This window comes from uncultured Sulfitobacter sp., from assembly GCF_964021855.1.
Lineage (GTDB): Bacteria > Pseudomonadota > Alphaproteobacteria > Rhodobacterales > Rhodobacteraceae > Sulfitobacter.
The window spans coordinates 1,195,650-1,253,320 of the sequence record NZ_CAXHZD010000001.1; the positions used below are offsets into that span (position 1 = coordinate 1,195,650).

A 57,671-nucleotide genomic window follows, 5' to 3' on the forward strand; every position below is an offset into this window, starting at 1 on the left:
GAAGAGGGTGCGAAAATCGTTGGCAGCAAAAAGCTGGGCAACTGCGTGGCGTGCCACGAAGTCAGCGCGCTGCCGGATATTGCATTCCAAGGTATGATCGGCCCCGCGCTTGATGGCGCTGGCGACCGTTGGAGCGAGGCAGAGCTGCGCGGGATCGTGGCAAACGCCAAGATGATGTTCGAGGGTACGATGATGCCGTCCTTTTACAAGGACACCGGCTATATCCGCCCGGGCAAAGCCTATACTGGCAAAGCCGCCGATGACACGCTGGGGCCGCTTTTGTCGGCACAGCAAATCGAAGATGTAGTGGCGTATCTCGCCACCCTCAAAGACTAAAAAGCCCCGCTAAAAGGGTTTGTTCAGGAGTATGACAATGGAATTCACAAGACGTAGTGCGATCGTCATGGGTGCAGGCGCATTTGCCGCGCTGGCGCTGCCAAAGCTGGCCGTAGCGGCCGCAGGCGAAGACGCGATTGCTGCCTTTACCGGTGGCGCAGAATTGGCAGACACAGGTGTGACACTTACCGCGCCCGAGATTGCTGAAAACGGCAACACAGTGCCGATTGAGGTCGACGCCCCCGGCGCGACGGAAATTATGGTTCTGGCCATGGGCAACCCGACACCGGGCGTTATAACCTTTGGTTTTGGTCCGCTTGCCGGATCGCAACACGCGTCCACACGTATCCGCCTTGCGGGCACACAAGACGTGGTGGCAATCGCCAAATTGGCTGACGGCTCCTTTGCGAAAGCATCGAGCACGGTAAAAGTGACAATCGGCGGCTGCGGCGGCTAAGGCTTTATAAGGAATTATTGAAATGGCATCTGGTGTAAAACCCCGCGTCAAAGTACCAAAATCCGCTGCAGCAGGTGATACAATCACCATCAAAACGCTGATCAGCCACAAAATGGAATCCGGCCAACGCAAAGACGGCGACGGCAACGTAATTCCACGTTCGATCATCAACCGCTTTACCTGCGATTTTAATGGTCAGAATGTGGTGGATTTCACATTGCAGCCGGCGATCTCGACCAACCCATACCTTGAATTCGACGCCCTCGTGCCTGAGGCCGGGACGTTCACCTTTACTTGGTATGACGATGATGGCGACGTCTATGAAGACAGCAAAGACATCGCAATCGGTTAAGCGTCTGCATTCTCGGGAGGAATAAGAATGAATAAATTCACCAAAGGTTTAGGGGCCTGCATGACCGCGATTTTCGTGGCATCAGGTGCAATGGCCGAACCAGCAGACGATACACTGGTCATCAATGATGAGATCGAAATCGTCACACGCACAGCAGCCCCTGCGCATCTTTCCGATGCGCTGGACGAGGTCATGTCGGGTTGGTTGTTTCGGGGCGAAGAAACCCGTGACATGGAACGCGATGACTTCGACAACGCCGGTATGATCTTTGTCGAAAAGGCCGAAGATAAATGGAACGCTGCTGACGGTTCCGAGGGCAAATCCTGCGCGGATTGCCACGGTGCGTCCGAGGAAATGGCAGGCGTCCGTCCGGTATATCCAAAATACGTCGAAGCCGCTGGCGAAGTGCGTACCTTGGAAATGCAGATCAACGATTGCCGTGAAAACCGCATGGGTGCCGAAAAGTGGAAATACACCGGTGGTGACATGGTGAACATGACGGCGCTGTTGTCGTCGGTGTCACGTGGCATGCCTGTGAATATTGCCATTGACGGTCCCGCACAATCCACGTGGGAACAGGGCAAGGAAATCTATTACACCCGTTTTGGCCAGCTTGAACTGTCCTGCGCAAATTGCCACGAAGATAACTATGGCAACATGATCCGCGCAGACCACCTGAGCCAAGGCCAGATCAATGGTTTCCCAACCTACCGTCTGAAAAACGCCAAGCTGAATTCGGCGCATGCCCGTTTCAAGGGGTGTGTACGTGATACACGCGCCGAGACATTCAACCCCGGCAGCCCAGAGTTTGTGGCGCTGGAAATGTATGTCGGTTCGCGCGGCAACGGTCTGTCTGTCGAAGGGCCGTCCGTCCGCAACTAATTAACCAGTACCCCGCCCTGCATTCGCGGGGCGGGCTTTTTCGTCCACAACCTATTCAAACATGCGCATGTGAATGCGTAAGATTAAGGCCAGTCGCATGATCTCTCGCCGTGATTTCCTCCAAGCCAGCATGGCTGCAACCGCCCTTTACGGGGCATCATCTTTTGGTAACTGGGGCAAGCTGGCCGCTCAGCAGGCACTGACCCAAGACAAGCTGCTAGAGTTTGATACCTTTGGGAACGTCAGCCTGATCCACATCACCGACATTCACGCGCAGCTAAAACCGATCTATTTCCGCGAACCGTCGATCAACATCGGTGTAGGTGGCAACAAGGGGGCCGTGCCCCATGTGACCGGTGCCGACTTCCGCAAGCTGTACGGCATCGATGACGGCAGCCATTCGGCCTATGCGCTGACCTATAATGATTTCTCGGCGCTGGCGCAGGGCTATGGCAAGATGGGCGGCCTTGATCGCGTGTCGACAGTGATCAACCAGATCCGCGCCGACCGCCCTGACGCGTTGCTGCTGGATGGCGGCGATACGTGGCACGGCAGCTATACCTGCTATCAGACCCAAGGTCAGGACATGGTTAACGTCATGAACGCGCTCAAGCCTGATGCGATGACATTCCACTGGGAATTCACGCTGGGGTCTGACCGGGTGAATGAAATCGTCGAAGGGCTGCCCTTTGCGGCACTTGGCCAAAACATCTTTGACGCCGAATGGGACGAGCCGACCGAGCTGTTCCCGCCCTATAAGTTCTTTGAATCCGGTGGCGTGAAAATTGCCGTTATCGGGCAGGCATTTCCCTATATGCCCATCGCCAACCCCGGTTGGATGTTCCCCGAATACACCTTTGGTATCCGCGACGAACGGATGCAGGAAATGGTCGACGAAGTTCGCGCCAAAGGGGCTGAACTGGTCGTTTGCCTTAGCCACAATGGTTTCGACGTGGACAAACAGATGGCTGGCATTGTCACTGGCATCGACGTAATCCTGTCGGGTCACACACATGACGCGCTGCCCGAACCTGTGCTGGTCGGCGAAACCATCATCGTTGCCTCGGGATCAAACGGCAAATTCGTCAGCCGCGTCGATCTGGACGTGCAGAATGGCCGCATGATGGGCTTCCGCCACAAGTTGATCCCGATCTTCTCGGATGTGATTGCGCCGGATAAGGCGATCACCACCCTGATCGACGAACAGCGCGCGCCCTATGCCGAACAACTAAGCGAAGTCATCGGCAAGACCGCTGACGACACGCTGCTGTACCGTCGCGGTAATTTCAACGGCTCGTGGGACGATCTGATCTGCGACGCGCTGTTGTCTGAGCGCGAGGCCGATATCGCGCTAAGCCCCGGCGTTCGCTGGGGCCCGTCGATCCTGCCCGGTCAGGACATCACCCGCGAAGACATCTGGAACGTCACCTCGATGACCTATCCCGAAGCGTACCGTACTGAAATGACCGGCGAATTCCTGCATGTCGTGCTGGAAGACGTGGCCGATAACCTGTTCAACCCTGACCCCTATTACCAGCAGGGTGGCGATATGGTGCGCACCGGCGGCCTTGGCTACCGGATCGACGTGACCAAGCCGCAGGGCAGCCGCATCACCGAAATGACCCTGCTGAAAACAGGAGAGCTGATCGACCCCGCCAAGACCTATCAGGTTGCCGGTTGGGCCAGCGTTAACCAAGGCACCGAAGGTCCGCCAATTTGGGATGTTGTCGAAAGCCATATCCGCAAACTGGGTACCGTTTCGCTTGGCGAAAATACCAGCGTAACCGTCGACGGCGTCTAACGCCGACATCAATCAAAAAGAGGGAGGGGTTTGTCATGTCAGACACCTTTGAAGTCAAAAAAACGAACCGGCGTGCGTTCTTGCGTGGCGCGGCAACCGCAGGGGTTGGCGCATTGGCCGCCGGATCTGCGCGCGCGCAAACGCCTGATCCGCTGATCACGGAAACCCAAGACTGGGCGCAATCCTTTGGGGACGGCGTTGATGCCGCGCCTTACGGTCTGCCGATCGAGTATGAAAAAGATGTCGTTCGCCGCACGGTGGAATGGCTGACGGCCGACACGGTCAGTTCGATCAACTTTACGCCGATCCATGCGCTGGACGGCACGATCACGCCCCAAGGCTGCGCGTTCGAGCGTCACCATTCCGGTGCGATCGAGCTGAAGAAGGAAGACTACCGGTTGATGATCAACGGCTTGGTCGATCGTCCGCTGGTGTTTACCTATGCCGATCTCGAACGCTTTCCGCGCGAAAACCACACCTATTTTCTGGAATGCGCCGCCAACACCGGCATGGAATGGGCCGGCGCGCAGTTGAATGGCGCGCAGTTCACCCATGGCATGATCCACAACATGGAATATACCGGCGTGCCGCTGCGCACCCTGCTGGAAGAAGCGGGCTATGACACCGCTGGCAAATGGGTGTTCGTCGAAGGCGCTGATGCGTCGTCGAACGGGCGGTCGATCCCGATGGAAAAGGCACTGGACGACGTTCTGGTTGCGTTCAAAGCCAACGGCGAGGCGCTGCGCAAAGAACACGGATATCCTGTGCGCCTCGTCGTGCCCGGTTGGGAAGGCAACATGTGGGTCAAATGGATCCGCCGTATCGAAGTCACCGATGCCCCGGTCGAAAGCCGCGAAGAAACCAGCAAATACACCGACACGCTGGCCAACGGTATCAGCCGCAAATGGACATGGGAGATGGACGCGAAATCCGTCGTCACCTCGCCCAGCCCGCAGGCACCGATCACCCACGGCAAGGGTCCGTTGGTCATCACTGGCCTTGCATGGTCAGGACGCGGCGCGATCACCCGCGTGGACGTGTCCAAGGATGGCGGCAAAACGTGGGAAACCGCGCGCTTGGCCAAGCCCGGCGAGAAGATGGCGCTGACCCGCTTTTACCTCGACGTTGATTGGGACGGCGAGGAAATGTTCCTACAAAGCCGCGCGATGGATGAAACCGGATATGTGCAGCCTACAAAAACGCAACTGCGCGAGGTACGCGGGCTGAATTCGATCTATCACAACAACTGTATTCAAACCTGGTGGGTGCGCCCGAATGGGGAGGCTGAAAATGTCGAAGTTTCTTAAAACACTCTCTGTCGGTGCGGTTGCCACAATGCTGGCGCTGCCAGCGGTTGCGCAGACCTATGGTTTGGGCCGCGCAGCATTGCCCGAAGAAATTGCGGCCTGGAATTTGGACGTTCACCCCGATGGCACGGGCCTGCCCGAAGGCCAAGGGGACGCGATTGTTGGCGAAGAAATCTTTGCCGCCAAATGTGCCGCCTGCCACGGCGATTTCGCAGAAGGGATCGGCAACTGGCCGAAACTGGCCGGCGGTATGGATACGCTGGACCACGAAGACCCTCTGAAAACCGTGGGGTCGTATTGGCCTTATCTGTCGACCAGCTTTGACTACATCCGCCGTTCAATGCCCTATGGCAACGCCGGTACGCTGACGGCTGACGAGACCTATGCGATCGTCGCTTACATCCTGTATTCCAACGACTTGATCGAAGATGATTTCGTGCTGTCCAAGGAAACGTTTCTGGACGTGAAAATGCCAAACGCCGACGGGTTCATTCTGGATGACCGGATGGAAACCGAGGTCGCGATCTGGTCTGGCGAACCCTGCATGACCGATTGCAAAGACAGCGTCGAAGTCACCATGCGCGCGCTGGTTCTGGATGTGACCCCGGAAGAGGAAACCGCCGAGGCTGCCGCAGAAGAACCAGCAGCCGAACCCGCCGCAACAGCCGAACCGCAGCCAGCACCCGAGCCGGAAGTGGCCGCTGTTGACCCCGCCTTGATCGCTGCAGGGGAAAAGGTATTCCGCAAGTGCAAAGCATGCCACCAGGTCGGTGATGGTGCCAAGAACCGGTCAGGGCCAATCCTGAACGGTGTGGTTGGTGCCGCTGCTGGTCACATTGACGGGTTTAAATATTCCAAGGCGCTCAAGGAAAAAGCCGAAGAAGGTTTGGTCTGGAACGATGAAACCCTCGCCGCGTTTTTGGCAGGCCCCAAAAAATACATCAAAAAGACCAAGATGGGTTTCGCTGGCCTCAAGAAAGATGCGGATATCGAGGCAGTTATCGCCTACCTCGCGACTTTCACAGCGGACTGATCGGCGCAGTAAAGGTCGCGCAGCGATAGCCCGCGCGACCTATGCCGCCGCCAGCGGGTAACGAGACTGTTGGTATTTGGACGCGGCAGGGGCTATGATTGCATAAGGTATCAGGCGGGGCTGTACCGGCACCGCCGTGCCCAACCCTGAAAGGATGCATAAGATGAAACGAACCTTTGGTGCCCTTTTACTTTGCCTTGTTGCCGCGCCCGTCGCGGCCCAAGATCAAGCGATCACGTTCCCCTATGATGGCAGCTTTGAGGACGCGACCTTTGCCGTTGAAAATGCAATCATCGGCAAGGGGCTGGTGATTGATCACGTTAGCCACGTGGGCGACATGCTGAACCGTACCGGTGCCGATGTGGGCAGCGATGTCGAGATTTACGCAGCCGCGGATGTGTTTTTGTTCTGCTCGGCGGTGTTGTCACGCAAGGTGATGGAACTCGATCCGATGAACATCGCCCACTGCCCCTACAGCGTTTTCGTGACCGACATTGATGGCCAAGTTTCCATCGGCTACCCCACCTATCCCGAAGGGCCGATGCAAGAGGTTCAGGCGTTTCTGGACGATCTCGCACAAAACGCGCTCGACGGGTTCTAGAGCCTATTCAAACTCCATCTGTTCGAACACGCGGCCCGCGTTTTTAGTGGCCAGTTCCTCGAATGTATCCAGATGGGCATAGGGCGATTGGTCGACGTAATATGCGTCGGCCAGTGATCCGCCTGCATGCAGATGTTCCCCGATTTTGCCACGCAGATATTCGAGATACCCCTTGGTATAGCGCCGTACCTGCGCCATGTTTGTGGGGTGGCCGTGGCCGGGAATGACATAGGTCGCGCCGAGTGCCTCGAACGGGCCATCCCAGGTTCCCAACCATTCATCGGTCAAGGTGTCGGGAAAGATCGGCAGCATCCGTTCGTGAAACGCCATGTCACCCGCGATGACCAGACTTTGTTCGGGCAGCCAGACCACGATATCGCCGGGACTATGCGAGGGGCCAAGATGCAGCGCCTCGATACGGAAATCACCCATTTCAACGGAATATGTGTCGTCAAAGGTTTCCGTGGGCGGGGTCAGTTCGGTGCCGTCTGCACGTTCCTTTAGCCGCGCTTGCGCGGCGCGCAGCGATCCGGGGCCTTCATCCTCAAACGCTTCTGCGGCATCGGTCTGGGCAATGATCGTGACGCCCTGTTCAGCCCAATAGGTGTTGCCCAGCATCGCGTGGCCTTGGCCGTTTTCGTTGAACACCAGCTTGACCGGTTGTTCGGTAACGGCCTTGATCTCGTCATGCAAGGCCTTGGCCAGTTGGTATGATCCGCCGCTGTTGATCACGACAACCCCATCACCGGTGACGATGAAACTTAGGTTATTATTGTGCCCTGCGTTTTCATAGGTGGGTGGCGCGGTGGCCCCGATGGCGGAAAATACATGCGGGATGAATTCCACCGGTTTGGAGTATAAAACCGAACCCGGATATTGATCCGCGATATCCTCACTTGCGAAGGCGGGCAGGGAGATGAGGGCGACGGCAACTGTCAGCGCGCGCAGGGTCATAGGTCGGTCCTGAAGGTGAAGCCGTCGGTGGTTTTTTCGATCCGCCCCAGCCCACCATGACCAAGGTGAAAGCCGACGATAGGCATGTTTGCCGTGGCCAGATCATTGATCAGTCCGACACGTGTTTTCGCGGCCAACGTCTGGTCTTGGTCAGACCCAGATTCCCACGCGGGTCGGGCCAAGGCGATGTGATCATTGCCGATACTATCGCCCACAATCATCACGGCCGTGTTTTCGGCACGAACCTCAAACGCCATATGGCCGGGGGTGTGGCCCGGGGTCATGCGCGCACCAACGCCTGGCAAAACTTCGTCACCGTCGTTAAAGAACTGCATCCGGTCAGCCACAACACCCAACCGCCGCGCAGCCCCCACGGCAAAGGCCTGACGGCCGCTGTCGATGGTGTTCACGGTATTCGGATCGGTCCAATAGTCCCATTCGGTTTGCCCGATATAATGGGTCGCGTTGGTAAACAGGGCATCGCCAAAATCGTCCAGCACCCCCCATAGATGGTCGGGATGGCCATGGGTCAGCACCAAATCGGTGATGTCTTCCGGGGCGACGCCTAGGGCATCAAGTGCATCCATCATTTTGCCAGCGGTGGGCATAAACTCTGATCCCGATCCCGCGTCAAAGAGCACGACACGACCGTTTCCGCGCAGCAGGCTTAGGTTACAGGGCGGCGTGAGTTGATCATATTCCTGACCAAGCCGGTTCAGGATCGGCATCAATCCATCTATGGGCATGGGGCCGAAAATAAAACTGCCGGGAAGCGTCAGGTGGCCATCGCTCACCACGTCCAGCGTCATGTTTCCAACAGCCATCTGGGCGTGCAGCAAACCGGGCAAACCCATCATTGCGCCGGCTGCGACACCTTGCAGCATGAAGTCGCGTCTATTCGTGACCATAATCCGCTTCCCTCTTTAAAAATTCCATAGTATGAATATGTATTAAGACGCGCCGTCGCGCAAGACTTGTTCGCGATGCGTTTTTCCGCTGTAGAGGAGCATGATGTCATGACGGACTACCCAGTAGATATGAGCGTAACCCCAGAAGTTTCTGGCCATTTCGACCCGGCAACCAACACGATCAGCTATATCGTGCGTGACCCCAACTCGAATGCCTGCGCGATTGTCGACTCGGTCATGGACATTGATTATGCGGCGGGTCGCATCACCTATGATCACGCTGACAACCTGATCGCCGAGATCGAGAATAAAGGCCTGAAGTTGGAGTGGATCATCGAGACCCATGTCCACGCCGACCACCTGTCAGCAGCACCTTACATCCAGCAAAAGCTGGGGGGTAAAATTGGCGTCGGTGAAAAGATCATGGTGGTTCAGGACACCTTTGGCAAAGTGTTCAACGAGGGCACCGAATTCCAGCGGGACGGGTCGCAGTTCGATGCTTTGTTCAAGGATGGGGATACGTATAAAATCGGTGGCATGGACTGCTTTGCCATGTACACGCCCGGCCACACGCCCGCCTGTATGGTGCATGTGATGGGCAATGCCGCCTTTGTCGGGGACACGTTGTTTATGCCCGACGGCGGATCGGCGCGGGCGGATTTCCCCGGTGGCGATGCGGGGCAACTCTATGACAGCATCCAAAAGGTACTAAGCCTGCCGGACGATATGCGCCTGTTCATGTGCCATGACTATGGCCCCAACGGCCGCGATATTCAGTGGGAAACCACGGTCGGCGAAGAAAAAGCCCACAACATTCACGTCGGTGGCGGCAAAAGCCGCGAGGAGTTCATTGCCTTCCGCACGGAACGTGATGCGCAACTGGATATGCCAAAACTGATTATCCCGTCGCTGCAGGTCAACATGCGCGCGGGCCACATTCCCAAAGACAAGGATGGGAATACAGTCCTCAAGGTGCCGGTAAACGGCCTGTAAGTACGCAGACACCTCGGGCAAATGTACAAAAACCGGCGGCGCGGACATCTGTCATCAATCTGTTGGCATGGGCTGATGCGAAAAGGCCGTAGTGGGCAGACCACGCCCGAGGTCTTGTTTGCGAAACTTGACCAATATCAAGGGTGACAGCCCCCGAGTAAGGGACAACCCGAACAGGCTGGATGTCATCCGGCCTGACATCACTTAACGAAAGTCTGCGCGATAATGCCTCAGAACCTGACCAAATATCTGCCGATCCTTGACTGGGGGCGCAGCTATAACAAAACGTCGCTGTCCAATGATCTGATGGCCGCAGTGATCGTGACGATCATGCTGATCCCGCAGTCCTTGGCCTATGCGCTGTTGGCGGGGCTACCGCCCGAGGCCGGGCTTTATGCGTCGATTGTGCCCATCCTTCTTTATGCGATCTTTGGCACCAGTCGCGCCTTGGCCGTGGGGCCGGTTGCCGTTGTATCGCTGATGACGGCGGCGGCCTTGGGCAATATCGCCGATCAAGGCACGATGGGCTATGCCGTTGCCGCCCTAACGCTGGCGTTTCTGTCGGGGGCGATTTTGCTGGCGATGGGCGTGTTCAAGCTGGGCTTTCTCGCCAATTTCCTGTCCCATCCGGTCATCGCTGGTTTCATCACCGCGTCAGGTGTGATTATCGCCGCAAGCCAGATCAAGCATATTTTGGGCATCAGCGCGTCGGGCGAAAACCTGATCGAACTGCTCCATTCCATCGTGATCCATCTGGGCGACACGAATTGGATCACCATGATCATCGGGGTTTCGGCAACGGCGTTTTTGTTTTGGGTCCGCAGGGGGCTCAAGCCGTTTTTGAAATCCAAAGGGGTCAGCGCAGGGGCGGCAGATGTCGCGACCAAGGCGGGGCCCGTAGCCGCTGTCGTTCTCACAACCGTCGTCGTCTGGCTGTTTGATTTAGCGGGCCATGGCGTGCGCATTGTCGGCGCAGTCCCGCAAAGCTTGCCACCGCTGACCATGCCCGACTTTTCCTTTGATTTGATGGGCGCACTGTTGCTGCCTGCGATCCTGATCTCGGTCATCGGCTTTGTTGAATCCATTTCGGTTGCGCAGACCTTGGCCGCGAAAAAACGCCAGCGCATCGACCCCGACCAAGAGCTGATCGGCTTGGGCACTGCAAACCTGGGTGCCGCGTTTACGGGCGGTTTTCCGGTGACGGGCGGGTTTTCCCGATCTGTTGTGAACTTTGACGCGGGGGCTGAAACCCCGGCGGCGGGCGCATTTACCGCTGTCGGCTTGGCCATTGCCGCGCTTGCCTTGACGCCCTTGGTATTTTTCCTGCCGCAAGCCACGCTGGCGGCGACTATCATCGTTGCGGTGCTGACCTTGGTCGATTTCACCATTCTCAAGAAAGCGTGGGGATATTCCAAGGCTGATTTCGCGGCTGTCCTTGCTACGATGCTGGTCACCTTGGGGAGCGGTGTTGAACTGGGCGTGACCTGCGGTGTGGTCCTGTCGATATTCCTGCACCTTTATAAAACCACCAAACCGCATATCGCCGAGGTGGGGCTGGTGCCCAGCACCGAGCATTTCCGCAACATTCACCGCCACGCGGTCGAAACCGATCCCAGCATTCTGACCTTACGCATCGACGAAAGCCTGTATTTCGCCAATGCGCGTTTTCTTGAGGATTATATTTATGATCGTCTGGCGGGCGACGTTGATATCAAACACGTTGTGCTCATGTGCTCTGCCATCAATGAAATCGACTTTAGCGCGCTGGAATCTCTTGAGGCGATTAATGCCCGGCTCAAGGATATGGGGATCAAGCTGCACCTGTCCGAGGTCAAAGGCCCTGTGATGGACCGGCTGCAAAAGCAGCACTTTATCGCGGACCTGACGGGCCAAGTGTTTTTGTCCCAGCATGCGGCCTATGACGCGCTAAAAAATTCCGCCACCTAAGTTACATCCATTTGCAAGTTTATTTCTGATCGTTACAACGGTCCCGAGGGCCGTCTGCGAAACACTGTTCCGCAGACGGCGGAGGAGCCAGTTCAGGAATAACCGATGATATCGATCAACCCACCCATACCGCCCAGCATGCCAGCCAAGAATATCGTAGAGGCCGTGCGCGCCAACGCACAGGCGGACCCTGACAAGCTGGCACTGGTCTGCGAGGCGCAGCAGGTCACGTGGGGCGCGTTCAATACGCGGATCAACAAAATCGCCAATCTGATCCTGTCGCTTGGGGTCAAGAAGGGCGATAATATCGCAATCATCTCTCCCAACTCGATCCCCTATGCGGAACTGTTCATGGGTATCTTGCGGGCGGGTGCCTGCGTGACGCCGCTGTCGACAATGGCGTCGCCTGATGCCTTGCAAAAGATGCTGACCGATTGCGGTGCGCGGGCGATTTTTGTCGCAGCGCAGTATCTTGATCTGGTGGATGGGTTTGTGGCCGATCTGGATATCGCCCGTTTTGCGATTGATTTCGACCATGCGGCATTTGCTGCCTATGATGCGGCGGTCGAGGCGGCGGATGATACTGACCCCGATATCGCGCTGGATTTGTCGGATGCGTTCAACCTGATTTACTCATCCGGGACCACCGGCACCCCCAAGGGCATCTTGCACAATCACGCGATGCGAACCGCGCAGATGGAACGCGTCACGCCGAACGGATACGATGATGACGCGCGCACGCTGCTGTCTACGCCGCTGTATTCCAACACCACAATCGTGTCGTTCCTGCCCACGCTTTATGGCGGGTCGACCGTCTATTTGATGCCGAAATTCGACGCGCGCGGATATCTTGAGATCGTGCAGCGGGAAAAGATTACGCACACCATGCTGGTGCCCGTCCAATACAAGCGCATTATGGATATACCCGACTTTGACAATTTTGATCTGTCTTCCATGAAGGTCAAGTTCTCCACCTCGGCCCCTTTGCGCGCCGAGTTAAAGGCCGATGTGCTGGCCCGTTTCCCCGGTAAACTGCTCGAATACTACGGGTTGACCGAGGGCGGCGGCGTGACGGTGCTGAACTCGTCCGAACACCCTGACAAGCTGCACACTGTCGGGCAACTGGCCCCCGGCAATGACATCCGCCTGATTGACGAGGCCGGTAATGAAGTGCCCCAAGGGCAGGTCGGAGAAATTTGCGGCCGCGGCCCCACCATGATGGCAGGCTATTTCGGACGCGATGATCTGACGGCCGATTACATCTGGCGCGATGCCGAGGGCAACGTCTTTTTCCGCTCTGGCGACATGGGCCGCTTTGACGAGGATGGGTTTCTGATCCTGTCAGACCGCAAGAAAGACATGATCATTTCGGGCGGCTTGAACATCTATGCAGATGACCTTGAACTGGTGTTGCTGGCCGATCCTGACGTGACCGATGCCGCCGTGATCGGCGTGCCGTCCGACGCTTGGGGCGAGACGCCATATGGCTTGGTCGTCTTGCGCGGTGGGGCCACCCGCACTGCCGAACAAATCTGTGCCGATGCGAACGCGAAATTGGGCAAAAGCCAGCGCCTGTCAGCGGTCGAGGCGCGCGAAGTATTGCCGCGCAGCTCCATCGGGAAAATCCTGAAAAAAGAACTCCGCATCCCGTTTTGGGAAAATGCGAACACCTGAGCCAAAGGAATATAACGTGAGTACCCAAGACGATACGCCAATGAACGGTGCCGAAAGCCTTGTGAAAACCCTGCTCGATAGCGGGCTGGATACGTGTTTCACCAACCCCGGCACGTCCGAGATGCATTTTGTTGCGGCCCTTGACCATGTGCCGGGAATGCGGTCGATCCTTGTGCTGCAAGAGGACGTCGCCACCGGTGCCGCCGACGGGTATTTCCGCATGGCTGGAAAACCCGCCTGCACTCTGCTGCATCTTGGTCCGGGTCTCGCCAATGGTTTGTCGAACCTGCACAACGCCAAAAAGGCCGGTTCTGGTGTGGTGAACATCGTCGGCGAACATGCCGTAAGCCACATTGAGCTGGACGCGCCGCTGACCTCGGACATCGAAGGCATCGCAAGGCCGGTATCGCATTGGGTACACACATCGCTGTCGGCCACTGATGTAGGCGCGGATGCGGCCAAGGCTGTGCATGCGGCCAATGTGGCACCGGGGCAGGTGGCCACGCTGATGCTGCCCAGCGACACGGCGTGGAACGACGGCGGTAAAGTCGCTGCGCCGCTCGCGGCGACACCGCGGCCCAGCTATGATCAAGACGCATTGGAAAGCGCCATCGCAGCGTTGTCCGGCCCTGACAGCCTGTTGTTGCTGGGCGGTGCCGCGTTGGATGAACAGACGTTGGAAACAGCCGGGCGCATTGCCGCAAAAACGGGCTGCAAGCTGCTCTGCGAATGGGCGAACTCCAAGCTTGAGCGCGGGGCAGGGCGGGTCATCGTTAACCGCGTGCCATACCCGATTGATCAGGCGCTCGAGGCACTGGCACCGTTCAAGCGGATTGTGCTGGTCGGTGCCCGCGCGCCCATCGGGTTCTTTGCCTATCCGGGCAAGCCTGCGATCCTGACTGCACCTGGGACGGATATTATCGAGCTTTGCAAGACATCCCAAGACATCGCGGGGGCGCTGGATGCGCTGTGCACGGGCGCAGATGCGCAAGACACAGCGCCCGCAAAAGTCGCCCAGCCTGTTGTGCCGGAAAAACCCACCGGCCCGCTGGACCCCGACGGGATTGCTTCGGTTCTGAGCCGCGTGATGCCTGAAAACGCCATCGTCGTGGACGAGGCGATTACCACCGGCCGTGCGTTTTTTCCGGTCACGGCAGGTGCCCCAAAACACACATGGCTGAACAACTGTGGTGGCTCTATCGGCTATGGCTTGCCCGTTTCAATCGGTGCGGCGGTGGCTTGCCCGGATCGCAAGGTTCTGGCCTTGGTTGGCGATGGCAGCGCGATGTACACCATTCAGGCGCTTTGGACGCTGGCGCGTGAACAGCTGGACGTGACGATCGTGATTTTCGCCAACCGCGTTTACAAAATCCTGCGCGGAGAGTTGACGAATGTGGGTGTCACCAACGCTGGCCCCAAGGCGATGGACATGCTGTCGCTTGACCAGCCTACGCTAAAGTTCGTCGAAATGGCGCAGTCTATGGGCGTCGAGGCAACGCAGGTCACCGATTGCGAGGCACTGGAGCTGGCGATTGAAACCGGACTGGCGACCAAAGGCCCGTATCTGATCGAAGCCGTGCTTTAGAAGCCACTGGCCGAGTAACAAAAAAGCCCCCCGCTTCGATGTGAAGCGGGGGGCTTTTTCTATCTGCTGAACGGCCTTAACGCTCTGCGCCGCCCTCTGCATCGTTGGCATCATCACTGTCAGGCACATCGTCCTTCTTGATCTGCTTGGTCTTGCTCTTCTTGGGCGATGATTTTTCGTTTTTCTGGGGGCCTTCGATCTTGAACGGCTGGGTGGTGCCATCCTTGTTTTCGCCCAGCCAGATGGTTTGCTGTGGGAACGGAATCTCAATGCCGCGCTCGTCAAACACCATCTTGAGATACCCATTGAACATCCGGCCAATTGTCCATTGCTTGCCGGGCTTTGTCTTCATCCGCGTGCGCAGCACAACCGCGCTGTCCCCCAAGGATTGCACGCCGAACCATTCCAATTCGCTGATGATATCATCGGCAATATCAGGTTCGTTTTTGGTCATCCGGTCAAAGGCCTCGAACATGGCCTGCTTGGCCTCTTCGATATTCTCGCGGTAGGCGATGCCCATGTCGGTCAAGGTATACGCAAACCCGCGCATGTAGTTGCTAACCATATCCACCGTCGAAAACGGGATCATGTGGAACACGCCCTGCACATCGCGTAGCGATACCGACCGCACAGACAGCTTTTCAACCGTCCCCGTGGTGCCGCCCACCGTGATCACATCACCCACGTTGATGACGTTTTCGAACTGGATGAAAATACCGGTGATGATGTCTTGAACCATCTTTTGTGCACCAAAACCGATGGCCAGACCCAACACCCCAGCCGACGCCAGCAGCGGGCCGATATCCAGACCAATCTCGCTAAGCACGAACATCAGCGTTAGGATGATCAACGCAATCGTCGCGGCATTGCGCATCAGACCCCACAAGGTCGTCTCGCGGGACGTCGGCACCGCGCCATATTCGGGGTTCAGTTTATAATCGACAAAGGATGTCAGGGCCAACCAGATGCCAAAAGCCACAGTCAGGATCAACCCGACCGAGATCAGCGCCGTGGTCACCGCCAGCCCGAATTTGCTTTCCAGCCAGCCTTTCATGTCGATCATGCCGATGACATCCAGCGCGAACATCAGCACGCAGATCAAAAGGATCAATCGCAATGCGCTGAACGCCCTTGGGACAAAGGTGTTGATCCGGCGTTCAAGCAGCGGGAGCTTTTCATTGATGTCTTGGGGCAGGGAAATGCCGCGATGAACCGCACGGGCCAGCACACCGGACAGCAATGCCGCCACGATGATCGCCGCCAGAATTTTGCCCGAGCCCACAATGGCGTTCCAGGTCACGTCCGCCGGTTGGGTCATCACGACAATGAACATCGCGGCGATATAGGCCAAGACGACCCAGTGCCAGATACCGGCCAGCGCACGCAGGAACCGCATGATGAAGCTGTCTTTGCGGTCCTGTACGGGCGGCTGTTCCGCGTTGGCGGGCTGATCGGGGGTTGGTTCATCTTGCAACCACAGGGCCACATCCTTGCGGCGGCGCAGGACGACATAGACGAGATAGAGCAGCACAATCACCGACAGCAGCGCAGATACGGCAGAGGCAGCTGCAGCATTTACGTTCTGGTTGATAATCGGCACGATCAGCAATTGGCCATAGCCCAGCAGGCTGACAACAACGCCAAGGTACAGGTTCAAAACCCGCGCCGCGAAATCGCTGACAGGAACAATGCGCAAGCCGGATGCAACGGGCGAAAGGAATGCGCGGATCACGACTTTGGTCATTTCGACCAGCAGAAACGCGTTGAGGTATAGCGATTGTGTGATGCCAATCTCGCCGGACTCTCCAATCGCCAAAAGGGCAATCAAATAGCCGGCGGCCCATGCAACGATCACGATGAAAGCATCAAGCAGGTTTGACCGGATGAACAACACGATCGAGCGGAAAATACCGACGTTTTCGGCCCTCTCGCCCATCCGCGTATATAGGTGGCGGGCAAAATAGCGCAGGACAAAGAAAATGGCGAAGGTGATCGCAATCACAGCCAAAAGGCTTTGAAGTGCGTCGATCAGTACGGAAAACTCGGTCCCGCTTAGGCCGGAAAGAACGCCCTCGCCCCCGGTGACACCGCCCTTGAGCGATGCCCAGAACGTCGTTACCGTCGCGGCAGAGCTTTCGACGAATTGCTGGGTCGTTGTGGCGATCTGGCCGACAATCGACATGCTTTCCTCGCCCGCGGTTTCAGCGTTGCTGTCATCTTTTGCCGCAGTTTCACCTTCGTCTTCTGGTGTGATGGTCTTTTCCAGATCCGCGATCAGTTCGGCGCGGGCGTCATCGTCTTTCAGAACTTCAAGCAGGGTCGCCAGCGGCGTTTTATCACCCTCGGATGCAGTGTCTGAGCTTGCGTCGCTTGAGCTGGAGCCACCACCGCCGGTGAACAGCGATTGCGCCTGTGTTGAAACCGGGAATAGCGACAACAGACTGACCATGATGACCGCCGCAATAAGCTGTAGAATTTTGCCGGGGTGGGCAGTTGCCTTGGAAAGGTTATTCATTGTCACTCTCTTTTTCAGACCGATTGATCACGCACAGGGGGCGCGCCGCGCCCGCCGAATGGGCTGGTGCCTTATGGGGGAGGCGTGGTGTAAAGAGAAGTAAGTTATTTGGGGTAAATGTCGACCATTTGCACGGTTGAAGGGATCAATTGCCCCATCAACGATGATTGGGGCAAATCCACTTGAGGCAAATTTTAAGAGGGGGCTGTGCAGCAAAGGTGCTGGCAGGTGCCCGGTTGCCCGGACACCTGAATTAGATTTACGCGTTGATCGCGGCCAGAATATCGTCTGGACGGATCGGCAATTGGCGCATGCGTGCGCCGACCGCATTATAGATCGCATTGGCAATCGCAGGGGCGATCACGGTCGTGCCGGGTTCGCCCAGACCGACAGGCACCTCGGTACTGTCAACGAATTCGATCTCCATGTCAGGCGTGTCGATCATCCGCAGCGGCGTATAGGTGCCAAGGTTGCGGTCAACGACATTGCCATCTTCAAACAACGTTCCTTCGTACAGCGCCATCGACAGACCCCAGAGTGCTGCACCCTCGCATTGGGCGCGGGCACTATCAGGGTCAACGACGGTGCCACAGTCAAATGCCAGCCACATCTTTTGCACGTCAATTTCACCAGTCGCGCGATCAACGTGCAGCTTTACGGCACCGGCTGTCCAAGTTGGCATGCTGCGCGATTGGCCGAAGGTGGTGGCAATCCCGATGGCCGTGTCGGCGGGCAGATCGGTTGATCCATAGCCCGACATCTCGGCCACCTTTTGCAGAACGTTTGCCTGACGGGAAGCCCCGCCAACGGCATTCGGGGCAGACCCGGCATTATACCCTTGGGCCTTCAGGTGCTGAAGCCGGAAGTCCAGCGGATCGGTTTTGATCTGATGGGCCGCCTCGTCCATGAAACTTTCCACGGCAAAGTTCGTCCAGCCCGGCCCGACAGACCGCAGCCAGCCGGGGCGGAAGGTCTGGTTGGCCAGATCGTTAGAAATCGCCCGCACCTGATGCGCGCCCACCGAATACCAGTGATCGGCCCCATCAATCGCAAAGGGGTCATAAGGTTGGCCGTTCACACCATTGGGCATAAACGACGGCACCACGACACCCGTGGGCCAGCCCGCAGCGGCGTGATGTTCCATGCCGACGACCTGCTGATTGTCGTCAAAGGCCATGCGCAGTTTTTGCACGCTGGGCGAACGGGGGCTGTCGAATTGCGCGTCATCCTCGCGGAAGAACACCAGCTTGACCGGTTTGCCGCCAATCGCCTTTGAGGCAAGCGCCGCAGGCACCGTGTAATCGCCGTTCAGACGCCGGCCAAAGCCACCGCCCAACATATAGGTCCGCATCACGATCTTATCGACAGGCGCGTCGAGCGCTGCGGAAAGCGTGGGCAGAATAAGCGATTGCCATTGGTTGCCTGTGTGGATTTCCCAAATACCGTCTTGGTTCTGGAACGCGGTGGCGTTCACCGGCTCGAGCTGGAAATGCAAAACGGTCTGGGTGGTGTATTCAGCCTCGATCACATTTGCAGCCCCATCAAAGGCGGAAGTGGTATCAGGCGTTTCAGTGTGCAGAATGGCCCCAGCGGACGCATCACTGATCAACTCGCGGGACCGCGCGTTGATATCGGCCTCGGACACGCCAGCGGTTTCGCCTGCGTCCCATTTGACCGAAATCGCCTGCGACGCCCATTTGGCGGCCATCAGCGTTTCACCCAAAACAACGACCCAGCCCGGCACGGTGCCCGACGGATCATCCAGTGTCAGCGTTTGCAAGTACCCTTTGACGTCCTTGGCCGCGCTGTCATCAACGGAGGTGACCGATGATCCCAGACGTGTCGGCGGCAAAAGCGGCACGCCGTAAACCATCCCGTCAACCTTGGCATCCAGACCATAGATCGCCTGACCATTGGTCTTGGTCCCGATGTCCAGCGCGGTCACGTCCTTGCCGACCAAACGCAATTCCGAATGCGGCTTAAGCGGCAGCGCCTTCAGCTCGTCCTCGGTAAAGCTGCGGGTTAAACCGTCGCTGACCAGCTCGGCATAGGTGATGCTGTTGGTGCCATCTGTGATAGCCCCCTCGCGGGCCGTGCAGGTGGCTGGATCAACGCCCCATTTCTCGGCGGCGGCTTCGATCAGTGCAACACGTCCGGCGGCCCCGGCTTGGCGGTAAACCGGCCAGCTTTGCCAGACCGACCAACTGCCACCGGTGACCATAAGGCCCCATTTTTCGGCTGTGTCTACGTGGGTGATGTTGACGTTTTCCCACGCGACCTCAAGCTCGTCCGCGAGGATGCGCGCGATGGCGGTGCCGACGTGTTGGCCCATTTCAGCGCGGATGATGTTGACGTTCACCTTGCCCTCGCTGTCGATCCAATACCACAAGGACGGCTCGAAGGTTTCGCCGGTGGGTGCGACCGGCACACCGTCAGCGGCAGCGGGGTCCATCGCGGCAAGCGATGCGCGGGGGAACCCGAATGCAACGCCAGCGGCGGTCATCGAGACAAGGAAACCGCGACGGCTAAGCTCGGCCGGTTTGGCGGAATTGGTAAGGCGTGAAAGCAATTTATTACCCATTATCTTGCGCTCCTGTCATTGCGGTCGCAGCTTCGCGAACGGCTTTGCGAATGCGCGGATATGTCATGCACCGGCAAAGGTTGCCGGTCATGACGGCATCAATGTCGTCATCGGTGGGGTCGGGGATGTCTTGCAGCAATGCAGCGGCTTGCATAATTTGACCTGACTGACAGTAGCCACATTGCGGCACGCGCAAATTGCGCCATGCTTCTTGCACAGGGTGGTTGGATTGTTCATCCAGCCCTTCGATGGTGGTCACGCTGGTTCCGGCGACATCAGACAGTGGTGTGATGCACGACCGCGTAGCGCGCCCGCCAACGTGAACGGTGCAGGCCCCGCACATGCCGATACCGCAGCCAAATTTTGTACCCGTTAAACCGACTTCGTCACGGATGGCCCACAGCAGGGGTGTATCAGGATCTGCGTCGACGCTGACATCGCGCCCGTTGATCTGAAATTTTATCATCTTGTCTTCCTTTAGATTAGTGTGCGGTGGGACCGTTCACACGGATATCAGCAACCGTATCGGCCAGATTTGGCCAGTCGGGTTTGCCTGCGCGGTTGCTGCGCAGATAGGCGGCAATCGCGGTGATTTCGTCGTCGTTAAACGCGCCACGAAAGCCCGGCATCACAACGCCCGGAATACCCTCGGGGCCGTTAACGCCGTCCAGCATGACGTGGATCAGGTTATTGGGCTGCTCCATGTTGGTGGCAGAGTTGATGCCCAAGTCGGGACGGCCTTGGCGAATTTGCTCGACGTTATAGTGGCACGAGGCACAGGCCGTGGCGTAGAGCCGTTCGCCCAAGTCGCGGCGATACTGCGGGTCGGGTTGGTTGCTTTGCAAGCTGGCCAAGACGACTTCGCTTTGTGCTGGATCATCGTCGGTCGCGCCGACCTTGTCCGCTAGGTACACGGCCAATGCGTCCATGTCGCTTTCGGGCAATTCGCGCACGCCCTCATGCACAACCGGGCCCATGGGGCCAGCTGCGACGCCGTGATAGGTTGTTATGCCGTCAATCAGATATGTTTTGAATTCAGCCGCGGTCCAAGGTACGGCAGAGGCGTTGGCAGCTGTCAGGGCAGGGGCGTTCCAGCGGTCAATCTCGGCCCCGGCGTATTGCTGCGATTGTTTTTCGGCACCCAGCACGTTGCGTGGCGTGTGACATGCCCCGCAGTGGGTCAACCCCTCGGCCAGATAAGCGCCACGGTTCCAAGCATCCGAATGGTCGGTGTCAGGCTCGTATTGGCCAAAGTCAGCAAACAGCAACTTCCATCCGGCCTGCAAGAACCTTTGATCCAGCGGGAATGGCAGTTCGTTTTCTTTCTGAACGGTTTTGACCGGTTCGACCTCGGTCATGATGTAGGCATAGATTGCATCAACGTCTTCATCGGTCATTTTGGTAAAGTGATCATAGGGGAAGGCGGGGAAGAGATGACGGCCTTCGCGGTCGACACCTTCGTGCATGGCGCGGCGGAATGCGGCGGGGGAATATGACCCGATGCCGGTTTCCATGTCGGGGGTCAGGTTGGTGGAATAGATCGTGCCAAACCCGGTATCCATCGCATAGTTGCCCGCATATGCTGGGCCATCGGCGGCCGTGTGACAGGTGGCGCAATATCCAGCGGCGGCCAGAATGCGGCCCTTTTCGACGGTGTCAGGATCAAACTCATCCCGCTGATCGGCAGCGATCGGATCAATCGGCGACTTATACGCATAGACGCCAAACCCCAATGCCCCGATGACCCCTAGGGCAATAGCTCCGAGGAAGATTTTTTTCAGCATGGGGATATCCTTGATCTGTTGGCGCGCGTTTGGCTTGCGAGGGTGTTGAAAATTAACACCGCTGAGATCAACGAAGGGGATGCGCGGAAAGTTCCGAGAAATATCAAAAAGATAATTGGTATTTTGCGGGCATCCATACCCGCCCGATAACGGTGACCCTCCGTACGCCCAAGTAGGGTGCGGAGGGGTTGGTTGGACCCGCCGAAGTGACCGGTCTTTAGGCGGCTTGCGCCTCGGCCACGCGTTCCTTGCGCAGATAGGTGTGGTACAACACCGGCACCCCGATCAGGGTAAGCACCGAGGCAAAGCCAAGGCCCGCCATAATCGTCACAGCCATCGCGGCAAAGAACCCGTCATAAAGCAATGGGATCATACCAAGGATCGTCGTGCCGGCGGCCAAGATCACGGGGCGCAAACGCGAAACGCTGGCCTTGATGATCGCCTCTTTCTGGGGGAGCCCTTCGGCTTTCTGCACGTCGATTTCCTCGACCAGAACAATCGCGTTTTTGATCAGCATCCCTGACAGGGCCAGCAGCCCCAACAGCGCGGTAAAGCTGAACGCCAACCCTGTGAAGAGCAGACCCAAGGAGACACCGATGATAGACATCGGAACAATCGTCCAGATCACAGCAGTCTGACGCAGCTTGCCGAACAGCAGGATGGTGATCAGCAGCATTGTGCCAAAGCTGAGCGGCATTTGCTTGCCCAGCGATTCCTGCGCATTGCCTGCGCTTTCAAATTCACCGCCCCATTCGAGGGAATAGCCGGGTGGCAGTTCAATCGCCTCGATCTGGCTGCGAATTTCGGGAAAGACGGTTGGCGGGGTCAGACCATCGATGACGTTGGCGTTTACCGTAATCGTCTGCACCCGGTTACGCCGCTCGATCACGGGGTTCTGGGTCACGACCTCGAAACCGTCGATCACTTGGATCAGGGGCAGGTAATCCTGAATGGCGCCGGAATATACGATCTGATCCAACAGTTGACCGTCGCGCGCTGTTTCACTGCGCGGGGTGCGCACAATGATGTCGATCAGCCGGTCGCGTTCGCGGTACGTGCCTGCGGGAATGCCGTTGGTGGCCAGCGCAATTGCGTTGGATACATCACTGCGCGAAATGCCTGCGGCCTGCGCGCGATCCTCGGCATAAAGCGGTCTGGTCACGATCTCTTGCTCGCGCCAGTCGATGTATTCGCTGTGCAGATTTGGCGTCGCGGTGGCAAGGATTTCCTTGGCCTCGTTGGCCAATTCCCGCAGCACATTCGCATCTGGCCCCGAAAACCGTGCCGCGATATCTGAACTGACGGGCGGGCCAAAGATGATCCGTTTCGATTGCAGTTCGGCCCAAGGCAGTGTGTTGATCACGAATTGATCCAGATCGGCCCGCAAGGCGGGGATGGCGTCGTTGGTTTTCGCGCGGATCACCAGCTGCGCAAAAGAGCTGTCGGAATCCGGTGCCGCATAGGTCAGCATAAATCGGCTAAGCCCTTTGCCAATCGTGGTGGTCACGGCATCGACATCGTCGCGCGCGGCCAGCCAGTCTTCGACGATTTTCACATCTTCCGAAGTCGTCTCGATCGAAGTGCCCTGCGCGCCCTTGTATTCAAGATAGAACAGCGGCGTGGTGGCGGGCGGAAAGAACTGCTGCTTGACGCTGCCAAATGCGATGACGCTGGCGACTGTGGTGCCGAGCAGGGCGGCAATCACCAGCCAGCGCACCTTGAGCGCCGACCGAACAAGCCAGCCATAGCTGCGGAAAACCGGCCCGTCATAGCCGCTGTCATCAGCAGCCAGCCCGCCGACCTTGAACATATAATGCCCCAGCAACGGCGTGATCGTCACAGCGACCAGCCACGATAGCATCAGCGAAATGGTGATCACGGCGAACAGCGAGAACATGAACTCGCCCGACGCATCCGGCGAAAGCCCGATCCCGGCAAAGGCCATGACGCCGATCACAGTCGCCCCCAATAGTGGTATCTGCGTCTTGTTTGCGGCGCTGTCAGCGGCATCTTTCGACGACCGCCCTTTGCGCATATCTTGTTGCATGCCTTCTGCGATCACGATGGCATTATCCACCAACATCCCCATCGCGATGATCAACGCACCCAGACTGATCCGTTCAACTTTGACCTCGAACAGGTACATGAAAAAGAACGTCGCCAGAACGGTCAGCAACAGGGAAACCCCTACAACAACCGCTGCGCGCGGGCCCATAAAGATGGCGAGAACCGCAATCACCACACCCACAGAAAGCGCGAGCGAGACGAGGAAACTGCCGTTGGATTCCTCAACAACGCGGTGTTGTTCGTAAATCGGTTCTATCGTGACACCGATGGGCAACATCGTTTGCAGCTTTTCCAATTCGGCCTCGACCCGGTGGCCGACTGCCACGATGTTTTCGGACGACAGGCCGGATACGCCCATGGAGAATATCTCGTGCCCATTGTGGCGCAGTATATGTTCCGGCTCGTCAACGCGGCCGCGGCTCACGCTGGCAATATCAAGCAGGTTCATCACCTCGCCCTGAAAACCGAAGGTAAGGCCGCTAATCTCGCTGACGCTGTCCTCGGCCGAGGGGGCCGCCACGCGCAGATTATTGGTCCCGTTCGATACAAAGCCGGTTGGGTTAATCTCGGTAGAGGCGCTGATCGCCCCGATGATCAGGCTGGGATCAACGCCAAGCGACGATAGAATTTGCGATGAAGGCTCAACGAATATGGCCTCTTCGGGCAGTCCTTGGATCTGGACATTTGCCACACCATCGACGGTCAATAGGTTGCGGCGCAGATATGTTGATATCTCCCAGATTTCCGCATCGGTAAAGCCCGGGGCCGACACCGCGTATAAAATGCCGTAAACATCGCCAAAGTCATCATTCACGGTCGAGGGTAAAGCACTCTCCGGCAGGTCTGCCCGCGCATCCGAGACGCGGTCGCGCAGATCGTCCCAGACCTGAATAAGCTCATCCCCGCCATATGTGTCCTGAACCTCGACCTCGATCACCGACAGGCCGTGGGTATTGCGCGATGTGACCTTTTTGATCTCGTCCATCTGCTGGATTTCAGCCTCCAGTACCTCGGAAACTTCTGTCGAAACCTCGGCGGCATCCGCGCCGGGGTAGGGGGTGATGACCAGCGCGCTTTTCAGCGTGAATGTGGGGTCTTCGAGCTTGCCAACGGACAAATAGCCAAAGGCCCCGCCAAACAGTGCAAACAAAATGAATATCCAAGTGTAGATTGGATACTGAATCGAAAAGCGTGCAATTTTCATCAGATCAATCCGCGCTTAGCCCGGCATAGGGCCGTACTGTTTCGCCAGCGCGTAGCAGATGCGCGCCCGCAGCGACGATTTGTGTATCAGGGTCCAGCCCGGACAGCGTGATGTCGGTGCCGGTAACCGATCCGATTTCGACGTCTTGCCAATCAACCGTGCCGGTTTTCGCGTCATTGGCTGGGGTGTAAACCATCACTTTGGTGGTGTCGCCGTCGATCGTTACCGCAGACGGCGGCACGATTGCGATAGGGCTATGGGCGGCATCCATCGTCGCAGTAACTGTCATCGACGCGCCGGGAATGATCGCAGGGCTGACTATATCATCTGGCAGGGCAAAGGTGACGCGGTAGCTTTGGCCGATGCTTTGGGTTTCCGCGTTGAATTCACGCAGCTCAAGCGGGACCTCGGTGGCGAAGAGCGGGGACACACCGGTAAAGGTCAGGCCGCCCGTCGCATCACGTTGCTGGAACAGCCGCTCGGGCACGTCAATTTCCACACGTACTTCGGACATGTCATGCAGACGCACGATGGCCTGACCGGGAGACACATTGGCAAAGTTCGGGGTCAATCGCGATGCGACCAGCGCGCGGAAAGGAACGATTAATGTGGCATCATCCAAGTCGTCTTGCGCTTCTTCCAAGGCAACCTCGGCAAGATCGCGGGTGGTCTTGGAATCCTCAACCTGCGTTTCGGCGACGGTGTTGGACTGGGCCAGCTTTTGCGACCGGACATAATCGCGTTCTGATTGTTCTAACTGCAGCCGCGCACGCTCAACGGCGCGCTCAAAAGGGGCACGATCTAGTGCGGCGATCTGTGTGCCGGCCTCGATAAATTCGCCTTCTTGGGCATCGAAGGAGACCAGTCGCCCCCCAACCTCAAAGGATACGTCGACGGTTTCCTTGGCGACGATCTGCCCGAAAAAGACCCGTTTGTCTGGCTGTGCAGATCCGCTTGGCGTGATCAGTTTCACCGCCCGCATCGGTGCCGGATCCCCCGACGGCGTCAAAACAGCCGCGTCTTGGGCGAAACTTGCCAACGGTAAAAGACAGATAATTGCGGTTAAAACAGGTTTAATCATGCCGGGCTCCTGATGAGTACTGGCTGGTACTTAAACCGTTTGACATCATGTGCAAGGCAACTAAGTACTGTTTAGTACTTTGAGTGCGATAAAAATACAATTTGGTGTAGTTATGTGTATGGTTTCTGCCGAGGTTAGAATTTTGAATGCGGCCCGTGATTTGTTTTTTCAACACGGGTTTTCCGACGTGTCCACCGATATGCTGGCACGAGAGGCAGCTGTGTCAAAGGCCACTATTTATAGATATTTTGAGAATATGACCGACATCCTGCGCCGTCTGACCGAGGTCGAGACGGCCAAGATCAGCGGTGCGGATCAGCCGAAAATTGAAACGCGCGAGTGCCTGAAAATCGAATTGACGCAATTTGGCCTGCGCTTGCTAAATTTTTTGAATTTGAGCGATACAATCGAATTTGGCCGCCTCATTCACGAGGAAGCGCGCAAGAATCCTGACATGGGCCAAGCCTTTTTTCTGACCGCATATGGTAAAACGCATGAAGCTCTTACTCGGATTATCCAAGAGGCCGCCGATAACGGTTTGTTGACCTTATCGGCAACGTCGCAGGACATTGCCGAGGATCTAATGGCGTTGTTCACAGGGTGTGGCATGACACGTGCGATGCTGGGCATCTGCGACGTTCCTTTTGATTGCTTAGATCGCAACGTCGATCGCGCAGTGCACACCATAATGACGGTATACGCGACGAAAGGCTGAGACCCAGCTTTCGATGCGTTGGCGATTTTTCGCGAAAAACGGGAAATTGTTTAATCCGACTAATTTTGTCGGATTGACATACCTTACTAAATAAATCAGGAAAGACCTCATGCAAGCCATCCCGATTCCGATTGCGGTTCTGGCAATAGATTCGACAAGCGAGGTCTTTTTTGAAATGTTATTCACGGCACCACTGGTATCCTTGAACTTTGGCGCACACATCAGCGCGCCAAGCAAACGCCCAGTCTTTGCAGGAGCAGCCTCATGAGCCTTCAGCAAAGCCCGCCCCAGACGACAGCACATCAATCTGCGTTGCCAACCTATGATGCCCGCGACCTGACCCAAAGCGGCGAGCTGGCGCATATCGTTTTGGAAGAGCAAATCTATACGTTGCGGATCACCCGCGCTGGCAAATTGATTTTAACGAAATGACAGAGCCACGGCAAAATCGCGGTGGCGCGCCGGTTGGCTATGTGACCGAGCTTGATCATATCGGCGCGGCATCCGTCATCTTTTTGCGGCTTTGGTCAGATGGCGCGGATGCGCAGGCTAAGGTCTGGAAAGACCTTTCGGCGGCATTGGGCCCGGTGAGGGGCCGCAAGGCGCTGCAATCCTTTGAACAGCTGTGCAACCTATGTGCCCGCCACGGGCGCAGGCCGCTGATGCGCCATTCGGTGCAGTGCAAATGCCTTGGTGCAGACGAATCCTGCTTCGCGAATTTCGTCACATCGGCGGCAGATGGCGAACACGAAGACGCGATGCTGATTGCGACTTTACTCGTTCGGGCTGACGTGGCACCGCTTATCGTATCCTGTGCTGCCGATTTCGGCTTGGCGCTAAAGCGGATGCATCTGGCAACCGCGCCAATCCCGACAGCCTACCCCACAACCTTACATTAAAGGGACAGTCCCATGACGCGTATGACATTTATGACAACAGTCGCCGCACTGACGCTCGCGACACCTGCATTGGCAGTAGAAAAGTCCGAGGTGCTCAACACCTATGTCACGATCGCGCAGGCCAATTATCAGGACAGCTTGATCACAGCCGAGCGCCTGCAAACAGCCGTGAATGCATTGCTTGATGATCCTTCCGCTGAAAACCTGACCGCCGCGCGTGCGGCCTGGCTTGAGGCGCGCGTACCTTACCAGCAGACCGAGGTTTACCGCTTTGGCAATGCCATCGTCGATGACTGGGAGGGTAAGGTGAATGCTTGGCCGCTGGACGAGGGGCTGATCGATTATGTTGATGCGTCTTATGGTGGTGCGTCGGACGAGAACGAATTCGCGGTCCTGAACGTCGTGGCAAGCCCCAAGTTCACATTGTCCGGCAAGGACATCGACGCCACCGCGATCACACCCGCGCTGTTGTCAGAGACGTTACACGAAGCGGACGGTATCGAATCCAACGTCGCCACAGGGTATCACGCAATTGAATTTCTGCTGTGGGGCCAAGACCTGAATGGCAATGACCACGGCGCGGGCGACCGTTCTTGGACGGATTATGCCACGGGCGATGACTGCACAAACGGCAACTGTGACCGTCGCGGTGCCTATCTGAAAGCCGCGACCGATCTGCTGGTATCTGATCTTGAATGGATGACCGCTCAATGGGCCGATGACGGTGCCGCGCGCACGACGCTTTTGGCCGACGAGAATGCAGGTTTGGCGGCAATGCTGACCGGTATGGGGTCGCTGTCCTATGGCGAACAGGCGGGTGAACGCATGCGTCTGGGGCTTATGCTGAACGACCCCGAAGAAGAACATGACTGCTTTTCGGACAACACCCATAACAGCCACTACTACGATGGGATGGGCGTGCAAAACGTCTATCTTGGCGAATATGTGCGCGTTGACGGCACGTTGGTATCCGGTCCGTCGCTGTCCGATATGGTTGCCGAAGCGGATGCTGGCCTTGACGCAGAAATGCTCAGCAAGCTGAGCAGGACGATGATGGCCTTGGGCCGCATTAAAACGGCAGCCGAGGCCGGTTTTTCCTATGATCAGATGCTCGAGCGCGGCAACGAAGCAGGCGAAGCGCTGGTCATGGGCGGTGTAAATGGCCTGATTGATCAGACCCGTTCGATTGAGCGCGTGGTGAAAACTCTTGGTCTTGATCAAATCGCATTTGAAGGCTCAGACAGCCTTGATGATCCAAACGCAGTGTTCCAATAAGCGGCTCGGTCAGCCCTTGTAACAAGCTGACCGATTAAAATTAAAAATCTGGATAATAACGATGAAAACGACAGTATTTTTGGCGGCACTTGGTGCCGTTGGTATCACAGGTGTGACAGCCGCATCCGCGCAACAAATCGGGTTCGAGTGGGAAGGCAGCGTCGAGATCGGCGTTGATAGCACGGTATCTTCTGATGACGCATCGGCCGAACTGACCGACACTTATGTGTCGATCTCAGCCGCGTTCGAGGCCGCATTGACCAATCGTATTACCGCCTTTGGTGGGCTTACGCTTGAATCCGTCACCGATGCCGTAGACAGCCGCGAGCTGGACGATCTGGGCCTTTACGTCAGCGAGTTGGGCCTGCGGTTTGATCTGGGCGGCGCGACCGTTTCCGCGGGTAAGATCAGCCCTGTATTCGGTGTGGCATGGGATGCAGCACCGGGTTTCTATGGCACATCACTGGCCGAGGATTACGAACTGGCCGAGATGATCGGCCTGCGGGCAGACACCGAATTGGCCAGCACAGGCGGTGTGTTGTCCTTTGCGCTGTTCTATGCGGATGATACTTTCCTAAGCGATAGCGTCGGGACAAAGCGGGGCCGCAATTCCGTGGCGGCGGGCGGTGCTGGCAACACGGGAAAACTCAACAACTTTGCCATTCAGTACAGCCAAGAAATCGGTTCTGGCACCGGATGGGTTGGCCTGCGGAAACTGTCCGCAGGGACGGGCGACGCATCAAACGAAAACGGCATCATCGCCGGTATGGCCCAAGATTTGGGCAACGGTTTTGAAACGCTCATTGAGGTGGCGCATTTCAGCGGCGCGGGCGGCAATGACGAAAACGCGACATATGCCACATTGGGCGGTGCCTATGCCATGGGCGATTGGACGTTCTCCTCCACCGGGACCATCGTCGATCGGGAGGCCGGTACCGATAGCATGATTGCATTGGGTGCAGACCGCGTCTTGACCGAAAATTCCGAGATCAACTTTGGACTGGCACGTTTTGATGTCGATGGGGTCAAATCGACTTCCGTCGGTCTGGCGGCAGTGGTATCGTTCTAGAAAGTTTTAACAATTGTTTGCACCCCTTCAACATTCCAGACGCTGCCCGGCCATGATGGCGCTTGTGGGGCAGTTATGGGCGGGCAAGCATTTGTTACCCTAGTTAAGAGCAGTGAAAGACCAGATGCCTCACTTGAAAGTTCATAGTTTAATAATGATCGCAAGTGGGGTGATGATGGCGGCGGTTCTGGGAACCGCCGCCATTTCTGATCAAGGGGGGTGGGGTCTGGGTGATCCGCATCTGAACGTTATCCCCAGAACACCCCAAGAAGCCGCACGCATTTCGGATGTGACGGCCCTGACCGATGATTTCTCCAAACCGCAACGGTTCGAGGATAAGCCGGCCGGTGCTGCCACCGTGCGTGCGCGCAAGGATGCTGATGCGTTTTCGCAACCGTCGGGCAACATCAGCTTTGAGGACGAACTGACGTTCAAAGTGGGCAACGGATTGTTCCGCAAGCTTTGGGTGTCTGCGCCGTCTTCTACGCTTGCGTCTGATGGGCTTGGCCCGCTGTTTAATGCGCGGTCGTGCCAACGCTGCCACCTAAAAGACGGGCGCGGGCATCCCCCGGAAAATGCCGAGGATAACGCGATTTCGATTTTCCTGCGCGTGTCGATCCCCGGCACGGCCGAGGATGCAGTGGCCGACATTCAGGGCTATTTCGCGACCCTGCCGGACCCGACCTATGGCACGCAATTGCAGGATTTCGCGGTGCAGGGATACAGCGCTGAATACAGCCTTGGGATCAGCTATCAAGAACAGCCCGTCGAATTGGCAGACGGCACGATTGTCAGCTTGCGTGCGCCAACCTACAGCGCGGAAAATCTGGGCTATGGCCCCTTGCACCCCGACGCGATGCTCAGCCCACGGGTCGCGCCGCAGATGATCGGCCTTGGCCTGATCGAAGCGATCCCGGCGCAAGATATCCTTGCCGGTGCCGACCCTGATGATCTGGATGGGGACGGTATATCGGGTCGTCCGAACGTTGTGATGTCAGCAGTGTATCAGCAACCGATGCTGGGCCGCTTCGGGCTAAAGGCAGGGGCACCCACTGTGCTGGAACAATCTGCGGCAGCCTTTGCAGGTGACATCGGCATTTCGTCGCCGCTGCACCCGTCGGGGGCCGGGGAATGCACCCAAGCGCAAACCGATTGCCAAGCCGCCATTCACGGGGACGGCGACGACCGCGTCTATGAAATTGACGCTGAGGGGCTGGATCTGGTGGCATTCTACAGCCGTAATCTGGGCGTTCCAGCGCGGCGGGGCGTGGATGATCCGCAGGTTTTGCAGGGTAAGAAAGTGTTTTACGAAACAGGCTGCACCACCTGCCACACGCCCAGCTTTGTGACCCACAGATTGCAAGGCCAGCCAGAGCAAAGCTTTCAGCTGATCTGGCCCTTTACCGATTTGCTATTGCACGACATGGGGCCGGGCCTTGCCGATAACCGCCCCGAAGCGCGGGCATCGGGCAGCGAATGGCGCACGGCCCCGTTGTGGGGCATCGGCTTGACACAGCAGGTCAGCGGGCACACGTATTTCCTGCATGACGGTCGCGCGCGGTCGATCCTTGAGGCCGTCTTGTGGCACGGCGGCGAGGCGCAAACCCAGCGTGACGCAGTCGTTGAAATGCCCACCGCAGACCGTGACGCGCTGATCGCCTATTTGGAGAGTTTATGAGACGCATTTTATTGATCGCATTCGCCGTCGCCGCGCCCTGTATTGCAGCCGCGCAAGATGCTGATCCATTGGTGACCAAAGTCATCGACACGCATATCTTGCCAAGGTTCGAGACATTGGCAAAAACCTCTGATCAGTTGGCAGATGCAGCCGCGACAGACTGCACGCCAACTTCTGAACCTTTGCGCGCAGCCTATGGCGATGCGTTCGATGCGTGGGTCGCGGTCAGCCATTTGCGCTTTGGCCCGACTGAAGTGGACGACCGCGCGTTTGCATTGGCGTTCTGGCCTGACAGCCGGGGTTTGACGCCGCGCACGCTTGCCACCTTGATCGCTGACCAAGACCCGGTCATCGCAACACAGCAGGCGTTTTCCCAAGTGTCGATTGCGGGGCGGGGGTTCTATGCGATGGAATTCTTGCTGTATGATGATGTGCTTAGCACGGCAGGGGATGCCGCCTATCACTGTGCGTTGGTGCAAGCGGTCGCGACGGATATTGCTGCCACAACAACGGCAATTTTGACAGACTGGCAGGGCGATTATGGGGCCCGCATGCTGAACCCCGGCCCGACGGGGACCTACCGGTCGCAAGAGGAAACGGTGCAAGAACTGTTCAAAGCGTTGACCACGGGGTTGGAGTTCACATCGGACACGCGGCTCGGACGGCCCTTGGGCAGCTTTGACAAACCGCGCCCCACAAGGGCCGAGGTCTGGCGCTCTGGCCGTTCCGCCCGCCATGTGAAGATCAGCCTTGAGAACCTTGAAAACCTAATGATGCTTTTGGTGGGGGATAATGCGGATCTTGCTGCACGGTCAGAGCATGCGTTTGAGAGTGCGTTTTCTAAACTCAGCGCCTTGAATGATCCGGTTTTTGCCGGTGTCGCATCGCCGCAAACCCGTTTGAAGATCGAAGTCGTACAGCAATCTGTCGATGCCATTCGCGATATTGCGCGGGCGGAGTTGGGACCGACATTGGGTGTCGCCGCCGGCTTTAACGCGCTGGACGGGGATTGATATGCAGGCCAACCGCCGGCGATTTTTGGGCGGCTTGCTGGCGGCGGGCCTGATCCCGAAACCGACATGGGCAGATGCGGGTGGTCCGGCCTATCTGGCCGCAGGGGCCAAGCCCGACGGGTCATTCGCCCTGTGCGGGATCGGCAAGGCGTTGGACATCACATTTGAAATTCCGCTGCCCGCCCGTGGTCATGCTGCTGCTGCGCACCCGGTCCGCCCCGAAGCCGTTGCATTCGCACGGCGCCCGGGCACCTTTGCCCTTGTGATCGATTGTGTTTCGGGTGCCGTCAAGGCGCAGTTACATTCGCCCGAGGGGCGGCATTTTTATGGCCACGGCGCATTTTCCCAGGACGGCGATTGGCTGTTCACGACCGAGAATGATTATGAACAGGGGCAAGGACGCATTGGCGTTTGGGACGTTCGCAAGGGCTATACCCGCGTTGGTGAGTTTCACAGTGGCGGTGTCGGGCCACATGATATCAAGCGTTTGCCCGCGTCGGATATTCTGGTGGTCGCAAATGGTGGGATCGACACACACCCCGATTCCGGTCGCGTGAAACTGAACATCGCCACGATGCAGCCAAACCTGACCTATCTGGATCAAGGCGAGATCGTTGAGGTCGCGGAACTGCCGTCTGAAATGCATAAAAATTCGATCCGTCATTTGGCGATTGGGCCAGATGGTGAGGTTGCGTTCGGTATGCAATGGCAAGGCGATGCCCAGATGTCGGCCCTGATTGGGCAGCACCGGCAAGGGCAAGCCATTCAGTTGATCGGCGCGGATGAGGAGGATCAAGCCCGCGCATTGGACGGATATATCGGCAGTATTGCCTATTCCAGAAATGGTAAAAGGATTGCGGTGACATCGCCCCGAGGCGGGGTCGTGCATCAATACGACGCAAATGAACTGACGTTTGACCAGATGTTTGAACTGCCAGATGTGTGTGGCGTCGCCCCCCAAGATCGCGGTTTCGCGATCACATCGGGTAGGGGGGATATTGGCAGTCTTGGCAGCGCGGGGGCCGCCTTTGCCCAGTCAGATGCGCTACGGTGGGACAATCACTTGGTCGAGATCTGAGGGCGGGAAGCGGCGTTGGCCAATGCCACGCCACTTGGCTAGGGCCGGTCGGGGAGAGGTACGACGCCTGCTTTACTCTCACCCGGTGTCTCGTTGCATTAGGCGCAGGGCGATTCACCCGAAATCATACCGGTATCGGCCCACGCTATTGCAGCTTTCTTCAGAATCGTGGTGAATGATCGTCGCGCAGACGCCTTGACCCGCATTCGGAGAAATACCTTGGATCAGTTTGACTATGTAATCGTCGGCGCGGGGTCGGCAGGGTCTGTTTTGGCCAACCGGCTGACGACCTGCGGCAAGTTCCGCGTGCTGCTGCTTGAGGCCGGGGGATCAGATCTCAACCCTTGGGTCCAGATGCCCATCGGTTATGGCAAAGTGTATTACGACAAGCGGGTGAACTGGAAATACACAACCGAACCGGTTCCCGGTCTTGGTGACCAGCGGTCCTATTGGCCGCGCGGCAAGGTGCTGGGGGGATCAAGTTCGATCAACGCAATGGTCTATGTGCGTGGCCACCCCCGTGATTACGCGGAATGGAGTGCGGTGGCACCCGGATGGGGCTGGGATGACATCGCCCCGGTCTTTCGCCGCATGGAAGATTGGGATGGCCCAATAAGCGAAGTACGCGGAGTTGGCGGCCCCCTCGCGGTCCATGACGTCACCGACGAAGTGCACCCGTTGACCCGAACCTATCTTGAAGGGGCCGCGCAGGCGGGTATCCCGACCAACCGCGACTATAACGGCCCCGATATGGAAGGGGCTGCCTGCTATCAGATCACGACCAAAGGCGGCTATCGCGCGTCGGCGTCGCGCAGCTATCTTAGCCCTGCCAAAAAGCGCGGGAATCTTGAGCTGCGCACCAAGGCCCATGTCACGCGGGTCTTAATGGAGGGTACCCGCGCTGTGGGGGTTGAATACCGGCGGGGCGGGCAAACCCACAAAGTGCGGGCAGGGGCGGAGGTTATCCTATGCGGTGGCGCGATCAATTCGCCGCAATTGCTGCAACTGTCGGGCATCGGACCGGGGGCCGTGTTGCAACAGCACGGCATCAATGTGGTGTCCGACGCGTCGCAAGTGGGGCGTAATCTTCGGGATCATTTGGGCAGCGATAACCTGTATGTATCGCGCGTGCCCAGCCTGAATCAGGAATTGGGCCCGCTGCTGGGCAAGGCGAAAGCCGCGTTGCAGTATGCGATTGCGCGCAAGGGCCCGCTGTCACTTAGCCTTAATCAGGGGGGCGGTTTTGTACGTGTCTCGGACGATTCGGACGGGCCGGATTTGCAGCTGTATTTTTCGCCCGTCAGCTATACCCGCGCGCCGGTTGGCGTCCGGCCTTTGATGAACCCCGATCCGTTTGCGGGTTTCTTGATGGGGTTCAACCCCTGCAAGCCAACCAGTGTCGGGCATCTGCAGATCAAATCACCCGATCCCATGGATGCCCCCGAAATGCACCCCAACTATCTGGATACGGAATACGACTGTGCCATGATGCTGGCGGGTACCAAACTGATGCGCGACATCGCCGGAACTGCCGCGATGAAAGCAGTCATCGAAAGCGAGCTTTATCCGGGGCCGGACGTGGTCAGCGACGCAGATATCTTGGCGTATAACCGGCAAAAAGCGTGGACGGTTTTCCACCAGTGTTCGACCTGCCGGATGGGCGGCGATCCCGCCACCTCCGTGGTTGATCCACGGCTTAGGGTGCATGGCATTCAGGGGTTGCGGGTCGCGGATGCGTCGATCTTTCCAACAATTCCAACCGGTAATACCAACGCGCCTGCCATCATGGTGGGGGAAAAAGCATCGGATATCATCCTCTCCGACGCGCAGCGATAAAAGGGCACCCTATGCAGCTGAAATCGATTGAAACATTCACCACCCCCGATGTCGGCTTTGTGCGCGTCACAGCCCAAGACGGATCGCAAGGCTGGGGGCAGGTGTCGACCTATCATTCGGACATCACCTGTCAGGTTTTGCACCGGCAGGTGGCACCACATGTGCTGGGGCAAGACACCACCGATCTGGATGATCTGCTCGATATCGTGGCCGAGCGTGAACATAAATTTCCGGGCTCGTATCTGCGTCGCGCGATGGCGGGCGTGGATACAGCGATCTGGGACATGCGCGGCAAACAGCAGGGTAAATCTGTGGCCGAATTGCTGGGCGGCACACCGGGTTTGATCCGTGCCTATGCGTCGTCGATGAAGCGCGACATCACCCCCAAGGACGAGGCCGCGCGTCTAAAGCATCTGCGCGACACCCAAGGGTTTGACGCCTTCAAGGTGCGTGCAGGAGCAGAAGTCGGCCGTAACAAGGATGAATGGCCCGGCCGCACCGAAGAGATCATCCCCACCATGCGCCGAGAATTGGGCGATGATGTCGATCTGCTGATCGACGCCAACAGCTGCTATTCCCCCGACCGCGCGATTGAGGTGGGGCAGATGCTGCAAGACAACGGGTTTTCGCATTTCGAGGAACCTTGCCCCTATTGGGAGCTGGAGCAAACCAAGCAAGTCACCGATGCCCTTGATATCGACGTGACCGGCGGAGAGCAGGATTGCGACCTGCCAACATGGAAACGGATGATCGACATGCGCGCCGTTGATATCGTGCAGCCCGACATCCTGTATCTGGGCGGGATCAGCCGCACATTGAGGGTTGTCAACATGGCAGCAGCCGCTGGTCTGCCTGTAACGCCGCATTGCGCGAACTGGTCGCTGGTCACATTGTTCACCATGCATTTGCTGCGGGCGATCCCGAATGCGGGCAAATATCTGGAATTCTCGATCGAGGGGCCGGATTACTATCCGTGGCAATATGATCTGTTCGTCGAAACCCCCTATGCGATCAAGGATGGGCAGGCTTGTGTGACGGACGCGCCCGGTTGGGGTGTTGATATCGCACCAGAATGGCTTGCCCGGTCATCCTACCAGATCAGCGAACTGGAATAGGGCGCAGGAGCGGGCGAAGGTCAGGTTTCAAGCAGTATCGGTTGTAAGACGGTCTCAAAACGCGTGCTTATAATTAACGTCAGCCCTTGGCCGTTCAGTTGGAGACCCGTCTGAAAATGGCTTTTTAAAATTAATGTAACAATTTTGAAAAAATCCGCGAAAACCGCCTTGCAGCCCGCGCTCAACAGAGATAGCACACCCCTGCGGGATGGAGCAGTCCGGTAGCTCGTCAGGCTCATAACCTGAAGGTCGTAGGTTCAAATCCTACTCCCGCAACCAGAATTACAGAACCACCCGCAGCCTAAGCGCTGCGGGTGTTCTTGTTTGTACCAAGCGAAAGTAATTCCGCTAATTCCCCAACCAAACCAATGCACATTTCACCACCTTCTTCGGTGAGCCGGATCTCTGACCCGCTCGGCTTTGGCGCGGTCTTTTTTGACAGAGCCAGCAAGACGATTGAACTCTTCCTGATATGCGCGGGTAAATTTTGCAATGAGGTCGGGATGTAGTCGCTGGTCCTTGAGGCCCGCAAGAACGCGTGTCCCCAAATCTGTATTGACGATGGTCAGTCGATTATCACAGGTGCCTTTGTTGCGTGCGTTGGTGCACCCATAGTAAGCTTTGCCGACGAGAGTGAAGCCACCGCCGCATTGGCCGCAGGTCAAGAGGCCAGAGAAAAGATGTCTGAGGTCCCCATAGATTTGTAGACGCTTTGCCTGGTAATTTTGGTACCAAGGAGAGACAGATATGAACAAGGGAATTCGATTTACGGATGCGTTCAACCAGGGCGCTGTGGCACAGGTCGTGGAGCGCGGTTCTCGCGATATGTGCCTCGGCAAATTTTGTTTGCGGATGAGTACGTTCGCGGGACTGTATTATGTTGATCTAGCCCCCTCAGACCAAGAGGTTAGTTTTCAACGGGATAAGCCGGTATCAGACCCTCTTCTCAGATAGAGAGAACGGCATAGCGCCGTTCGCTGTGGGCGTCAGGTCCGCCATCCACATCACGAAAAGGTGGGCAGGGCGGCGGGGCTTGGAGGTGCGGGGCACCCTACAGTATGCGTTTGCATCGTCTGTTTTATGACAGTCGGGCGTAAAGCCCGTTTTGGGCGCGTAGGTCGTTATGTGTTCCCGCCTCAACCTTATACCCTGCCTCCATCACAATGATCTGATCCGCATGTTTCACGGTTTCGAGACGATGCGCTATGATCAGGGTCGTGCGGCCCTTTGAAAGCTGCTCTAGTGCCTGTTGAATATCGCGCTCCGTCTCGCGGTCCAACGCGGATGTTGCCTCGTCGAGAATGAGGACTGGCGGATTTTTGAGAAAGGCGCGGGCGATGGCGACGCGTTGTTTCTGACCACCCGACAACATCACGCCACGCTCACCAACAACTGTATCGAGGCCATCGGGTAAACGCGCGACAAGTGTGCTCAACTGTGCGTTCTCAACCGCGGCACTCAGCTCTGCCTCACTGGCACCTAGCTTGCCGTACAGGATGTTGTCACGCAAGGTTGAGCCGAACAGGAACACGTCCTGCGACACCAGTCCAATCTGGGACCGCAGACTGTTCAGCGTCATGTCTGCGATGTCGGTTCCGTCGATGGTTATTCTTCCGCCGGTCGGATCATAAAACCTTGGCAACAATGCCAATAGCGTCGTTTTTCCGGCGCCAGACGGTCCGACAAAGGCCGCGGTTTCACCTGCATTTACTGTGAATGTAACGTTATGGAGGACTGGCAAAGGGCTGTCATAAGCAAAGGATACATTCTCGAACCGCACCTCACCGTTTGCTACCGGTACCGCGCGGGCGTCCGGGCGATCGCTTACGTCGCATTCGGTTGCCAAAAGCTCAACATATCGCTGAAACCCTGCGATGCCACGCGGATAGGTCTCAATCACGGCGGCGATTTTTTCCAGCGGGCGGAAAAACACGCTTACCAGCAGCAAAAAACCGACAAACCCGCCAGTGGTCAATGTCCCCTGAAGTACAAAGCCCGCGCCTGCGACCATCACCACAACCTGCACGAAACGCAGGCCCATATATTGTATAGCACTGGCTTTCGCCATGATGGCGTAGGCCGATAGTTTGGTATCGCGATATGCGGCATTGTCTCGGGCAAACAGCTCTTCTTCGTGGCGCTCGTTGCCAAAGGCCTGCACCACGCGGATGCCGCTGATCGCCTCCTCTAGCCGGACGTTAAAAGCCCCGACGCGCGCGTATATATCACGCCAAGAGCGGGTCATGCGCGCACCGTAAACGGCAACGACCCAGACCATCAGCGGAACAATCACGACGGTAATCAGAGCAAGGGTGACATGCAGATTTACCATCAACAAAAATGCCCCGACAAAAGTCATCACAGCAATGAAAAGGTCTTCGGGACCGTGATGGGCTACCTCCCCAATTTCTTCGAGATCGCGGGTGACGCGGGCCACCAGTTTGCCGGTGCGTGCACGGTCGTACCAGCGCCATGACAAGCGGGTAAGATGGGCAAAGGCGCGGCGACGCATTTCCGTTTCGATCTCAATACCAAGCCGATGCCCCCAATAAATCACGATCCCCATGAGAAGCGTGTTGAATACATAGACCATCAACAACCCGATTGCGGCCAGAACCGTCAGCCCCCAATCGCCAAGCGGCAAAAGATGGTCGATGAACCCGGTGATGGCGAGGGGAAAAGCCAGTTCGAGAAGACCGGAGAGAACGGCCGAACCGAAATCGATCCAGAACAGGCGTGTATGCGGTCGGTAGTATTCAAAAAATTGGCGAAGCATTGGGCTGGCTTTCAAATGAATGTATTTTCGGTCAAAGAGGGTGAACAACAGGGCTAGGCTGGGCATTGATGACCTGCATGGGCAAGCCATAGATACGCTGAAGGGCATCGGGGCTGAGCAATTCTTTCACCTCGCCCTCAAGCACGACACGCCCTGCATCGAGCGCAACGACATGATCGCAGAACCGCACAGCCATGTTGACGTCATGCAAGACGACAACGGCAGAGAGCGCGCCTGTGCGCACCGTCTGGCGTAACAGGCCCAGCACTTCGATTTGGTGGGCCACATCCAGCGCTGAAATCGGTTCGTCCAGCAACAAAGTCCGCGCGCCCTGCGCAAGCATCATGGCGATCCAAGACCGCTGTTTTTCTCCGCCTGACATGGTGTCGACAATCTGGTCGCGCTTGTCCTTCAGGCCGCATTGCGACATCGCCGCGTCAATCAGGCGGTGGTCCTCGGGTCCCAGACGCCCCAGAGCACCGCGCCATGGATAGCGCCCAAGCGCGACGAGTTCGCTCAGCAAAAGCCCCTCGGTTGGGGGCGTCACCTGCGGTAGAAAGGCAAGGTCGCGGGCAAAATCCTTTGTCTTCCAGTCCCGCAGGTCTTTCCCCGCATACTGGATGGCTCCGGCGCTTGGCCGGGTCTGGGCGGCGAGCATTTTCAGTAGGGTCGATTTTCCCGATCCGTTGCGCCCGACAAGCGCCGTGATCCCTGTCTCGACAGACAGGGACAGGCTATCGACAAGCCGCCGGTTGGGCACATCGAAACTGACGTTATCTAGCGTAAAAAGAGTCATGCATGTCTCCGTCCAAGAAGGGTTATGAACAGCCAGGGCGCGCCGATCAGCGTCGCAAAAAGCCCAAGCGGCAGATCATAAGGGTAGCTGGCTGTGCGTGCGCCAAAGGCTGCGAGGCACATCAACAGCGCGCCCAGACACCAGCTTGCGGCCAGAAAGGGTGCGGGACGCAACAGGCCAAGGCTACGCGCAATATGCGGGGCCATCAGACCAATGAAACTGACCGGGCCAACCAGAACGCTTGCCGCGCCGGTGGCCAGTCCCGTCGCAAGCACAAGGCCAAGCCGCACCCGCCCGACCGGCAACCCCACACCGCGCGCGACATCTGCGCCTAAGGGCAGGATGTCGAACCAACGAGAAACCAAAAGCGCCCCGCCCAAGCCTATCACCGCCATGACCGACAGGGCCAGCGCGCCGGAAACAGTGGCGCGCGCAGCGCTGCCTGCAAGCCAGCCCAAAAGCGACCAAGCGCGCGGATCGCCTGAGGCCATGATGGCGGCCAACAGCGCCGAAGCAAAAGCCCCAACAGCCAAGCCCGCCAGCAAAAGCCGCGCCGGGGCCATGTCGGCGCGTGTGGCATAGGCAGATAGAATAATCAGCGTGACCGCCGCCCCCGCAGAAGATCCTAATGCAAGGGCAAAGGACGAAGGGGCAGGAAACAGAAACAGGGTGGCGGCATAGCCCAACGCCGCCCCGCCCGTGACCCCAAGAACCTCGGGTGCGGCCATGGGATTAGCGGTCACACGTTGCAACACCGCCCCCGATAGCGCCAATAGCGCCCCGGCAGAGGCCGCCGCCAAAATGGCCGTGGCGCGCAGGGGAAGGAAAGTGGCGGCGATTTCACCTGAGATCATTCCCCACCCGTCCGGCCCACGGCCGCCAAACAGGCTTAGGCCTGTCAGGACTAGCGTCGCACAGATCATCAAAGCAACCCGTTGCCATGGGTGTTTGGCGCGCGGCGGCAGCGTATCATTGCGTTCGGTTTCGGGCGGTACGGTGTTGCGCAGCTTGGGCAGCAAAGCGATCAAAACTGGCCCGCCGATCAACCCGGTCAATGCCCCGGTTGGCAATGTAGGCCCACCAAAGGCCACAAGCGCCATGAGCCCGCTATCAACGACAGACAACAGGACCGCCCCGGCAAACGGTGACGCCAGCAGCACCTGCGTGACAGATCGCGCGCCAAGACGTCTTGCCAGCGCCGGAGCGGCCAGCCCGACAAAACCGACAAGACCAACCTCGGCGGTGACCATACCGGACAGGACCACCGCAAGCGTCAGCGCAGCAACCCGTATCAGGCCAACCCGGGCGCCCAGTGCTTTGGCCGTAGCCCCGCCAAGGCTGAGAACCACCAACGGACGCACCAAAAGCGCTGCCCCCGCTCCGCCAAGGATCAAAACCCGGATCAGCCGAAACACCCCGTGCCAACTGTCTTGTGACAGGGCACCACCATTCCAGATAACCAGCGACAGAAGGTAATGCCCTTGCCCCAAGGTGAGTGCCGTGGAGATGGCAGAGGCGAGCATCCCCACCAACATCCCTGCGATTGTCACAGTGACGGGCGCAAAGCCACGCCGGGCCGCAAGTGCCATGACGATCAAAGCCGACAGGCCACCGCCAAATAGCGCGACAGGACCGCGCCCAAACGCCAGAGCTTCGGGCCAGAGAAGGGTGGCGAAAACCAGCGAAAGCTGGGCACCGGAGGCAACGCCGAGCGTGGTCGGATCGGCAAGCGGATTGCGTAGGACCGCCTGCATCAAAGCGCCGGACAGGCCGAGTAATGCGCCAATTATCAGCGCGATCACCGCGCGTGGTATCAGGCCAAAGGCAAAGAAAATCTGCTCAGGCAAAAGGGCATCTGAATCTGCAAAGGGCAGAACCCATTGTGAAAAGGGCAGCGCATTCAACGCCGCGATACTCCACAAGGCAGCCGAGCATAGAGTGGCAACAAGAAACAGACGGCTCATTTGTGTTCCAAAGCTGTCACAAGGTGATCGGCAAAGCGCAGTGCCGAGGGCGCGCCACCAAAGGGTGTCTTGTCGTTCAGATGTAAAACACGTCCGGCGCGCACAGGTTTCAGAGCGGACCAGAGCGCGCTTTGCTCGATGGCCCGGCGTGCAGAGACGGGTAACGCCCCGACAACAACCAGTCGCGCCTCAGGAAAGGCGATAAGTTTCGACAGTGGTACGGGGGCGTTGAAGGCAAATTCAGTGCCGCCGCTCCAGGCATTTGAGAGACCGATCCTAGTCAATGCCCCACCATAGATGCTGTCGGTCCCGTAGATTTGAACATGGCGGGCGTCTCCGACCGTCATCAGAATGCAAGGCCTGTCCGCATATTCAGCGGCCCGTTTTGCCAATTGATCGAATGCGGTTTCGTACTCGCCACGGATCTGTTGGCCGCGGGACCCGAGGTTCAGATGCTCTGCCAAGGCTTCCATGGCGAATAGCACCTTGGGCAGGGTCGGTTCTTGGGGGACAAATAGCTGCCGCGTGTAAACCGGCGCGATACGCTCCAGTTGAGGCTCAACGAAACTGTAGAAATTAGAGGAGAGGATAAGCTCGGGGGCGACGAGGCTCAGCGCTTCGAGATTGGGGGTGCCACGAAGTCCGACGTCGGCACAGTCCTTTGGGAGTGTGACGGAAGACGCCCGGACGAACTGTCGCTTTTCTGCCAGTGCCACCAAAGGCAGATGCAAAGCCGCCGCCGTTTCCGCCATCGCCCAATCGATTGCCGCGATGCGCGGCTGGTTGGTTGCCCGCGCAGATGATGCCACAAGAGCCGAAGCTCCTGTGGCAAGAAACGCGCGACGCGTTAGAGGCATCAGAGGCTGTTTTACCACTTTTTGGAGAACGTCGCAGAGACCGTGCGACCGTCGCCGTAATAGGTGGAAAAATAGCCGACAGAAGACACATAGGCCTCGTCGGTCAGGTTGGTCACATTCAGTTGAAGCTCGCTGCCGTTGCCGAAATCATAGGATACGGCCGCGTCCAATAAGGTGACGGAGGCAAGACTATTGGTGTTGGCATTGAATGCGTAGCGCTCACCGATGTAACGCGCGCCTGCACCCACAGTAAGACCCGCAAGCGGACCATTCTGAACCTCTTTAGACGCCCACAGCTTGAACGTGTTTTGCGGTGTCAGGCCCAATTCATTGCCATTATTGTCACCGCTTATGATTTCGCTGTCCGTATAAGAGTAGCCGCCAGTTAAGCTCCAGCCATTCACAAAATTGGCACGGCCTTCCAGCTCAAGCCCGCGGATGCGGGATTTTCCGACCTGATCATAGACCCGCACCCCGGCACCATTCTGGACATAAACGGCACGGTTCTTTTCATCCAACTGGTACAGCGACGCGGAGAGGTAGGCGTCGATGGTGGCGGGCAAGTATTTTGCCCCGACTTCCCACTGTTCACCTGTCGTCGGATCAAGCGCCGTGCCGGAATCACCAGGTTCGGCAAAGCTTTGGAACGAGGTGCCGTAGGACATATAGGCCGAAACACCGTTGTCCCAAACATAGCCAAGGCTCGCTTGACCTGTGGTGGCACTATCGTCGCGCGTCAGATTGGTGCTGCCTGGATAGCTGCCGGAACCTGGAATGACGTACAGTGTTTCGGACTGACCCTCTGCTTTGTTTTGATCGTGACGCAGGGCCAGACCTGCGCGCCAGTTCCCAAACTCCAGCTCATCGCCAACATAGATACCAACCTGTTCCACGGTCACGTTTTTATCAGCCGACCAGGTTGTGCCGTTCTGAACGGATGTGATGGGGGAATAATCAGGATTGGTATAATCGATGGTATCCTGACCGTAGTAAAAGATACTGGATGCGGTTTCCTTAAACCGGCTTACATCAAAACCAAAGGTAAGGTTGTGCAGCACATTTCCGGTGTAGGCCTCGCCCTCGAGCCGGATGTCGGTGGCGTAGGAGGTCACATCCTCGTCTTGCAACAATTGCGTGCGCGCCACATCGTTGCCTGTAACCGCCCCCACCGAGAGGTTGGAATAGGACCAGTCGAATTTTGTGACCCCCGTGTTGCTTACAAGCCGCCAGCCATTGTCGAACTCGTGGGTGATCTGAGCGCCCAGATTGAAAGTCTTGCGGTCGCCGTATTCCAGCGCTTCGTTGCCGAAATAGAAATCGCGCAACTGCTCGCTCGAACTGGTCCCCACCAGTGCACTCGGCACACCAGCCGGTGAATCCGGGTCATCATTTTGGAAGGACCCCATGAATTCAATCGTCGTGGCATTTGTCGGCAGATACTTAGCGGCAAAGCCCAGATAGCCACCGGGATTGTCATATTCGTCGATGCCCAAGACACGGTTGCCTGCCTTACCAACAACGCGATAGGCAAACTGATCGTTCACCACGCGGTTGGCATCTCCGAACGCATAATAAGAGCCGTTGCTATCAACTTGCAGCCCCGCCTCGTTTGTATCGCCATCAAACTGCGCACGTTTTTGGATCAGGTTCACAAGACCCGCCGGAGAGCCCGCACCGTAGAGCACCGAGTTCGGACCGCGCAAAAGCTCTACCCGCTCCATGCCGTATAGATCCAGCGAGGGCGCACCATAATCCGGCTTGGTCGAGCGGCTGAAATGCAGCCCGTTCAGATAGATCTGGTTTTGCAAATCCGCCCCGCGGACCGCGATCGAGTCAAACCGCGGGTCGGCACCATAGGCCTCGGTTACGACGCCCGCAGAATAGCCAAGCGCCTCTGACAGGTTGTTGGCCGCCGTGTCTTCGATCTGGTCCGTGGTCACCACTGTGATCGATGACGGCGTTTCCAGCAAAGAGCGTCCGCTTTTTGTTGAGGCCGTGGTCCCTGCCGCATAGCCCACCACCGGGCCGGTTGGGTCTTCTTCAGACTGAATGACAATCACGCCAAGGTCGATGGCGTCCTGTGCCTGTGCAATGCCAGCCGTCAGGGCCAATGCACTTGTGCCGAGCATAAGGAAAAATGTAAATTTCATGTTAGTTTATCTCACTGTTCATTTTTCCGAGTAATTAGATCAACTATTAAACGGGGTCTTGAACGTATCCGCCGTCATTTGTGCCAATCCGCTGGAAAGTGATCTCTTGGCTATCGCGCCGCCATTGCGAGGGCGGTAGGCCGACAGAGCGGCGAAACACCCGCGACAGATGGGCCTGATCGGAAAATCCAGTTGCCACTGCGATATCAGCCAGAGGACGCTGGGGGTCTGCCATCATTTTCTTTGCAGCAACAACGCGACACTCAGCGATCCAGCGTTGCGGTGAAACGCCAGCCGATTGTTTGAAGACCCGACTAAACCAACTCTCGGAAAGCCCCACCACCTTCGCAAGCTCGGCCACTCCGACTGATCGGGCCATGTTTTGTGTCATGTGATGCTCAATCGCAGCCATGTGCTGAGGCGGCAGGCCGCCGGATATTTGCGCATTGGCATCCAACCGTGGTTCAATCACTGCTCCCAAGAGCGCCTGCAACAACCCTTCCAACACGAGCGCCCCACGTTGGGGGGTCTCGACTTCGCGCGCAGCAAGGCGCGCCAGGGTCAGCAAAGCGCTGTCGTCAGGGGCAAACACCGCGCGTTGCGGGAGGTCCTGCACACCGACGGCCATGAGCCGCGCCTGCAATGCAGCGGCATCAAAATGGAAATCGATGTGGCTCAGGTGCTGCGCTTTGCCCAGCCTGCTCCAAAGCGGCACACCTGCCGGCACGAAAAACGCCCGCGTGCCAAGGCTGCCGATGGTGCCTTCCGCAGTTTTCAGGGCCATTGAGGGTGGCACCTCATCTAGAAAAACGACGAGACGCGGATCAGGCGCGGTATAAAAACCACCGCCGCCCTGATCCCCCGCGACATGCCAGACATCGGCAACCGCCCCCGAAAGGGACCGGAACCTCAAAGGTTTGATCGTGCGTAAATTACGCGTCTGTGCCTCCATACGGGGGAGGAACGCCCGCGGGATGCGCAGGGATGGCAGGGGTGCGGAGGGCATAATGATGACTTGGTAAGGTGTCTACTAGGATGAGATTATTCTTTCCTGACAAAAACAATAAGATAAGTCAATGCTGCCAATTATCGTGGTAAACGCATAAAGCAACAGACTTCTGAGAACGGCGGGCAGCATGCCCCCTCCGCGCGGCACTGCTGCAGACAGTCGCGCTTTGTGATATTCGTTGCAGGCCCGCGAGTGACTTTGTGACCCGCGCCCCATGTTCCGTCCAGCTTGCGCGGGTGAATGCAGACTTCCGCGCCGCCAAGAAGACGCTTGAAGAGGTGAGGTTGCTATTGGCCAAGATTGGCGGGATTTTAGGAGCCGATCTGTCGGGCAATATAAGCAAACTTCCAGACCTGGCTCGACGCCTCAAAATGGCGATTGGGGCGGGAAGTCTTTCACAGGAAAGATCCACGGAGAGCCGAGAAAAACGCGGGAAAAATAAAAACAACGATAATACAAAGAGTTGAGTGGTTCTCGCGCCATTTTCGCGGAGAAAAAATGATTACCCGCAGAAGATCGTTTTTATCTAATTTTTATGCCGCGGGACAATCCCGCCCCAAGCGGTAAATACACCAACCCAAAGGACCCAAAAATGAGCAACGTATGTCTCGGAAGTCCGTCAAAACCACACGTAAAAACCGCAACGAAGTGCCGATGAGCGCAGCAATGCAAGCCGCGATGTTTAAGATCGCGAATGTTGGCGCGGGCATGGCCACACAAGAGGACGCGACACAAATGGCCGTGCGCAAAGCGATTGCCGAAACGGTGGAGGAATGGATCACATTCCTAACCAAGAATGCTCGGGAAGCGGTCGATAATTTCTACTACGAGGTCTGCATGCTGGCGACCGCTGGCAATCGCCGCCGGATCGCAAAACACAGCCCTATGCCTGAGGGCGTCTTTGAGCGGGTTGAAGATGATCTGTGTGAGCAGAATGAAGAGGCACAACGCGAGGTGGAGCAGCATCAAAATGTGGACGATGACGCCAAAGAGCTGATCGCGCAATAACCGTCAGCCGCCGACAGCCAAGAAAGTTCGCCAAAGTCCAACTCCCCTTTCCGCAACCAAATTCATCGAACCCTCAGATTGTTGATATATGTCAGCGTCTGAGGGGTTCGTTTACCCCCCCTTACAGTAATCAGTATGTCGCCAAGCCCCTCGACGGTACGCTTACCAGCGCCTTTGTCACTTAGTTCGTCCACTTATTCTGGACCAGCAGAGATGTCAGTGGAAATCCCGCGATTTCGGGATGATCCGTGCGTTGCGAGGGTGAGAGGGCGCACCGTTGGGGAGCGGCTTGCGAACTTCATCTGCGCGCGCGAGGGGGACGTCCATAACGTCGTTTGAAAGCCGGTCCAGCGCATCGCTGCGATCTGCCAGCTTATGCGCCACGACATGGATCACCTCATCGCTACGCTGCACCATTCCTGAGATATGCATCAGGCGGGATTGCATGATGACCTTGCGAAATAACGCCATCACCTTGGGCCAAACAACCAAGTTGGCGACACCTGTTTCATCCTCCAAGGTGATGAAACATACCCCCTTGGCACTGCCGGGGCGCTGGCGGATCAGCACAATACCGGCAAGCGATACGGGTTGCCCGTTGCGCATCTGGGTCAGGCTGGCGGCGGGAACATAGCCTTGTCGGTCCATGCTGCGCCGGAAAAAGGCCATCGGATGGGTTTTAAGGGATAATCGCAGTGTCTGGTAATCCGCAACGACATGTTCGCAGGTGGGCATCTGCGGCAAGGCGAATGCGGTCTCGACCCCTTCGTCTTGGGCGTCTTGGAACAGGGGCAGGTCAGGCGCGTCGCGCAAGGCCCGCGCATCCCAAAGCGCCTGCCTTCGGTCAAGGACCATCGACCGGAACGCATCTGCCGCGGCAAGCTTGCGGATCGTGCCTGCGTCCAGCCGTGCAAGGGTTTTGATTTCCTTGAGGTCGCGAAAGGGGCCCCCGCGTGCTTTTACCAAACGTTCCGCCATCATTTGCGACAGGCCATCTATTTGTCGCAGGCCTAGACGTACGGCAAACCTTAACGGCCCCATGGGTTCGAGCGTCGTGTCCCAGTCGCTGAAATTCACATCGGGTGCACGGACCTCGACACCATGTTCGCGGGCGTCGCGTACGATCTGTGCGGGGGCGTAAAACCCCATCGGTTGCGCGTTCAGCAGGGCAGCGCAGAACACATCCGGATAGTGGCACTTGATCCAACTGGATATATAGACGAGCAGGGCAAAGCTTGCCGCATGGCTTTCGGGAAAACCATAATCCCCGAACCCCTTGATCTGGTTGAAACACCGGTTTGCAAACTCAGGGTCATACCCGCGGCCGATCATGCGCCCGACCATTTTGTCTTCCAACGCGCCGATTGTGCCACGAGACCGGAAAGTCGCCATGGCCTTGCGCAGCTCGTTTGCTTCTTTGGGGGAAAACTCGGCCGCGACCATAGCGATCTTCATAGCCTGTTCCTGGAAAATCGGAACGCCCAGCGTCCGGCCCAGAATATTTCTCAACTCATCGGGATCGTGGTCAGGGCCGGGGGATGGGTATTCAACTGCTTCTTTACCGCTGCGTCGCCGCAGATAGGGGTGCACCATGTTGCCCTGAATGGGGCCGGGTCTGACAATGGCGACCTGCACCACCAGATCGTAAAACTGGCGCGGTTTCAGGCGGGGCAGCATGTTCATTTGCGCCCGGCTTTCGACCTGAAATGTGCCGACGCTGTCGCCCTTGCACAGCATGTCATAGACCTTTGGGTCTTCCTTGGGGACCGTCGCCAAATCGAACCGCTGCCCGTGATGCGCTGCGATCAGATCGAACGCCTTACGGATGCAGGTCAGCATGCCCAACGCCAGAACATCGACCTTGAGAATGCGCAGCTCGTCGATGTCGTCTTTGTCCCACTCAATAAAACTGCGGTCCTTCATCGCACCGTTGCCGATGGGGACGGTGCGGGTCAGCGGGGTTTCTGTCAGAATAAAACCACCGACATGCTGCCCCAAGTGGCGCGGCATCCCGATCATCATATCGGCCAGCTTGATCGTGCGCGCAATAAGCGGGTCGCGCAGGTCAAGTCCGGCCTCTGCGGCTTCTTTTTCGCCGACTTCTCGGCCCATGCTACCCCAGATCGTCTTGGCCAAGGCCGATGTGATGTCCTCGGACAGGCCCATTACTTTGCCCACTTCGCGCAGGGCCATGCGGGGGCGATAATGGATGACAGTGGCGCAAAGACCGGCCCGGTCGCGCCCGTATTTGTTGTAGATGTGCTGGATCACTTCCTCGCGCCGCTCGTGTTCGAAATCGACGTCAATATCGGGGGGCTCAATGCGTTCCTCGCTGATGAAGCGTTCGAACAGCAGGTCGTTTTTGTCGGGATCGACCGCAGTGATACCCAGCACATAGCACACGGCGGAATTGGCGGCAGAGCCACGCCCCTGACACAGAATGGGGGGGCTTATCTCGTGTCGCGCAAATTGGATGATGTCGTATATCGTTAGGAAATACTGCGCGATGTCGAGCTTGCCGATCAGGGCTAGTTCCTTCTGCAACCCGGCGCGCACCTTGTCGGGTGTCCCCCCCAGATAGCGTTCTGCGGCCCCTTTCCAAGTCAGCTCTGTCAGATACTCTTGCGGGGTCCGGCCCGCTGGAATTGTTTCTTGCGGATATTCGTAAGACAGTTGGCGCAGGTCGAATGTGCAGGCATCTGCAACCGCGCGGGTGGCGCGGATCGCATGAGGCCATTCGGCAAAAAGATCGACCATCTGCACAGGCGATTTCAGGTGACGCTCCGCATTTGCGGCCAGTAGAAATCCAGCTTTGGTGATGGTTGTTTTGTTCAGGATGCAGGTCATCACGTCCTGCAAAGGGCGACGGTCCGGCGCATGATAATGCACGTCATTTGTGGCCAAGATCGCCAGACCATGCTCTTTGGCCAGATGATCCAACCGGTTGATCCGTGCCCGGTCGTCGCCGCGGTACAGATAGCTTGCAGCGACATGGCGCAGGGTGGGCAGGGCGCGGGTGAGGGTTGACAGTCTGGCGGCAAACTGGCCGAGGTTCTCATCCGGTAGAATGATTAGTTGGATGCCGTCTGCGTTGGCTGCCAGATCCATAAGGCTGATGTCGCAGGCCCCCTTTGACTGCCAATCGCCGTTTTTGTCATGCATCTTGCCACGCGATAACACTTCGCAAAGCTGCCCATAAGCGTCGCGGTCCCGTGGATAGGCCAAAAACTCCTCGCCGGTCACAAGCTTCAGACGCGCGCCGATGATGGGCCGCAGGCAGGCTTTTCGCGCTTCGGCATGAATGCGCACAACGCCTGCCATTGTGTTCAGATCGGCCACGCCAAGCGCATCATGCCCTTGCGCCCAAGCGGTCGCGCATAAATCCACGGCATCCGATGCCCCGCGCAGGAACGAAAAACAGGTGCTAACGCCAAGCTCGACAAAGGCGGCGCGTGGATTGGGGGTGAACCCGTCTGTATCAAGGGTGCGCCGGGGGCGCTGATTGTCCATCTCGGGCATTATGCGAACATCCCATGGATGAACCACCGGGGATCGCCGCCACGCCCGTCCTCATGCAGCCCCTCTCGGTACAACCACAGGCGTTTGCCAAACTGGTCCTCGATCTTGAAATAGTCGCGCAGCCGTGTGCCGGGGCGGTCTTTCCACCATTCCGGTGCAATGCGTTCGGGGCCGACATAGCGGGCAACCTTGTGGGTTTGCCGCCGCCAGATGAATTGGGCGGGGGGGCCTTCGGGAACGGCATAGACGACGCGCACCTCTTCTGGTGAGGATAGCAACCGGATAGGGCGTTCGCGGGGTAATGTCAGAGTTATATCCTGCGCCGTGTTCAGCGCAGGGGCCATCCTTTCTGCGCGCTCGGGCAGGTGACTGGCGTGAAGCACAGGATGCTTGACCGACCGATCTCCAAAACGGGCCACCAGACGGTCAATCAGTTGCGCAATCTGCAGTTCCTCGTCCGATCCGCCACCCAGCCGGTTCTGTACAATGGCGACGGGTTCAACCGTTTCTGCCTCCAGCGTGATCAGGTCAAAGCCAAAGCCGGGCTTGATCCGCTCCAGCTTGTCATCGAAAAGACGGGCGAGGTGGGCGGGATCGCGACTGGGCGCTGCAATGGCCGCCGCGATCGTGCTGACCTCGCCGTCGGTGCGGTAGACGCTTAAGGATAGACGACGGCAGCCCAACCCATGGTGGATCAACTGATTGCAAAGGTCCTCACAAAGGTCCGGCAGATAGGCCGTTGGATCTTGGATCGGTTCGGGCAGTGGTGTTTGCGCCTTGATCCTTGGCCGGGTCTCCTTGCTGGCGACAGGTTCGGCCAGATGCCCCATGGCCTGATCAAGCCTGAGCAGCGGGTTGGCGCGCAGGGCCTCGCGGGCAAAGCGGCGGGTCAGAGACAGGCGCGGCACATCGGCGATGGCACCAATGGTCTTGAGGCCGAGACGGCGCAGCAAGATCAGGGTGGCTTCGTTCAGGCGCAGCGCGGAAACGGGCAGGGGCGCAAGTTGGGTCGGTAATCGTTCGGCGGGGCAAATCGCTCTGACCTGCCCGTATCGCGCCAGCGCCCATGCCGCCCCCCATGTCGGCGCAACCGCCACCCGAGAGGTGAGACCCAGAAACGACAGGCGCTGTTCCATCTCGATTAACATGTCCGCCTCACCGCCCATCAAATGATCGGCACCGGTTGTATCCAGTATCAGCCCGTCCGCACCGTCCACGACTGTCCAAGGGCACCAGCGTCGCGCCCAGAGCATGAGGCGGTTCAGGGCAATCTCGTCCCCGGCGAGATCGGCGTATTCAACGCGCAGATCGGGGCAGGCGGCTTTGACATCCACGACGCGGGCACCAAGGTGGACCCCGACAAGGCGCGCCGGACGATTGGCCGCATGGATGATCGGGCCGTGCTGCCCCTCGCAGGCCAGAACAACGGCCACGTCATCGGGTGGCGCGGCGCTTTGCCTCTCCATCGTTCTTTGCCATCGGTCCATCGCGAAATGGGGAAGATATATCGACACGATCCGCCGCCCTGTCATGGGTTGCGATCCATGTGCCGGGCTGGGTATGGCGTGCGCGGAACAGTTCGACCTGCCAGCGCGGGTCGCCGGGGGCTTTGGGGTCGTGCGGATGGGGCAGGGACGGCAGCGATGTCACACGCCACCGGTTTCGCGCGGCGCTGAGGTCGGGCGATGCCGCGCGCCGGACCAGCCAGCAGGGTATTCCGTAGCGTTCTGCCCGTATCACCAGCCGTTTGGTGGCGGTGAAATCCAGTGCCTTGGGGTCGCCCCATATTTCGCCGATCACCGCGGCAAGGGACGTGCATCTGAGCCCTTCTTCCATCGCCCACAGAACATCGACGGGACGGTTTACATCGATACGGATGATGGGACGTTTCGGTAAACCCGGCAGGTAGGGGTGACCTGTCTCTTGCCGTGACAGTCGGTCTTGGACCCAGAAAACAGGGGCGCTGCTGACGGGAAGTTTGGACAGTAAAAAACCCAAACCTGCTGTATCGGTGGCCGCTGTCGGAAAAATTTCCGACAGCGTGTGCCATTGCGTCTGCGCAGGCCCCGAACTGGGCCCGTTGCTGAGTTTGCGTATATTTGTAGGTTTGCACGACACAGATGATTCCATATGTTCACTATATGTTCTAATTCAAATGTGGGGGTGTTGGCAACTTGCGATCCGGCAAGCCGTGCAGTGAAAAGGGGCTGCGCGCCGGGCAGGCAGCCTTGGGTTTTCGCTTGCGGGGCTAGAGTGGGACCCGCTTTTAGGGCGCATTGTCTTTCATGAATGGCAAGTCTGTAACCGTGACCTGACGGGGGGCACCATCTTGCACGATCATCAAATCATGTGGGTCATAGTCGCGGGCGGTCGAGATCATTCCGACACCGATGTTGCTGGCAAAACGGGGGGAGTAGATAAAATCGCTGAGCAGGCCGACAACACGCCCGTCGCTGGTTTTAATGTCCAGCGGATGGGCGCAGTTTTCCACTGGCGTGCCGGACAGGAAAAAGCCCGCGCGCAGTCGTTTTGGCCCCTCGTCTTTTATCTTTCGCAGGGCTGCTTTGCCGACAAAATCCGCCTCGGTGTCAAAATCAACGAGCTTTCCCAATGAAATCTCAAACGGGTTGCAGGGGTTTGTTTGCAAGCGGCCATCCGCACCGTAAGAGACCAACCCGCTCTCGATCCGCTCAAGGTCATTGGGGGCACCGGGGCGGATGCCATAGGGCGCGCCTGCCGTTTTGACGATGTTCCACAAGTCACACCCGCGCGCGCCATCTTGGAGGTACAGCTCAAACCCGCCCTGTTTGGACCATCCCGACCGTGCCAGTACCAAGGGAATGCCCAGCAATTGGGTTTGCTTGAACCCGAAGTATTTCAGATCCTTCACCCAGTTGCCAAACAGATCGGCAACCACGGCTTCGGCCTTGGGCCCTTGAATGGCCAGCGGCGATACGTCCGGCTCGAACACTTGCACATTCATGCCGCGTTCCGCCGCGATGGCGCTGGCCCATAGGGCGATATCGCTGTCCGCGATTGACAGCCAAAACCGGTCGGGGGCCAGCATCAGCAGCACCGGATCATTGATCAGATTGCCTGCGTGATCGCATATCGGGACATAGCGGCCCTGGCCAACCTTGGTTTTCGTGATGTCCCGCGTTGTGAGGTATTGCACCAGCTTTGCCGCATCCGGCCCTACGATTTCGACCTGCCGCTGCGCTGCCACATCCCACATTGCAACGCCATTCATCAGGCTGTCATATTCGGCCGCGGGGTCGCCAAAATGCGCCGGAATGAACATGTGATTGTAGACTGAAAAACACGCCACACCATCCGCGACAGTGGCATCAAAATACACCGATTTTCTATTATTGGGGCCAATGCCGATCTGATATGTCACGTAGGTACTTCCTGCAGTTTCTGCGCCATCCGTTTCGCCGGCACCATATGGTTACTTACTGCATCAAGGGGGCAAACTATTCAACGTTTTGGCAAAAGCTTGCAGGTGAATTATGGACCCTTTTAACATTCGCATTAGCGAAGCACTGCAAAGGCACGGGGGATACATCTGCCGCTAGCTGCGCTTAATCCGCGTTGAAATGATTGTCATAGTCGCTGACCAGCAACCGCGTGGGGGCCGCGTCCTCAACAATCCGGGAAAACCGGGCAATTGGTTCGTGAAAGATATTATCCGTCTCGTCATCATTGACGGTGCTGACCTCGCCAATCAACACATCCGCGCCTTCGCCCCAAAAGGCGTGCCAGTCGCCGGGGCGCAAGGTGACGCTTTGCCCGGGGGCAAGGCGCAGTTTGTCGCCAGCGTCGAAGGTCACCCATTGACCGTCGCACATCACTTGCCCCCCGGCATCGGGGTCCAGTCGCCCTGCGGCATTCGAGCCAAACAGTTCGACCACCAGCGTGCCACCGCCGCGGTTGATGATGTCTTCGGCTTTGATCTTGTGGGTGTGCATGGGCGACAGTTGATCCTGACGCGAAATAAGCAATTTTTCGGCATAGCACATGCCGCGGCCCGCATTCAGATCAGCCAGCACACCATTGCGCAATGTGAACAGAACAAGGCCCATTTCGTCAAACCGCCCCGCACCGTAATCGGTCACATCCCAGCCGCAGCGGGCGTCGATCAGATGTGCCGCACTGTGCCTGTGGGCGGTAAAATCAGCAGGCGACCAATCGGCAAAGGGCGGCAGCACAAAGCCGTGTCGCGCGATCATATCGCCCGCTTGGGCCACAAGGGTGTTGATGGTGGAACGTTTCATCCGCGATCCCGCTCGGACTGTGTTTGCTCGAGAGAGGCAAACTGCGTGGTAAAGAAATACTGGCTGAAAATCGGGCCGCACGCGGCCCCAAGCGCGCGTGCTTCGCCACCAATAACACCCTCTTCGATGGCGGGTAAAAGCAAGCCGCGACTGTCTTCTGCGGGCAGCTTGGCAGTGACGGCGGCGACCAAGCGGTGTCGCACATCAGGGGGCAGCGCGCCGTCAATCACCACGGCCTCAAAGTCGATGACCGCGCAAACTGACATGCACGCCTGTGCAATGGCATGGGCCGATCCGTCAATCCAATCCTCAACCTCTGCCGGATAGGCCGACCAATCTTGCGGCTGTTTCCAAAGATCACGGGGGTCATGTCCGGCTGTCGACAGGGCGCTTTCCAGAACATGGACCGAGGCCACATCCAACAATTGTTTGGTGCGCCCCGCGCGGTCGCCGACGCGCAACGGGCCAAATGCGCCAGCATTGCCCCTGTTGCCCTCATAAACAGACTGATTAAGAACGATGCCGCCGCCGATGAAAGTCGAGACGAAAAAATAGGCGTAGTCGTGGAATTCACGGCCACGGCCATAGACATGTTCGGCCCAGCAGGCGCTGGTGGCGTCGTTCAGCATGAACACCGGAAGGTCCGTAAAACGGGCAATCTCCTCGTGAAATGTCAAATCCTTCCAGGACAGAAATTCCTCGGGAGTGTTCCCATTCGACGCGCCCCATTTCCAAATCTCGAAGGGGGCCGCGATGCCAAATCCACACAGCTGCGCCGCTGCTTTAGGGCGAATTTCGACAAGCGCGTCGGCATAGCTTGTCGCCAAGAACTCAAAAATCGTCTGGGGGAGGGCGATCTCATAGGTCAGGCTGCGCTTGAACAAGGTCGCACCGCACATATCCATCACAATCAGATCGCAGCTTCGACGACCCAGCTTACACCCGATGGACAAAGCGCCCATCGGATTAAGCGTAATCGGGACAGACGGTTTGCCGACCTTGCCACGCACGGGTTTGCCCTGTTGCGTCAGCCCATCGTTTTTCAGCTTTCGCAAAATGACGGATACGGTTTGGGCGGACAGGCCTGTTAGGCGGGCCAGATCACTGCCGGGCATCGCGCCATGACGCTGAAGCTGCGACAGGACCAGCCGCTCGTTATGGTTGCGCAGTCCTTTTTGGTTTGCGCCGTGGCCCAAAGGACGTATCGCGGTGTAATCATTCATGCTGCGCGCTCAACTTATCCAAATCCATTTATAAAACTGCAGCGATATAATTAATAAGTCAAGTTTACTTATTAATTGACAGGCGCGGGGTTTAGTTGAATTTTAATCCTGTCGTCGCGGTTGATTCGCCGCGCTGTTTGAAATTCTGGGAGGAATAGCATGAACAAACTTATCGCAGGGACCGCATTGGGTCTGATCGCACTGGCAAGCACCGCATCTGCCGGCAGCCACGCCGTTTCGGCATGTCTGATCACCAAAACGGACACAAACCCGTTCTTCGTAAAAATGCGCGAAGGCGCAGAGGCTAAAGCCGCTGAGTTGGGCATGGAGCTTAACTCCTATGCTGGCAAGATCGACGGGGACCACGAAACACAAGTCGCCGCGATCGAGACATGCATCGCCAGCGGTGCCAAAGGCATTCTGCTGACGCCATCCGATACGTCCTCAATCGTGCCTGCCGTGCAGCAAGCCCGCGATGCAGGTCTGTTGGTCATCGCGCTGGATACGCCGCTTGACCCGATCGATGCCGCCGATATGACATTTGCCACGGATAACTTTCTTGCTGGTGAACTGATCGGCCAATGGGCCGCCGCCGCCTTGGGTGATGATGCAGCGAATGCGAAAATTGGGATGCTTGATCTGGCCGTGAGCCAGCCCACCGTTGGCGTTCTGCGCGATCAGGGTTTCTTGCAAGGTTTTGGCATTGATCTGGGCGATCCCAATAAATGGGGCGACGAAGACGATGCGCGCATCGTGGGCAATGATGTGACCGCCGGTAACGAAGAAGGCGGCCGCAAAGCCATGGAAAACCTTCTGGCCAAGGATCAGGGCATCAATGTTGTCTATACCATCAACGAACCTGCCGCTGCCGGTGCCTATGAGGCGCTTAAGGATATTGGCCGCGAGAATGACGTGTTGATCGTATCGGTCGATGGCGGTTGCCCGGGTGTTCAAAACATCGAGGACGGCGTTATCGGTGCCACGTCGCAGCAATATCCGCTGCTGATGGCATCAAAAGGGATCGAAGCAATCGCAGCTTTTGCCAAGGATGGCACAAAGCCACAAGCCAGCGAAGGCAAGGATTTCTTTGACACTGGCGTAGCACTTGTGACCGACAAGCCGGTTGACGGCGTCGAAAGCATCAGTGTCGCTGAAGGCAAGAAGCTTTGCTGGGGCTGATACAGCCACGGTAAAAATATAACGTCAGTCGGGCGGAAAATACGCGCCCGACTGAAACAGACGAAATGAGGGTGATTGCCACTCTCGCATTGGGGATTTGGGGGAGAAAACAATGTCCACCAGGGATAATTTCGAGGCCGCCGCATCAAGCGCCACGACAGATGTCGCGCATT

At 57.7% G+C, this 57,671-nt stretch carries 47 protein-coding genes and 1 tRNA gene (2 of these 48 cut by a window edge); 27 read left to right on the forward strand and 21 right to left on the reverse strand.

Annotation, left to right across the window (positions count from 1 at the left end; translation table 11 throughout):
• The 8 genes from soxX to AADJ11_RS05830 all read left to right on the forward strand — a co-directional run.
• A protein-coding gene (soxX, locus tag AADJ11_RS05795) for a sulfur oxidation c-type cytochrome SoxX (RefSeq protein ID WP_341233576.1) crosses the window boundary here: on the forward strand, positions 1-336 show its 3' portion. The gene continues 138 nt to the left of window position 1, outside the view; 336 of the gene's 474 nt are visible here — the last part of the coding sequence; its start codon lies beyond the left edge, outside the window; its stop codon occupies positions 334-336.
• A 37-nt stretch (positions 337-373) separates the two neighbouring features.
• Positions 374-793 (forward strand): thiosulfate oxidation carrier protein SoxY, encoded by a 420-nt coding sequence (soxY, locus tag AADJ11_RS05800; RefSeq protein WP_341233577.1) that lies wholly within the window; start codon positions 374-376, stop codon positions 791-793.
• Between the two features lie 22 nt (positions 794-815).
• The gene (gene soxZ / locus AADJ11_RS05805; RefSeq protein WP_341233578.1) at positions 816-1,145 is read left to right on the forward strand and encodes a thiosulfate oxidation carrier complex protein SoxZ; all 330 of its coding nucleotides are present in this window, start codon (positions 816-818) and stop codon (positions 1,143-1,145) included.
• A 27-nt stretch (positions 1,146-1,172) separates the two neighbouring features.
• Positions 1,173-2,027: a sulfur oxidation c-type cytochrome SoxA gene (gene soxA / locus AADJ11_RS05810; RefSeq protein WP_341233579.1), complete on the forward strand. Its 855-nt coding sequence runs from the start codon at positions 1,173-1,175 to the stop codon at positions 2,025-2,027.
• 97 nt (positions 2,028-2,124) lie between these two features.
• Positions 2,125-3,828 (forward strand): thiosulfohydrolase SoxB, encoded by a 1,704-nt coding sequence (gene soxB, locus AADJ11_RS05815; protein ID WP_341233674.1) that lies wholly within the window; start codon positions 2,125-2,127, stop codon positions 3,826-3,828.
• A 35-nt stretch (positions 3,829-3,863) separates the two neighbouring features.
• Positions 3,864-5,135, forward strand: coding sequence for a sulfite dehydrogenase (soxC, locus tag AADJ11_RS05820; RefSeq protein ID WP_341233580.1), 1,272 nt, complete (start codon positions 3,864-3,866; stop codon positions 5,133-5,135).
• Entirely contained in the window at positions 5,119-6,168 is a 1,050-nt protein-coding gene (locus tag AADJ11_RS05825; protein ID WP_341233581.1) for a c-type cytochrome, read from the forward strand. Before soxC ends, AADJ11_RS05825 begins: the two co-directional genes overlap by 17 nt.
• Positions 6,169-6,322: 154 nt before the next feature.
• Positions 6,323-6,769 carry a DUF302 domain-containing protein gene (locus AADJ11_RS05830; protein ID WP_341233582.1) on the forward strand — a complete coding sequence of 149 codons (447 nt, stop codon included), beginning with the start codon at positions 6,323-6,325 and terminating at the stop codon, positions 6,767-6,769.
• A gap of 3 nt (positions 6,770-6,772) precedes the next feature.
• Here the strand turns inward: AADJ11_RS05830 and AADJ11_RS05835 are convergent, their stop codons facing one another.
• Complete coding sequence (locus AADJ11_RS05835) at positions 6,773-7,723, reverse strand: MBL fold metallo-hydrolase (protein ID WP_341233583.1); 951 nt, start codon at positions 7,721-7,723, stop codon at positions 6,773-6,775.
• Complete coding sequence (locus AADJ11_RS05840) at positions 7,720-8,631, reverse strand: MBL fold metallo-hydrolase (protein ID WP_341233584.1); 912 nt, start codon at positions 8,629-8,631, stop codon at positions 7,720-7,722. Before AADJ11_RS05840 ends, AADJ11_RS05835 begins: the two co-directional genes overlap by 4 nt.
• A gap of 108 nt (positions 8,632-8,739) precedes the next feature.
• Between AADJ11_RS05840 and AADJ11_RS05845 the strand changes: the two genes are divergently transcribed.
• From AADJ11_RS05845 to AADJ11_RS05860, 4 genes are all read left to right on the forward strand, one after another.
• Entirely contained in the window at positions 8,740-9,624 is an 885-nt protein-coding gene (locus AADJ11_RS05845; protein ID WP_341233585.1) for an MBL fold metallo-hydrolase, read from the forward strand.
• 225 nt (positions 9,625-9,849) lie between these two features.
• Positions 9,850-11,571, forward strand: a complete 1,722-nt coding sequence (gene sulP / locus AADJ11_RS05850) for a sulfate permease (RefSeq protein ID WP_341233586.1) — start codon at positions 9,850-9,852, stop codon at positions 11,569-11,571.
• Between the two features lie 105 nt (positions 11,572-11,676).
• Positions 11,677-13,245, forward strand: a complete 1,569-nt coding sequence (locus tag AADJ11_RS05855) for a class I adenylate-forming enzyme family protein (RefSeq protein ID WP_341233587.1) — start codon at positions 11,677-11,679, stop codon at positions 13,243-13,245.
• A gap of 16 nt (positions 13,246-13,261) precedes the next feature.
• Entirely contained in the window at positions 13,262-14,830 is a 1,569-nt protein-coding gene (locus AADJ11_RS05860) for an acetolactate synthase large subunit (RefSeq protein WP_341233588.1), read from the forward strand.
• Positions 14,831-14,906: 76 nt separating this feature from the next.
• Here the strand turns inward: AADJ11_RS05860 and AADJ11_RS05865 are convergent, their stop codons facing one another.
• From AADJ11_RS05865 to AADJ11_RS05890, 6 genes are all read right to left on the reverse strand, one after another.
• The gene (locus AADJ11_RS05865) at positions 14,907-17,345 is read right to left on the reverse strand and encodes a mechanosensitive ion channel domain-containing protein (protein WP_341233589.1); all 2,439 of its coding nucleotides are present in this window, start codon (positions 17,343-17,345) and stop codon (positions 14,907-14,909) included.
• A 259-nt stretch (positions 17,346-17,604) separates the two neighbouring features.
• Positions 17,605-19,926, reverse strand: a complete 2,322-nt coding sequence (locus tag AADJ11_RS05870; protein WP_341233590.1) for a molybdopterin cofactor-binding domain-containing protein — start codon at positions 19,924-19,926, stop codon at positions 17,605-17,607.
• Entirely contained in the window at positions 19,919-20,392 is a 474-nt protein-coding gene (locus AADJ11_RS05875) for a (2Fe-2S)-binding protein (protein WP_341233591.1), read from the reverse strand. Before AADJ11_RS05875 ends, AADJ11_RS05870 begins: the two co-directional genes overlap by 8 nt.
• A 16-nt stretch (positions 20,393-20,408) precedes the next feature.
• Positions 20,409-21,710 carry a cytochrome c gene (locus AADJ11_RS05880; protein ID WP_341233592.1) on the reverse strand — a complete coding sequence of 434 codons (1,302 nt, stop codon included), beginning with the start codon at positions 21,708-21,710 and terminating at the stop codon, positions 20,409-20,411.
• A 217-nt stretch (positions 21,711-21,927) separates the two neighbouring features.
• Positions 21,928-24,981 (reverse strand): efflux RND transporter permease subunit, encoded by a 3,054-nt coding sequence (locus AADJ11_RS05885; RefSeq protein WP_341233593.1) that lies wholly within the window; start codon positions 24,979-24,981, stop codon positions 21,928-21,930.
• Between the two features lie 4 nt (positions 24,982-24,985).
• The gene (locus AADJ11_RS05890) at positions 24,986-26,062 is read right to left on the reverse strand and encodes an efflux RND transporter periplasmic adaptor subunit (RefSeq protein WP_341233594.1); all 1,077 of its coding nucleotides are present in this window, start codon (positions 26,060-26,062) and stop codon (positions 24,986-24,988) included.
• Positions 26,063-26,180: 118 nt separating this feature from the next.
• Between AADJ11_RS05890 and AADJ11_RS05895 the strand changes: the two genes are divergently transcribed.
• The 11 genes from AADJ11_RS05895 to AADJ11_RS05945 all read left to right on the forward strand — a co-directional run bounded on the left by AADJ11_RS05895 (position 26,181) and on the right by AADJ11_RS05945 (position 37,019).
• Positions 26,181-26,777 (forward strand): TetR/AcrR family transcriptional regulator, encoded by a 597-nt coding sequence (locus AADJ11_RS05895; protein WP_341233675.1) that lies wholly within the window; start codon positions 26,181-26,183, stop codon positions 26,775-26,777.
• A gap of 264 nt (positions 26,778-27,041) precedes the next feature.
• Positions 27,042-27,209, forward strand: coding sequence for a hemin uptake protein HemP (locus AADJ11_RS05900; RefSeq protein WP_341233595.1), 168 nt, complete (start codon positions 27,042-27,044; stop codon positions 27,207-27,209).
• Complete coding sequence (locus tag AADJ11_RS05905; protein ID WP_341233596.1) at positions 27,206-27,676, forward strand: hypothetical protein; 471 nt, start codon at positions 27,206-27,208, stop codon at positions 27,674-27,676. Before AADJ11_RS05900 ends, AADJ11_RS05905 begins: the two co-directional genes overlap by 4 nt.
• 12 nt (positions 27,677-27,688) lie before the next feature.
• Entirely contained in the window at positions 27,689-28,951 is a 1,263-nt protein-coding gene (locus tag AADJ11_RS05910; RefSeq protein ID WP_341233597.1) for an imelysin family protein, read from the forward strand.
• A gap of 61 nt (positions 28,952-29,012) precedes the next feature.
• Positions 29,013-30,020: a hypothetical protein gene (locus AADJ11_RS05915; protein ID WP_341233598.1), complete on the forward strand. Its 1,008-nt coding sequence runs from the start codon at positions 29,013-29,015 to the stop codon at positions 30,018-30,020.
• 175 nt (positions 30,021-30,195) lie between these two features.
• The gene (locus tag AADJ11_RS05920) at positions 30,196-31,698 is read left to right on the forward strand and encodes a di-heme oxidoredictase family protein (RefSeq protein WP_341233676.1); all 1,503 of its coding nucleotides are present in this window, start codon (positions 30,196-30,198) and stop codon (positions 31,696-31,698) included.
• On the forward strand, positions 31,695-32,711 hold the full coding sequence (locus AADJ11_RS05925; protein ID WP_341233599.1) for an imelysin family protein: 1,017 nt from the start codon (positions 31,695-31,697) through the stop codon (positions 32,709-32,711). Before AADJ11_RS05920 ends, AADJ11_RS05925 begins: the two co-directional genes overlap by 4 nt.
• A gap of 1 nt (position 32,712) precedes the next feature.
• On the forward strand, positions 32,713-33,789 hold the full coding sequence (locus AADJ11_RS05930) for a DUF1513 domain-containing protein (RefSeq protein ID WP_341233600.1): 1,077 nt from the start codon (positions 32,713-32,715) through the stop codon (positions 33,787-33,789).
• Between the two features lie 219 nt (positions 33,790-34,008).
• Complete coding sequence (locus AADJ11_RS05935) at positions 34,009-35,625, forward strand: GMC family oxidoreductase N-terminal domain-containing protein (protein ID WP_341233601.1); 1,617 nt, start codon at positions 34,009-34,011, stop codon at positions 35,623-35,625.
• An 11-nt stretch (positions 35,626-35,636) separates the two neighbouring features.
• Positions 35,637-36,740, forward strand: coding sequence for a mandelate racemase/muconate lactonizing enzyme family protein (locus tag AADJ11_RS05940; protein WP_341233602.1), 1,104 nt, complete (start codon positions 35,637-35,639; stop codon positions 36,738-36,740).
• A 202-nt stretch (positions 36,741-36,942) separates the two neighbouring features.
• Positions 36,943-37,019 (forward strand) — tRNA-Met (locus tag AADJ11_RS05945).
• A gap of 98 nt (positions 37,020-37,117) precedes the next feature.
• Here the strand turns inward: AADJ11_RS05945 and AADJ11_RS05950 are convergent.
• The 7 genes from AADJ11_RS05950 to AADJ11_RS05980 form a co-directional block, all read right to left on the reverse strand.
• On the reverse strand, positions 37,118-37,579 hold the full coding sequence (locus AADJ11_RS05950) for a zinc ribbon domain-containing protein (RefSeq protein WP_341233603.1): 462 nt from the start codon (positions 37,577-37,579) through the stop codon (positions 37,118-37,120).
• Positions 37,580-37,818: 239 nt separating this feature from the next.
• On the reverse strand, positions 37,819-39,516 hold the full coding sequence (locus AADJ11_RS05955; protein WP_341233604.1) for an ABC transporter ATP-binding protein: 1,698 nt from the start codon (positions 39,514-39,516) through the stop codon (positions 37,819-37,821).
• Positions 39,517-39,547: 31 nt separating this feature from the next.
• Positions 39,548-40,312 carry an ATP-binding cassette domain-containing protein gene (locus AADJ11_RS05960; protein WP_341233605.1) on the reverse strand — a complete coding sequence of 255 codons (765 nt, stop codon included), beginning with the start codon at positions 40,310-40,312 and terminating at the stop codon, positions 39,548-39,550.
• Positions 40,309-42,276 (reverse strand): Fe(3+)-hydroxamate ABC transporter permease FhuB, encoded by a 1,968-nt coding sequence (gene fhuB / locus AADJ11_RS05965; protein WP_341233606.1) that lies wholly within the window; start codon positions 42,274-42,276, stop codon positions 40,309-40,311. Before fhuB ends, AADJ11_RS05960 begins: the two co-directional genes overlap by 4 nt.
• The gene (locus AADJ11_RS05970) at positions 42,273-43,133 is read right to left on the reverse strand and encodes an ABC transporter substrate-binding protein (protein WP_341233607.1); all 861 of its coding nucleotides are present in this window, start codon (positions 43,131-43,133) and stop codon (positions 42,273-42,275) included. The genes fhuB and AADJ11_RS05970 overlap by 4 nt, the downstream gene beginning before the upstream one ends.
• Positions 43,134-43,144: 11 nt before the next feature.
• A complete protein-coding gene (locus AADJ11_RS05975) occupies positions 43,145-45,283 on the reverse strand; it encodes a TonB-dependent siderophore receptor (protein WP_341233608.1) in 2,139 nt (712 codons plus the stop codon).
• A 46-nt stretch (positions 45,284-45,329) separates the two neighbouring features.
• On the reverse strand, positions 45,330-46,289 hold the full coding sequence (locus tag AADJ11_RS05980) for an AraC family transcriptional regulator (RefSeq protein ID WP_341233609.1): 960 nt from the start codon (positions 46,287-46,289) through the stop codon (positions 45,330-45,332).
• A gap of 203 nt (positions 46,290-46,492) precedes the next feature.
• Here AADJ11_RS05980 and AADJ11_RS05985 point away from each other — a divergent pair, with 203 nt between their 5' ends.
• Positions 46,493-46,759 (forward strand): hypothetical protein, encoded by a 267-nt coding sequence (locus AADJ11_RS05985; protein WP_341233610.1) that lies wholly within the window; start codon positions 46,493-46,495, stop codon positions 46,757-46,759.
• A gap of 136 nt (positions 46,760-46,895) precedes the next feature.
• Positions 46,896-47,300, forward strand: coding sequence for a hypothetical protein (locus AADJ11_RS05990; protein ID WP_341233611.1), 405 nt, complete (start codon positions 46,896-46,898; stop codon positions 47,298-47,300).
• 216 nt (positions 47,301-47,516) lie between these two features.
• Here AADJ11_RS05990 and AADJ11_RS05995 read toward each other — a convergent pair whose 3' ends face one another.
• The 6 genes from AADJ11_RS05995 to AADJ11_RS06020 all read right to left on the reverse strand — a co-directional run bounded on the left by AADJ11_RS05995 (position 47,517) and on the right by AADJ11_RS06020 (position 56,319).
• Positions 47,517-50,819 carry an error-prone DNA polymerase gene (locus AADJ11_RS05995; protein ID WP_341233612.1) on the reverse strand — a complete coding sequence of 1,101 codons (3,303 nt, stop codon included), beginning with the start codon at positions 50,817-50,819 and terminating at the stop codon, positions 47,517-47,519.
• Positions 50,819-52,285 (reverse strand): DNA polymerase Y family protein, encoded by a 1,467-nt coding sequence (locus tag AADJ11_RS06000; RefSeq protein WP_341233613.1) that lies wholly within the window; start codon positions 52,283-52,285, stop codon positions 50,819-50,821. The genes AADJ11_RS05995 and AADJ11_RS06000 overlap by 1 nt, the downstream gene beginning before the upstream one ends.
• Complete coding sequence (locus AADJ11_RS06005; protein WP_341233614.1) at positions 52,254-52,937, reverse strand: hypothetical protein; 684 nt, start codon at positions 52,935-52,937, stop codon at positions 52,254-52,256. The genes AADJ11_RS06000 and AADJ11_RS06005 overlap by 32 nt, the downstream gene beginning before the upstream one ends.
• 148 nt (positions 52,938-53,085) lie before the next feature.
• Positions 53,086-54,219: a glycine cleavage system protein T gene (locus AADJ11_RS06010; RefSeq protein ID WP_341233615.1), complete on the reverse strand. Its 1,134-nt coding sequence runs from the start codon at positions 54,217-54,219 to the stop codon at positions 53,086-53,088.
• Between the two features lie 184 nt (positions 54,220-54,403).
• Positions 54,404-55,096, reverse strand: coding sequence for a D-lyxose/D-mannose family sugar isomerase (locus AADJ11_RS06015; protein WP_341233616.1), 693 nt, complete (start codon positions 55,094-55,096; stop codon positions 54,404-54,406).
• Complete coding sequence (locus AADJ11_RS06020) at positions 55,093-56,319, reverse strand: ROK family transcriptional regulator (RefSeq protein ID WP_341233617.1); 1,227 nt, start codon at positions 56,317-56,319, stop codon at positions 55,093-55,095. Before AADJ11_RS06020 ends, AADJ11_RS06015 begins: the two co-directional genes overlap by 4 nt.
• A gap of 159 nt (positions 56,320-56,478) precedes the next feature.
• Between AADJ11_RS06020 and AADJ11_RS06025 the strand changes: the two genes are divergently transcribed.
• Together AADJ11_RS06025 and AADJ11_RS06030 are read left to right on the forward strand one after the other, a co-directional pair.
• Positions 56,479-57,498, forward strand: a complete 1,020-nt coding sequence (locus AADJ11_RS06025; protein WP_341233618.1) for a sugar ABC transporter substrate-binding protein — start codon at positions 56,479-56,481, stop codon at positions 57,496-57,498.
• A gap of 112 nt (positions 57,499-57,610) precedes the next feature.
• Positions 57,611-57,671, forward strand: partial view of an ABC transporter permease gene (locus AADJ11_RS06030; RefSeq protein ID WP_341233619.1) — the 5' portion only. Its footprint extends 1,001 nt past the window's final position; the window shows 61 of its 1,062 coding nt (coding positions 1-61); the start codon lies at positions 57,611-57,613; its stop codon lies beyond the right edge, outside the window.

What these genes read in the sequence shown, in the direction of transcription:
- soxY (WP_341233577.1), top strand. Translation starts at nt 374, where the DNA reads ATGGAATTCACAAGACGTAGTGCGATCGTCATGGGTGCAGGCGCATTT.
- soxZ (WP_341233578.1), top strand. Translation starts at nt 816, where the DNA reads ATGGCATCTGGTGTAAAACCCCGCGTCAAAGTACCAAAATCCGCTGCA.
- soxA (WP_341233579.1), top strand. Translation starts at nt 1,173, where the DNA reads ATGAATAAATTCACCAAAGGTTTAGGGGCCTGCATGACCGCGATTTTC.
- soxB (WP_341233674.1), top strand. Translation starts at nt 2,125, where the DNA reads ATGATCTCTCGCCGTGATTTCCTCCAAGCCAGCATGGCTGCAACCGCC.
- soxC (WP_341233580.1), top strand. Translation starts at nt 3,864, where the DNA reads ATGTCAGACACCTTTGAAGTCAAAAAAACGAACCGGCGTGCGTTCTTG.
- AADJ11_RS05825 (WP_341233581.1), top strand. Translation starts at nt 5,119, where the DNA reads ATGTCGAAGTTTCTTAAAACACTCTCTGTCGGTGCGGTTGCCACAATG.
- AADJ11_RS05830 (WP_341233582.1), top strand. Translation starts at nt 6,323, where the DNA reads ATGCATAAGATGAAACGAACCTTTGGTGCCCTTTTACTTTGCCTTGTT.
- AADJ11_RS05835 (WP_341233583.1), bottom strand. Translation starts at nt 7,723, where the DNA reads ATGACCCTGCGCGCGCTGACAGTTGCCGTCGCCCTCATCTCCCTGCCC.
- AADJ11_RS05840 (WP_341233584.1), bottom strand. Translation starts at nt 8,631, where the DNA reads ATGGTCACGAATAGACGCGACTTCATGCTGCAAGGTGTCGCAGCCGGC.
- AADJ11_RS05845 (WP_341233585.1), top strand. Translation starts at nt 8,740, where the DNA reads ATGACGGACTACCCAGTAGATATGAGCGTAACCCCAGAAGTTTCTGGC.
- sulP (WP_341233586.1), top strand. Translation starts at nt 9,850, where the DNA reads ATGCCTCAGAACCTGACCAAATATCTGCCGATCCTTGACTGGGGGCGC.
- AADJ11_RS05855 (WP_341233587.1), top strand. Translation starts at nt 11,677, where the DNA reads ATGATATCGATCAACCCACCCATACCGCCCAGCATGCCAGCCAAGAAT.
- AADJ11_RS05865 (WP_341233589.1), bottom strand. Translation starts at nt 17,345, where the DNA reads ATGAATAACCTTTCCAAGGCAACTGCCCACCCCGGCAAAATTCTACAG.
- AADJ11_RS05870 (WP_341233590.1), bottom strand. Translation starts at nt 19,926, where the DNA reads ATGGGTAATAAATTGCTTTCACGCCTTACCAATTCCGCCAAACCGGCC.
- AADJ11_RS05875 (WP_341233591.1), bottom strand. Translation starts at nt 20,392, where the DNA reads ATGATAAAATTTCAGATCAACGGGCGCGATGTCAGCGTCGACGCAGAT.
- AADJ11_RS05880 (WP_341233592.1), bottom strand. Translation starts at nt 21,710, where the DNA reads ATGCTGAAAAAAATCTTCCTCGGAGCTATTGCCCTAGGGGTCATCGGG.
- AADJ11_RS05885 (WP_341233593.1), bottom strand. Translation starts at nt 24,981, where the DNA reads ATGAAAATTGCACGCTTTTCGATTCAGTATCCAATCTACACTTGGATA.
- AADJ11_RS05890 (WP_341233594.1), bottom strand. Translation starts at nt 26,062, where the DNA reads ATGATTAAACCTGTTTTAACCGCAATTATCTGTCTTTTACCGTTGGCA.
- AADJ11_RS05895 (WP_341233675.1), top strand. Translation starts at nt 26,181, where the DNA reads ATGGTTTCTGCCGAGGTTAGAATTTTGAATGCGGCCCGTGATTTGTTT.
- AADJ11_RS05900 (WP_341233595.1), top strand. Translation starts at nt 27,042, where the DNA reads ATGAGCCTTCAGCAAAGCCCGCCCCAGACGACAGCACATCAATCTGCG.
- AADJ11_RS05905 (WP_341233596.1), top strand. Translation starts at nt 27,206, where the DNA reads ATGACAGAGCCACGGCAAAATCGCGGTGGCGCGCCGGTTGGCTATGTG.
- AADJ11_RS05910 (WP_341233597.1), top strand. Translation starts at nt 27,689, where the DNA reads ATGACGCGTATGACATTTATGACAACAGTCGCCGCACTGACGCTCGCG.
- AADJ11_RS05915 (WP_341233598.1), top strand. Translation starts at nt 29,013, where the DNA reads ATGAAAACGACAGTATTTTTGGCGGCACTTGGTGCCGTTGGTATCACA.
- AADJ11_RS05920 (WP_341233676.1), top strand. Translation starts at nt 30,196, where the DNA reads ATGGCGGCGGTTCTGGGAACCGCCGCCATTTCTGATCAAGGGGGGTGG.
- AADJ11_RS05925 (WP_341233599.1), top strand. Translation starts at nt 31,695, where the DNA reads ATGAGACGCATTTTATTGATCGCATTCGCCGTCGCCGCGCCCTGTATT.
- AADJ11_RS05930 (WP_341233600.1), top strand. Translation starts at nt 32,713, where the DNA reads ATGCAGGCCAACCGCCGGCGATTTTTGGGCGGCTTGCTGGCGGCGGGC.
- AADJ11_RS05940 (WP_341233602.1), top strand. Translation starts at nt 35,637, where the DNA reads ATGCAGCTGAAATCGATTGAAACATTCACCACCCCCGATGTCGGCTTT.
- AADJ11_RS05955 (WP_341233604.1), bottom strand. Translation starts at nt 39,516, where the DNA reads ATGCTTCGCCAATTTTTTGAATACTACCGACCGCATACACGCCTGTTC.
- AADJ11_RS05960 (WP_341233605.1), bottom strand. Translation starts at nt 40,312, where the DNA reads ATGACTCTTTTTACGCTAGATAACGTCAGTTTCGATGTGCCCAACCGG.
- fhuB (WP_341233606.1), bottom strand. Translation starts at nt 42,276, where the DNA reads ATGAGCCGTCTGTTTCTTGTTGCCACTCTATGCTCGGCTGCCTTGTGG.
- AADJ11_RS05970 (WP_341233607.1), bottom strand. Translation starts at nt 43,133, where the DNA reads ATGCCTCTAACGCGTCGCGCGTTTCTTGCCACAGGAGCTTCGGCTCTT.
- AADJ11_RS05975 (WP_341233608.1), bottom strand. Translation starts at nt 45,283, where the DNA reads ATGAAATTTACATTTTTCCTTATGCTCGGCACAAGTGCATTGGCCCTG.
- AADJ11_RS05980 (WP_341233609.1), bottom strand. Translation starts at nt 46,289, where the DNA reads ATGCCCTCCGCACCCCTGCCATCCCTGCGCATCCCGCGGGCGTTCCTC.
- AADJ11_RS05990 (WP_341233611.1), top strand. Translation starts at nt 46,896, where the DNA reads ATGTCTCGGAAGTCCGTCAAAACCACACGTAAAAACCGCAACGAAGTG.
- AADJ11_RS05995 (WP_341233612.1), bottom strand. Translation starts at nt 50,819, where the DNA reads ATGCCCGAGATGGACAATCAGCGCCCCCGGCGCACCCTTGATACAGAC.
- AADJ11_RS06000 (WP_341233613.1), bottom strand. Translation starts at nt 52,285, where the DNA reads ATGGAGAGGCAAAGCGCCGCGCCACCCGATGACGTGGCCGTTGTTCTG.
- AADJ11_RS06015 (WP_341233616.1), bottom strand. Translation starts at nt 55,096, where the DNA reads ATGAAACGTTCCACCATCAACACCCTTGTGGCCCAAGCGGGCGATATG.
- AADJ11_RS06020 (WP_341233617.1), bottom strand. Translation starts at nt 56,319, where the DNA reads ATGAATGATTACACCGCGATACGTCCTTTGGGCCACGGCGCAAACCAA.
- AADJ11_RS06025 (WP_341233618.1), top strand. Translation starts at nt 56,479, where the DNA reads ATGAACAAACTTATCGCAGGGACCGCATTGGGTCTGATCGCACTGGCA.